We start from the raw sequence: 56478 nt of genomic DNA on the forward strand, positions 1-56478 counted from the left end.
CAACAATCAGGCCGCCATTCAACCCGGTGAGCGTCAGATCCATCCTGGTGATGATCCGCATCTCACGCATGAAGGTCTGCCGCGCCTCTTCGATCGACTCTTTCGCATAGACGCGCTCGTGGTCGTTATGCGGGAAGAGCTTTACCGAATGAATGTTCGTGTACGAATCGACGATCCGCCCCGTCACCGCAGATCGCGCATCCGAGGAAGCCTGGGCCGCCGGCCCGATCCGCTTCAGCGTCCAGCGGACCAGAAGCAGATAAAGAACGAACCAGATCAGCAGTGGGATGGTCAGGCGGATATCAGCTCCCGCAAGCATGATCAGCGAGCCAATCACCGTCACGATGGCGAATGCCGCCATATCGAAGACCTGGAAAACCGCATCGCCCGCGGCTGTGGGGGTCTGCATCACCCGGTTTGCGATACGTCCGGCAAAGTCGCTTTCGAACCAGCCGACAGGCTGGCGCAACAAGTGGGAATGCGCGCGCCAGCGAACCATCGTGGCGAAGTTCGGCAGGATCGTGTTGTGCAGAAGGGCGACGTTGCCGACGACAAGGATAGGGCGAAGGAACAGGATGCCCAGGGCGACAAGCGCCATCTCAAGGCCATGCCGCTGCATGACCTCGACCGGAGCGCCCTGACCTAGATAGTCGACCACGCGCCCGACATACCAGATGAGTGCAACATCAACGGCGGCCGCAGCGACAGAAAAACCGCCCGTGACCAGAAACACCCCCCGGAAGGGGCGCGCGAACTGCATCAGGAACGGCCAGAGCCGCCGGGGCGGCGTGTCGGTCTCCTCATAGGCGAGGTAAGGATCGACGAGGCCCTCGAAAAAGCGAAACACGGGGGAACCTCAGAACTCCATGGCTCTGGATATAGAGCCTCTTCGCGGAAAGGGAAACGGGTCTTGGTTCAGCCCAGAAGATCGGCGCGAGAGAGCCGGAAATCTGATCCGATCCATCGGGCTTCCAATTCCGAAAGCCGCGCACCAAGTGCGGGCCCAGCAAGCTCCGGCATCAGATCGGCGGCCTTGACCGGAAAGCGTGCCGCCGCACCTCGTGCGATCTCGCCCCTCCAGTTTGCGGGCAAGTCCTGGCTAAGGAAGGCGGCATGAAGCAGAACAGCATCAGCACCTTCGGTTGAGCCAAGCCGATAGCCGACCACGGCTGGAACCGCCTCGGCCAAGGCAGCTGCGCGAATCCGACCCAGCCTTTCGGTTTCGGCGCGGCTAAGCCGCAAATGCTCGGACGGATCCTCGCCGCCCAGGCATGCAAGGCGCCGAATCCAGTCCGCTGGCATGTCTCCTTCGAGATGAACCAGTACCGGCAAACTGCGCGGATCGGCACCGGGAAGGATGAGCCCCAGGATGCCTGCCTGCGCCATCGCAGCGACCGAGGGTGAAGGATCAGGTGCAGCGAGGAGGCGGCGCATTTCGTGGCCGATGCGCTCTTTCGAAAGCGCCTCGAGGCCCCCGGCACCTGCTGCACAAGCGGAAAGCCCATCGGCATCCAGCCCGCGCGCGGGATCGCCATACAAGGCATGGAACCGGAAAAAACGCAGGATGCGCAGATAGTCCTCGGCGATCCGCTCTGACGGATCGCCAACGAACCGCACAAGTCTCGCTTCGAGATCGGCAAGGCCGCCCAGGGGGTCGACGACCTTTCCCTCGGGCGTGGCATAGAGCGCGTTCATGGTGAAATCGCGGCGTGCCGCGTCATCCTCGACCGTCTTGGCAAAGGCGACGCGGGCATGACGGCCAAAGGTTTCGACATCATGCCGAAAGGTGGTCACTTCATGCGGGATGCCCCCCGACACAACGGTGATCGTGCCATGGGCGATCCCGGTCGGAACAGGCTTGAGACCGGCCTTTTGCGCAAGCGTAGAGACTGTTTCGGGATGGGCGTCGGTTGAAAGGTCGACATCCGCAACCGGCTGGCCCAACAGGGCATTGCGAACACAACCACCGACGAAGAGCGCCCGGTATCCGGCATCCGTCAACGCCCGGCAAACCGCCTGTGTCTCGGGCCGCTCCAGCCAGTCGCCTGTTATCCTCATGCCGCGAACCTTTCCGCCAGCCCGCGAAGGATGCGTGCCGTCGCGCCCCAGATATAATGGGGGCCCCAGGGGACCGTGTAGTAGCTGCGCCACTCGCCACGCCAGCGGCGCCGCTCGATGCTGAACCGGGTCGGATCGGTCACATGACGCAGCGGGACAGAGAACACTTCCTGCACCTCCCCGGCCTCGGGTTGGGGTATGAACTCGCCCCAGATCAGCCCGACCACCGGCGTGACGACGAAGGAGGTCACCGTTTCATGCGTAGGCAAGGTGCCGATCACCTCGACCCGCGACCGTGGCAGCGCGATTTCTTCCTCGGCCTCGCGCAGGGCGGCGCCAATGGGGCCGTCGTCCCCGGCATCGACCTTGCCACCCGGAAAGGCGATCTGACCGGGATGATGCTTCAACCGCGACGACCGCATGGTGAGGATGACTTCCGCGCCTTCTCCTCTGTCCCAGATCGGCACCAGCACACCAGCCGGTCGCAGGATCCGGCCCGGCGGCAGCACGATTCCCGGATTCAGGTCGAAATCCGAAGACGCGCCAGTTGGCCGGGCCAGAAGCTGCTTAAGGCGCTCAGGATCAATGACGGTCACCCTGAGCCTCCTCGGCCTCGCGGCCGAGCGTCTTGGGGTCGAACTCATAATGCGCACCGCAGAACTGGCAGTCGGCGGTCAGGACCCCTTCTGGCGTCAGCATGTGTCCGATCTCCTTCGCCGAATAGATCGACAGCGACATGCGAACCTTCTCGGCCGAGCAGGAACATCCGAAACGCACTGGCTGGGCGTCGAAGACCCTTGGCCCCTCTTCATGGAACAGCCGGACCAGAAGTTCGGTTGGCTGCACATTGGGGCCGATCAGTTCCAGTTCCTCGACCGTGTCGAGCAGCAGGTTCACTCGTCCCCAGTTCTCACCTTCCTCGCCGTCAAGGATATCGACATGCGACAGCAAACCTCCTTCGCCCGACCCCTGTTCGGCCGCAACCGAAGGCGAAGCCTTCGGCATGTGCTGAATCATCACGCCACCTGCCCGCCAATGCGAAGCCTCGCCGGGCAACTGAGACTGCCCGTAGGTTACGGCAAACCGCGTCGGCAGCTGCTCTGACTGGGCGAAATAAGTCTCTGCACAGGCCGAAAGCGATCCGCCGGTCAACGGTGTGATGCCCTGATAGGGGACCATGCCCTGCCCCTGATCGATCAGGATAACGAAATACCCTTCGCCGATCAGGCTGAACGGGTCCACTCCGGGAACCATCTGATCTTCGTCGAAACTGGCATACGCGCGGATCCGGGCGGTTTCCCCGTTCTCGCTCGGGCCGTAGTAATCGGTCGCGATCAGCTTGACCGCTCCCGTGCCGCGAATTTGCAGCGAAAGCCGCCAGCGGAGCTTGATCGTCTGGCCGATCAGGGCGGTCAGCAGGGCGGCCTCGGCCACCAGTGCCTCGATCTGCGGCGGATAGGCATGTTGCGACAGGACGCGGTCGAGCACCCCGTCCAGCCGCGCCACGCGGCCGCGGATATCCGAACGGTCAAGCTGAAAGGGCAGGACGGTATCGTCCCAGGCGAGTTGAGAACCGAGCATCTTGGGGTTTCCTTGGCAGGCCAGCCTTGGCATACCGCGACTATATAGGCACGACAACCTCAGCACCAAGGGCAGCAGATGATCCGCAGATTTGGAGAGCCGGTGAAGTCAGGGCAGCGCTACCGTCTGCGGCACGGTGTCTATGCCATCCTGATGCAGGGCGACAGCGTCCTGACCACTTTCCAGATGGAGCCGACGCCCGAGTTCCAGCTGCCCGGAGGCGGGATCGACCGGGGCGAACAGCCGGTAGCGGCCCTGCACCGCGAAGTGATCGAGGAAACCGGCTGGAAGATTGAGGTGACCCGCCGGCTGGGCGCGTTCCGGCGGTTCGCCTACATGCCTGAATACGATCTCTGGGCCGAAAAGCTGTGCACCATCTATCTGGCGCAGCCCATCCTGCGCCTCGGGCCGCCGACCGAGCCTGGTCACACGGCTGTCTGGTTGCCTGCGGCCGAAGCGGCGTTGCGTCTGGGCAATGCCGGTGATCGTGCGATGCTCGCGGAATTGCTGGCTGGTCCGCGGTAGTCAAACAGGACACCGGAAACGTCATCGCGGAACTGCGCAACACCAGAGAAGACCTTCAGGTCGTCTATCAGCACGTCCAGCAGCGCTTCACCATGAAGGCCCGCAGATCGGCTAAGGCTGTCTGCCAGACCCGCTTCACCGAACTCCCTGCCCGCAGGATCCACGCATTCGGTCACGCCATCCGAGAAAAGAAGCATTCGGTCGCCGGGCTCAAGATGCGTCTCCACCCGATCAAAGCGGGCATCGGGAATAAGGCCGATCGGCAATCCACCCGACCCCAGGAAATCCACACGCCCGTTCGACCGCAGAATGGCAGGATGCGGATGTCCGGCCTGGACCAGCAGGACCTTACCCGTTTGAAGGTCAACCTCAGCAAGTGCCAGCGTGAAATAGGAATCGACCCTCATGTCGTCGATCATCATGCGGTTCAGCCGGGCAGCAAATACCTCGGGCGGCCAACGGTCACGCTGCCCAGACGTCAGGCCGGCGACCTCGGTCGAGACACCCGCCAGAAACCCGGCCAGCCGAGCCGTCATCATCGCCGAGGTCACGCCGTGCCCGGCCACATCGATCGAATAGAAGGACAGATGCCTTGGCGACGGAGAAAAGCAGCCGACCAGATCACCGCCCACATGGCCCGACTGGCGCATGAGGATGGTCACCCTTCCCTGACCGAAGTCGCGCTGCCGGTCACGAAACAGGGTCTGTTGCAGCTTCCTCGCCTCGATCAGGTCCCGATCAAGGGAATCGTAAACGGCCTGGAGCTTGTCGAGTGTGCTGCCGATCATCCGGTTCTTTTCGACCAGCTGGTCGTGCATCGACAGGATACGCTCGCCTGCGCGCATCCTCGCGCGCAGCTCGGCCGGACTGATAGGCTTCGACAGGAAGTCATCCGCACCGCCGTTCAGTCCGTCCGCGACTTCCGCCTTGTCCGACTTCGAGGTCAGCAGGATGAAGTATCCATAAGCATCCCGCGGCAGCCCGCGCACACGACTGCAAAGCTCGGGTCCGGTCATGCCGGGCATCACCCAGTCGCTGAGGATGATGTCGAAATTGCCGTTCTGACAGAGGTTCCATGCTTCCGCCCCAGAACCGGCCTCGCTGACGGCGTAGCCCGATTGCCGCAGCGCCAGCGTCAACACCCGGCGTTGAGCCGCACTGTCATCTACGACCAGCACGCGCCGCGGCTTTGGCCCGGGCGCCGGATTGTCGAGTTGACCATGGGCTGACACGTCGGAGACCTTCTTGAACCATCTGGCACAGTCGTGACTCGTCCGGGATTAATGCAGGGTGAAGCGTAAAATTCGCGCGAATACGCCCAGACCGCCTTACCAGGCGTTAACCGCACCAGCCCAAGAAAGGCGAGGTGGGAGTGGCTTGTCGGGTTGAAGGAGGTTGCGATGGTGGACTGGGGCCGCGTGGCGTCGCTGCGCATGGAAATTGGCGCTGCGGACTTTTCCGAGGTGCTGGAAATGTTCCTTGCCGAGGCGGATGATGTCATTCGGCGTCTGAGGTCCGGCACGAATGAGGCCTCCTACGAGGCAGAGCTTCATGCCCTAAAGGGTGCGGCGCTCAACCTTGGCCTGTCCGATCTTGCCAACCTCTGCAGCGAGGGCGAACGGGCGGCGCGGTGCGGGGTCGCGGCGGACATATCCGCGATCGTCAGCGGCTACACTGCTTCTCGCGCGGCCTTGCTGGCCGGATTGGCCAGCAAGTTTGCAGCCTGATCCACGGTAGCATCCGGGATCTCAGATCAGGAATTCGGCCAGCGTTTCGTCTTGGGTGATATCTCGATAGGAAAAACCCGCCGCCTCCATCTTTGCAAAGAGTTCAGCAAAGTTCGACGGCTTGCCGGTTTCGATGCCGATCAGGACCGAACCGAAGTTTCGCGCCGACTTCTTGAGGTACTCGAACCGCGCAATGTCGTCTTCGGGGCCCAGCATGGTGAGGAACTCGCGCAGGGCGCCCGGCCGCTGAGGCATCCGCAGGATGAAGTACTTCTTGACGCCTGAGTAGCGCTGCGCCCGCTCCTTGACCTCGGGCAGTCGCTCGAAGTCAAAATTGCCGCCGGACGTGATGCAGACCACCGTCTTGCCCCGGATGCTATCAGCAAGATCGGGCAAGACATCGACCGAGAGAGCGCCGGCTGGCTCCAGAACGATCCCCTCTACGTTGAGGAATTGGAGCATCGTGACACAGATGCGGTCTTCAGGCGCAAGGAGGACCTGTTTTGGCCGTGCCCAGGACAGCGCGGCATAGTTCCGCTCGCCGATTCGCGCCACTGCGGCGCCATCGACAAAGCTGTTCACCCGCGGGAGCGTTGCAGGGCCATGATGCTTCAGCGCGGCCGTCAGACTTGCACCGCCCTGTGGCTCGACAAAGATGAACTCGGTTTGAGGCGCCGCCTCGCGGAGGAAACACGTTACCCCCGAAGCGAGGCCGCCGCCGCCAACCGGAAGGATCACAAGATCAGGTGCGCGGCCCAGTTGATCGAGCAATTCGACCCCGACACTCGCCTGGCCGAGTATCACGTCATCATCATCGAAGGGAGAAAGGAAATGTGCGGCTTTCTCGGCGCAGAAACTCTGCGCCGCGGCGAGAGTCTGGTCGAAGTAGTCTCCTGTCAGCACGATCTCGATCGAGTTGCCGCCAAAGGTCCGTGTCTTGTCGATCTTTTGCTGCGGCGTCGTGACCGGCATGAAGATCGTGCCCTTAACTCCGAAATGACGGCAGGCATAGGCCACGCCTTGGGCATGGTTTCCCGCGCTGGCGCAGACGAAATGGCTTTGGTCCGGCCTTGCGGCCAGCAGGCGGCGCATGGCCGTGAAGGCGCCGCGCAGCTTGTAGCTGCGCACGGGTGTCAGATCCTCACGCTTGAGCCAGATATCGGCATCGTAGCGCTGGCTCAGGTGATCGTTGCGCTGCAGCGGCGTCTCGGGGAACAGATCGCGCAGGGCAAGCGTTGCGTTGCGGGCGGCATCGGCGAATGAGATCATTCCTCCCGTTTATCCCCGCGCCGAGACCCTGACAACGCCCGACCCCGGATGTACTCACCGCTGTCCGAATGCGGTCAGCCAAGGGACCGCCCAGCATGATCTGGTGCCGGAACTCCTGAAACCCCCGGCACAACTCCTGACCGTCTTGGCCGAATATTCGGACCGCCGACGCTCCAGCGTTTCACTGTGCGATGGGTCCCCAGTCCCTGGCGGGCCGCAGTGTCGGAGTAGCATCGGCAAGGATGAGCGTTTCGTGCGACTTTCCCACGGGCAGATAGGTTATGCCGCCGAGGTGCGGGGCTCGAAGATCGCATTCCGACATTTCGAGTTGGGGCAAAGCTTTCGACTCCCCTTTTTCGGCGCCCAAGGAACCGGATTTGCCCCCAGCCAGATGAGGCAATGCGATCGGGTCAGCGCCGGTCTGATCGAATCTTTGCCACAAATCGCCTCATCTGCGCCGCTATTATGGCTTAGTCGGCCAAGGTCAGGAAAGGGAGCTGCCAATCATGTTCAACCGTCTGACCCCGATTTATGCCATGGGAATCCTGGCGATCACTTTCGGAGGCATCGCGCCGGACTCGCCGTTCTCTTTCGCAACCGCTGCACATGCGAAGAACGAGAAGTCTGGTGACCACGGTGGAGGCGGCGGAAACGGCGGTGGAGGCAACCGCGGAGGCAAGGATGGCGGCGGCAAGTCAGAGAAATCCGGCAATGGCACCGGAAAGGCTGGATCGTCTGGCGGTTCGGGCAAATCGTACTCCGCCAACGGAAAGGCGCAGGCAGCCAAGGCCTCGAGCAGCAAGGTGACGAAGGCCAGCGCCCCGGCCAAATCCGCAAAAACTCGGAAGTCCCCCGCGGAGAAAGAGGTCGAAGTCGCCTTCTCGGTCGATGATCCGGGTAAGTTCGCGTCCGAACTCAAGGGGCTCAACGCCTATCATGCCAGCGCCCACGCGTGGGAAAATGCTAGCCCGAACAGCCGTGTAGGCCGAATCTCTGCCTATCGCGATGCCGCTCTGGCGACGACTGAAAGCGGGCGCCTCGCCGAAGAGGCAGCCGCAACCGTCGCCGAGAACAAGGATATTCGCGACGGAATCCAACAGGAGATCGATGATCTCTCAGCCGACTACGCAGCGAAAAACGCTGAGATCGACGAAAAGATCGCAGGACTTGATCCAGACGCTGACGATTACGCCGATCAGGTCGCAGCGCTGGAGGCCGAACGACCCTCGACCGCCGAGTACGAAACACAGAAATCCGAACTCGAAGGCAATCTGGCAGCCGCCGAGGTGAATCTGACCAATAGCGAGGTCGAGCTTGCCGAGGCAGAAGCGGTAAAGGACACCGCCGCCCAGACCGAGGAAGAGGCCCTTATGGCGGCGACCGATGGTCGCGTCCTGTCGGACGAGGCGATTGCCTACTTCCGCGAGAAGATCGGGGTCGACACCCCCTGACCGCTGCCCTTGCTGGGCCAGACAAAACGCAATAGACGCAGGGCCAAAGCGAAGTTCCTTCCGATGAGGCCCTGAATGTCTGCGCCGAAGAAAGTCGTGCTTGCCTATTCCGGCGGGCTGGATACATCGATCATCCTCAAATGGCTCCAGACCGAATATGGCTGCGAGGTTGTTACCTTCACCGCCGATCTCGGTCAGGGGGAGGAGCTTGAACCGGCGCGCGCCAAGGCGGTCATGCTGGGGATCAAGCCCGAGAACATCTTCATCGAGGATGTGCGCGAGGAATTCGTGCGCGACTTCGTCTTCCCGATGTTCCGCGCCAATGCGCTTTATGAGGGCCTGTACCTGCTCGGCACCTCGATCGCCCGGCCGCTGATCGCCAAGGAACTGGTGCGCATCGCGCACGAGACGGGCGCGGATGCTGTGGCGCATGGCGCGACCGGCAAGGGCAACGACCAGGTCCGGTTCGAGCTATCGGTGGCGGCGCTTGACCCGGCCCTGCGGGTGATCGCGCCCTGGCGGCTGTGGGACCTGACCAGCCGGACGAAACTTCTGGAATTCGCCGAGGCTAACCAGATCCCGATCGCCAAGGACAAGCGTGGCGAGGCGCCCTTCAGCGTGGACGCGAACCTTCTGCACACCTCGTCCGAAGGCAAGGTGCTGGAGAACCCGGCCGAGGAAGCGCCCGATTTCGTCTATCAGCGTATCGTCCCGGTCGAGCAGGCCCCCGACAAGGCCGAGTTCATCGAGATCGCCTTCGATAAGGGCGACGCCGTCGCGATCAACGGCGAGCGTCTGTCGCCCGCGACGATCCTGACCCGACTGAACGAGATCGGCGGCAAGCACGGGATCGGCCTTCTCGATCTGGTGGAGAACCGCTTCGTCGGGATGAAGTCGCGCGGCGTCTACGAGACCCCCGGCGGCACGATCCTGCTGGAAGCACATCGCGGGATCGAGCAGATTACGCTCGATTCCGGCGCAGGCCACCTGAAGGACTCGATCATGCCGCGCTATGCCGAGCTGATCTACAACGGTTTCTGGTTCAGCCCCGAACGCGAGATGCTGCAGGCCCTGATCGACAAGAGCCAGGAGCATGTCTCGGGCACGGTGCGCCTCAAACTCTACAAGGGCGTGGCGCGCACCGTGGCGCGGTGGTCGGACCACTCGCTCTACTCCGAAAAGCACGTGACCTTCGAGGAAGATGCAGGCGCCTACGACCAGAAGGACGCCGAGGGGTTCATCCGCCTGAATGCGCTGCGCCTGAAGCTGATCGCCACGCGGAACGCGCGGGTGGCGAAGAAGGGCTAAGCGGAGACAACCCCGTAATGAACGGCCGCAAGCCCAGGTCGCTTGCGGCCTTTTTCTTTGAAGTTCAGACCCTGACCACGAATCCGCGAGAGATGTGGTTGCGCACGAACCAGATCATCGCCACGCCGGGGATCAGCGAGACGACGGTCATCGCCATGACTAGGCCGATATCCGTTTGAAATCCGAAAAGCGCGTTGATCGCCATCGTGATCGGCTTGCCGGCCGTCACGGTCAGGATGCGGGCGATCACCACTTCCACCCAGGAAAAGATGAAGCAGAAGAAGGCGGCGACACCGATGCCCGGCGCGATGGCGGGGATAAGGTGCTTCACGAAAAAGCCGGGCAGGTTGTGACCATCGAGAAAGGCCGTCTCGTCAAACTCACGCGGGATGCCCGAGATGAAGCTTTCGAGGATCCAGATCGTGATCGGGATGTTGAACAGGCAATGCGCAAGCGCGATCCCGACCGGCGAGTTCACCAGACCAACCTTTGCAAAAAGGATGAACACCGGCAGCGACAGAACGACCGGCGGCGTCACCCGAAAGGCAAGCAGCAGGAAGAAGAAGTGCCGGTCCCCCACGAAGCGGTAGCGTGAAAACGCATAGGCAGCGGGCAGACCCACGGCGAGGCAGAGCAGCACGTTCAGAAGCGCGTAGATGATCGAATTCAGGACCGCCTCCCGCAGCGCGGGCATCGCGACGATGTTGCGATAGTTCAGGAGCGTGGCCTGCCCTTCCGGGATGCCCTCGCGCGGGATCGTGGACAGGAAGCTCAAAAACAGGGTCTGTGCCAGCGGCAGAAGGATGAACCCGGCCAGAAGGGCAAAGCCCAGAAACCCCATGATCGAGCGCGCCGTCCTCATTGTCCGGCTCCTTCACGCGCTTGCGTGACAAGCCGGAACACCCAGGCGACCGCCAACACCATCAGGAAGTAGATCACCGATCGCGCCGCGGCGATGCCATAGCTGAAGCCATTGATGTTCTCGCCCAGATCCAGCGCCAGGAACGTGGTGGCTCCGCTTGGACCGCCAGCGTTGATGCGGAAGGCCTCGGTATAGATCATGAAGCTGTCGACAAAGCGCAGGACCAGCGCCATCGACAGGACGCCCGCCAGCCGGGGAAGCTGGACGTGCCGGAACACCTGAAGGCGCGAGGCGCCGTCGATCGCCGCGGCCTGGTAATAGGCGGGCGGGATGCCGGAAAGGCCGGCATAGACAAGGATCACCACGAGTCCGAGCCAATGCCACGTGTCCATGACAATCAGCAGGATCCAGGTATGCAGGGCTGTGAACTTGTAGTCGAACCCGATCCCAAGCGCCTCGAACACGCGGCCGACCAGACCAGTCTCGGGGTTGATGAGGTTCAACCACATGATCGGGATCATGTTCCAGGGAACGACAAGCGGAACGGCCATGAGCATCAGGACCGGGGTCCGGTAGCGAGGCGCGCGGGAGAGCAGCAGCGCAATCCAGATGCCAAGCGAGAACTGGACCGAGATGACCAGCGCCGAAAACGACAGGCTGCGCGCCAGACTTGCCCGGAACCTCTGTGAACCGGCGATTTCCTCATACCACTGCGACCCGATCCAGTAGGCCTGATCGAGGCTGAAAATGTCATGGAAGGAATAGTTGAAGACCGCGACAAGCGGCACGACACCAACGAATGCCAGGATCACGGCCGAGGGGATCAGGAACAGCCAGGCCGCGTTGTTCTGGCGCTTCATGACGTGACTGCTTTCGAAGGATGAACGGAGTGCCGCCGCCGCTCAGGAAGACCGGTCGCCACCAGCAAAGCGGATGGTGGCGTCGACAGCAGCCTGCCAGCGCGCGTATTTTTCGTCGCGCCGCGCGGCACTCAGGCCGGGCGAGAAGCGCCGGTCCAGTGACCATCTTTGCCCGAAGGCCTCGGGGCTGGGGCAAAGGCCGGATTCCAGCCCGGCGAGATAGGCGGCCCCGAGAGCGGTCGTCTCGCGAACAACCGGCCGGTCCACCGGCGCGCCGATGATGTCGGACAGGAACTGCATGGCCCAGTCGCTGGCCGTCATGCCGCCATCCACCCGCAAAATCCCCTCGCTGCGGCTACCCCAGTCAGCTCGCATCGCCTCGAGCAGGTCCCGGGTTTGGTAGCCCACGCTTTCAAGCGCGGCTCTGGCAAACTCGGCGGGGCCCGAATTGCGCGTCAGACCGAACACGGCACCACGGCATTCCGGCTGCCAGTACGGCGCGCCAAGCCCCGTGAAGGCCGGCACAAGGATGACGTCCTGCCCGGGATCAGCTGCATCGGCCAGCGCATGGGTTTCACCTGCTTCGCGGATGATCTTCAGACCGTCCCGCAGCCATTGCACCACCGCACCGGCGATAAAGATCGACCCTTCCAATGCATAGGTGGGCTTGCCGTCCAGCTGATAGGCAATGGTGGTCAACAACCGGTTCTTCGATGCCACCCTGTCCCGGCCAGTATTCAACAGCGCGAAGCATCCCGTGCCATAGGTCGATTTCATCATGCCCGGTGCAAAGCAGGCCTGGCCCACGGTTGCCGCCTGCTGGTCGCCCGCAACGCCCCGGATCGGGATCGGGCGGCCGAACAGGTCGGCGCGGGTCATGCCGAAATCGGCGGCACAGTCGCGCACTTCGGGCAGGACGGCGCGGGGCACGCGGAAGATGGTGCAAAGCTCATCATCCCACGCGCCACGACCGATATCGTACAGAAGGGTCCGAGCGGCATTCGTTGCATCAGTGGCATGGACCTTGCCATCGGTCAGTTTCCAGATGAGCCAGGTATCGACCGTTCCGAACGCAAGCTCGCCACGCTCGGCCCGACCGCGCGCCCCGGGCACCTGGTCAAGGATCCACGCGATCTTCGTCGCCGAAAAGTAGGGGTCCAGCAGCAGGCCCGTCCGCTCGGTCACCTTCGGCTCCAGCCCCTCGGCCTTGAGCCGTGCGCAGGTATCGGCGGTGCGGCGGTCCTGCCAGACAATCGCGCGATGGATCGGGTCGCCGGTCTGGCGGTCCCAGACCAAGGTCGTTTCGCGCTGGTTGGTGATGCCGATTGCGGCGATGTCGGCTCCAGTCAGCCCGGCTTGCTCGATGACACCCCGTGAGACGGCGGCCGTGGTTGACCACAGATCGGCGGGATCATGTTCGACCCAGCCCGACTGCGGGAAGTGCTGTGGAAACTCCAGCTGAGACGTCGCCACAAGCCGCAAGTTTCCGTCGAACAGGATGGCACGCGTCGAGGTGGTGCCCTGATCGATGGCAAGGATGTGGGACATGGCGGCGGCACTCCGGTTCACATGCGGCGGCCCCGGATGCCTCGGGGCGCGCAGAAATCATGCCGCAACCGATCTGCGCGGCAAGGGAAAGCCGGGCGAGGAAAACCCCGCCCGGCCCAGATCCTTAGTTCTGCCAGGACTTGATCAGCTCGTCATAGCCGATCGTTTCGCCCTGCGGCTTCTCGTTCTCGAGCTTCGCGACCGGGGCGCCGGGCGCGTCAAGCCAGACCTGCGGGTCCTGCTCCTCGTTCAGCTTCGGGCCGATATCGCCTTGCACGCCGGACTTCTCGATCCGGGCCAGCACCTTCTCCTGCTCGGCGCAGAGGGCATCCAGCGCTTCCTGCGGGGTCTTGTCCCCCGACATGGCATCGCCGATGTTCTGCCACCAGAGTTGCGCCATCTTCGGATAGTCCGGGATGTTGGTGCCGGTGGGCGACCACGCAACGCGGGCGGGCGAGCGGTAGAACTCGATCAGGCCGCCGAGCTTCGGGGCACGATCGGTGAAGTGCTGGCTGTCGATCGTGCTTTCGCGGATGAAGGTCAGCCCGACGTCGGACTTCTTCAGGTCCACGGTCTTCGAGGTGACGAACTGGGCATAGAGCCAGGCCGCCTGGGCACGATCCACTGGCGTGGACTTCATCAGCGTCCAGGACCCCACGTCCTGGTAACCGATCTTCGTGCCTTCCGACCAGTAGGCACCATGCGGCGAGGGCGCCATCCGCCATTTCGGCGTGCCGTCCTCGTTCATCACGGGCGTTCCCGGAGCGACCGAGGCCGCGGTGAAGGCAGTGTACCAGAACATCTGCTGGGCGATGTTGCCCTGGGCAGGCACCGGCCCGGCTTCGCCGAAGGTCATGCCCTGGGCTTCCGGCGGCGAGTACTTCTGGAGCCACTCGATCGCCTTGGTCACGGCATAGACCGCCGCCGCGTCGTTAGTCGCACCGCCGCGCGCGACGCAGGAGCCGACGGGACGCGAATTCTCGTCCACGCGCACACCCCATTCGTCGACCGGCAGGCCGTTCGGCTCGCCCTTGTCGCCCATGCCGGCCATCGACATCCAGGCGTCGGTGTAGCGCCAGCCAAGCGAGGGGTCCTTCTTGCCGTAGTCCATGTTGCCATAGACACCGGTGGCGGGCCCACCCATGTAGGACATGTCACGCCCGGTGAAGAACTCGGCGATGTCCTCGTAGGCCGACCAGTTCAGCGGAACGCCCAGGTCATAGCCATACTTGGCTTTGAAGTCGTCCTTGGTCTTCTGGTCCGAGAACCAGTCGTAGCGGAACCAGTAAAGGTTCGCGAACTGCTGGTCGGGCAGCTGGTAGAGCTTGCCGTCGGGCGCGGTCGTGAACTTGGTCCCGATGAAGTCCGCCAGGTCGAGCGTGGGCGAGGTCACGTCCTTGCCTTCGCCAGCCATCCAGTCGGTCAGGTTGCGCACCTGCTGGTAGCGCCAGTGCGTGCCGATCAGGTCCGAGTCGTTCACATAGGCGTCGTAGATGTTCTCGCCGGTCTGCATCTGCGTCTGAAGCTTTTCGACGACGTCGCCTTCACCAATCAGGTCATGGGTGATCTTGATGCCGGTGATCGCCTCGAAGGCAGGTGCCAGGACCTTGGATTCGTACTCATGCGTCGTAATCGTCTCGGAGACGACCTTGATTTCCATGCCGGCATAGGGCTTGGCAGCATCGATGAACCACTGCATTTCCTTTTCCTGATCGGCGCGCGACAGCACCGACAGGTCACCAATCTCGGTGTCCAGGAATTTCTTTGCTGCATCCATGTCGGCCCAGGCGGGCGCGCCATAGGCGAGCAGCGCAAGCGCCATCGCTGTTGACGTGTGACGTAACTTCATCAGTCTGTCTCCTCCCGTGAGTACAGTCATTGGCCGGGCCTCCCCCCGGCTGGGCAGTCTGACCCGTCTAGACCCACCGGAATACGGCTGCGGCGTAGACGAGGCACAGGATCAGCGCCCCCCAGAGGGGTGCGCCAAAGACGGCGAGCCAGCCAAGACAAATGAAGGCTGACCCCAGAAGCGAAATGAACAAGCGGTCGCCACGCGTCGTCTCGATGCGCAGCACGCCGATGCGCGGCGTTTCCGGGAAGCGGATTGCCAGGATGGTGAATATCACCAGAAGGCAGCCGATCACATAGAAGAAAAGCGCGATCGGCAGGGTCCAGGCCATCCAGCCGCCCGGGATCATCGGATCGAACCAAGCAATTGCGCCCTCCTCGCTCCGCGGCGCCACCGCGAAGAGAAGCGCCAGGATCGCGAGCAGCACGGCGCCCGTGACGCCGTAGACCATCGGCCAGCGACGAGACACCATTACACCCTCCCCAGGGCAAAGCCCTTGGCGATGTAGTTGCGAACGAACCAGATCACGATGGCCCCCGGGACGATGGTCAGCACCCCCGCCGCCGCAAGAACGCCCCAGTCCATGCCGCTGGCCGAAACCGTCCGCGTCATCGTCGCGGCGATCGGCTTGGCATTGACCGAGGTAAGCGTGCGGCTGAGCAGGAGCTCGACCCAGCTGAACATGAAGCAGAAGAAGGCCGCGACCCCGATGCCGCTGGCGATCAGCGGCATGAAGATACGGATGAAGAACCGCCCGAAGGAATAGCCGTCGATATAGGCGGTCTCGTCGATTTCTTTCGGAACGCCGCGCATGAACCCTTCCAGGATCCAGACCGCCAGAGGCACGTTGAACAGGCAGTGCGCAAGAGCCACCGCAATATGCGTGTCGAACAGCCCGACCGACGAATAGAGCTGGAAGAACGGCAAGGCGAACACCGCTGCGGGCGCCATACGGTTGGTCAGCAACCAGAAGAACAGGTGCTTGTCGCCCATAAAGGTATAGCGACTGAATGCATAGGCCGCCGGCAAAGCCACGGTGATCGAGATAACCGTGTTCATCACCACGTAGATGATCGAGTTGACATAACCCATGTACCAGGCCGGATCGGTCAGAATCGTGTGGTAGTTGGCGAAGGTCAGATTCCGTGGCCAGAGCGTGAAGGTCGAGAGAATCTCGGTGTTGGTCTTCAGGCTCATATTCAGGAGCCAGTAGATCGGCAGCAGAAGGAACACGATGTAGAGAAACATCACCACGGCAGATGCCCGGACACGCGGCATGGCACGGTCTTGGCGGGCGGTGGCGGAAACGGCGGCGGTGGTCATTTCTGAGCATCCTCCCGATCGAAGCTGGTCATGACGGTGTAGAAGACCCAGGAGATCAGCATGATCACGAGGAAGTACATGATCGAGAAGGCCGCGGCGGGGCCGAGGTCGAACTGCCCCACGGCCATCTTCACAAGGTCGATCGATAGGAACGTGGTCGAGTTGCCGGGACCTCCGCCGGTCACGACGAAGGGTTCGGTATAGATCATGAAGCTGTCCATGAACCGCAGCAGCACCGCGATCAGCAGCACGCCCTTCATCTTGGGCAGCTCAATGTAGCGGAACACCTTCCACCGGCTCGCCTGGTCGATCTTCGCGGCCTGGTAATAAGCCTGCGGGATCGACTGCAGCCCGGCATAGCACAGAAGCGCCACAAGGCTTGTCCAGTGCCAGACATCCATGATGATGATCGTCGCCCAGGCGTCGATCGGGTCGTTCACATAGTTGTAGTCAATCCCAAGCGCTTGCAGCGTATGTCCGAGCAGGCCGATGTCGACCCGTCCGAAGATCTGCCAGATCGTTCCGACGACGTTGAACGGGATCAGCAGCGGCAGTGCCATCAGCACAAGGCAGACCGAGGCCCAGATCCCCTTCTTCGGCATGTTCAACGCGATGAAGATGCCAAGCGGAACTTCGATCACCAGGATGATCGCCGAGAACATCACCTGCCGCCAGAACGCGGCCCAGAGCCGGTCCGAGTGGATCATTTCGTCGAACCAGTCGAGCCCGTTCCAGAAGAATTCGTTGTTCCCGAAGGTATCGTTGACCGAGTAGTTCACCACGGTCATCAGCGGGATCACGGCCGAAAAGGCGACCAGAACGAGAACGGGCAGCACAAGGAACCATGCCTTGTGGTTGACGGTCTTTTCCATCAGGCTGCCCTCCCCTCGGTGCCGGGATGCGGCTGGACCCGCCAGTCGTTTGCATAGACCAGCGTGTGATTGGGATCGAAGGCCAGACGCGACGCATCTGCGGGTACATGGGCGTCTTCCGCCAGGATCGCGTTGATCTCACGGCCAAAGAACTCCGCCCTCGCAATGCGGTGCCGGCCTACATCCTCGATCCGGGTGATGCGCACCGGCAGTCCCTCGTCACGTGTCAGGCGCACGAATTCCGGCCGCACACCGATCTGCACGCGACCTTCTGGACGGCCGTACTGGGCACCGAGCTGGACCGGTACACCCTCGACCACAGCCTGCGAACCTTCGACCTTCGCGTCGAGCAGGTTCATGCCCGGTGAGCCGATGAAATAACCCACGAAGGTATGGCTCGGACGCTCGAACAGTTCCTCGGGCGTCCCGGTCTGGACGACGCGGCCCTCGTGCATCACCACGACCTTGTCGGCGAATGTCAGCGCTTCGGTCTGGTCGTGGGTGACATAGATCATCGTATGCCCAAACTGCCGGTGCAGAGCCTTGAGCTGCGTCCTCAGCTCCCACTTCATGTGAGGGTCGATCACGGTCAGCGGCTCATCGAAAAGGATGGCGTTGACATCCTCGCGTACCATGCCGCGCCCAAGGCTGATCTTCTGCTTGGCATCGGCGGTCAAACCGCGGGCCTTGCGGCCAAGCTCGGCCTCCATCCCGATCATGCGGGCTATGGTTTGGACCCGCTGTGCGACATATGCGGCGCCCAGCCCGCGGTTGCGCAATGGGAAGGCGAGGTTATCGCGCACAGTCATAGTGTCGTAGACGACCGGGAACTGGAACACCTGGGCGATGTTGCGTTCCGCAGTCGCGGCGTCGGTGACATCTCGCTCGCCGAACAGGACCCTGCCCTGACTCGGCCTGAGCAGACCAGAAATGATGTTCAGGAGCGTGGTCTTGCCACAGCCGGAGGCCCCAAGCAGCGCATAGGCGCCACCGTCATCCCAAACGTGGTCCATCTCCTTCAGGGCAAAGTCCTGTTCCCCGCGGGGATTCGCCATGTAGCTATGTGCCAGGTGCGACAGTGTAATTCGTGCCATGTGTCCCTCCCCTCAGGCTGCGGCCGCATAGGCCGCCGAGGCGACAAGGGCGCCATCTTCGGCAAAGACATAGACATGCTGCGGTTCCAGCCAGACCTGCAGCTTGCTGCCCGGGTCGCGGTCATGAACCCCCTGGACCAGTCCTACCCAGCGATCCGGTCCGTGGGTCAGGTGAAGGAAGGATTCCGATCCGGTGATCTCGACCACCGAGACAGTCGCAAGGAATTCCAGAGCCGGTCCCGACGGACGGCTGATTTCGAGATGGTTGGCGCGGAAGCCGGCAACGTAGCGGCCATCACGCAGCGAGGCAAAGGCGCCGGTCGCCTCGACGGACTGACCATCGCCGAACATCACTCGGTTGCCGGTTCGCGAGACCTGCACGAAGTTCATCGGCGGATCGCTGAACACGCGCGCGGTCGTCGCGTCCTGCGGTTCGCGATAGACCTGCGGCGTCGGGCCGAATTGCGTCACTCGGCCCTCCCAGAGCGTCGCCGTGTTGCCGCCCAAGAGCAGGGCCTCTTCGGGCTCGGTCGTTGCATAGACAAAAATCGACCCTGACTCGGCGAAAATCCGGGGAATCTCTGCGCGCAATTCTTCCCGCAGCTTGTAGTCGAGGTTCGCTAGCGGTTCGTCCAGCAGGACAAGACCTGCTTCCTTTACCAGCGCCCGCGCCAGCGCACAGCGCTGCTGCTGGCCGCCCGACAGCTCCAATGGCTTGCGTTGCAGAAGCGGCGTTAGCTTCAGCATATCCGCTGTCTTCTTGACGGCTCGATCAATGTCAGCAGCCGATTTCCCCATCAGCCGCAGCGGCGAAGCGATGTTGTCGTAGACCGACATGGATGGGTAGTTGATGAACTGCTGGTAGACCATTGCCACCTTGCGGTCCTGCACCCGCAATCCAGTCACATCCTGCCCGTTCCAGCGGATACGTCCGGATGTGGGCACATCAAGTCCTGCCATCAGCCGCATCAGTGATGTCTTGCCGGACAGCGTCGGACCAAGCAGCACGTTCATCGTGCCGCGCTCCAGCGTAAGATGCGTGGGGTGGATATGGGTGCGGCCGCCAACGACCTTTGCCACCCCGTCCAGTTCCAGCGCCATGTCTTTCCTCCCTCGGACCGCCCTACTCGGCGGCCACGGCCTTTCGTTCTGCTGCCATGAAGTCGTCGATGGCTGCGATCTCGTCTTTCGACAGGCGCAGCCCCAGCTTCGACCGCCGCCAGACAACGTCTTCGGCGGAAACGGCATATTCTCGTGTGATGAGCCAGCGCAGCTCGGCCTCGGTCAGCGTCGCTCCGAAGCTGCGACCCAGGTCGGCGACCGTCCGGGCATCCCCCAGGATTGCACGCGTTTCGGTGCCGTAGGCACGGACAAGCCGCTCGGCCCAGAGCGTATCAAGAAACGGGTAGTCGCGTTTCAGCCCTTCGATCAGGTCTGCGACGCCATCCACCGGAAAATCGCCCCCCGGCAAGGGAACGCGGGCGGTCCAGCCTTTTGCAGTCACACCCAGAACCGGGGCCAGCTTGTCCAGCGCATGTTCTGCAAGCCGGCGGTAGGTGGTGATCTTGCCGCCGAAAACGTTCAGCATCGGCGCCCCGGCGGTATCCAGGCTCAGCACATAGTCGCGTGTCGCAGCCGTGGCCGATTTCGCCCCGTCGTTATAAAGCGGTCGCACACCCGAATAGGTCCAGACCACATCGGCTGGCGTAACCGGCTTTGCGAAATACTGGCTGGCAAAGGCGCAAAGATAGTCCCGCTCTTCGTCCGTGCACTGCGCTTCCGAAGGAGATCCCCGATGATCCTTGTCGGTCGTGCCGATCAGGGTGAAATCCTGTTCGTAGGGAATGGCAAAAATGATCCGGCCGTCGCTGCCCTGGAAGAAATAGCAGCGGTCATGGTCGAACAGGCGGCGCGTGACGATATGGCTGCCTCGCACCAGGCGCACACCCTCGCTGGAATTGATGCGGGCTACGTTGCGGATCACATCCTCGACCCAGGGACCGCCGGCGTTGATCAGTGCACGGGCGTAGTGCGTGCTGCGACCCGACGCGCCTTCAGTCTCGACCCGCCAGAGATTGCCTTCGCGCTGTGCCGAGACCACACGGGTCCGCGTCTGGATGCGTGCACCGCGGGCTTGCGCATCCCGCGCATTGAGCACCACCAGTCGGGCATCCTGGACCCAGCAGTCGGAGTATTCATAGGCCTTTGCAAAGCCGGCCTTCAGCGGTCGACCAACCGGATCCTTGGCCAGATCGATCGCCCGCGTGGGCGGCAGGATCTTGCGACCGCCGAGGTGGTCATACAGGAAGAGCCCCAACCGGATAAGCCAGGCTGGCCGCCGCCCCTTCATCCAGGGCATGACCGTGCCAAGCAGCCGTGACGTCGGCGTATCCGAGTCAAAGCGCATGTCTTGATGCAATGGCAGCACGAAGCGCATCGGCCAGGAGATGTGCGGCATCGCGACAAGTAGAGTCTCGCGCTCTTCCAGCGCCTCCCGGACCAGCCGGAACTCGAAATACTCAAGATAGCGCAGCCCGCCATGGAACAGCTTGGTCGAAGCGGATGAGGTACCCTGAGCCAGATCGGCCTGCTCGGCCAAGATCACCGACAAGCCGCGGCCGACGGCGTCGCGGGCAATGCCGCAGCCGTTGATGCCGCCACCTATGATGAAAAGATCCGCCTCGCCCACGCGCCGGTCCGCCCCGTTTCCTCTTCCCGCGACAGATGTCTCGCAGATAGGGAAACGAAGCAACAGGAATTTTCGTTTGCGCGCGATTTTCCTTAAAACGAACATTCTGCGGTGCAGAACGCAGATATTGCGGTGCAGCTAGGAATTCCGTGCGCGAATATGATCGAAACGTGGACAGAGTTCGGACCACATGCCAATAACAAGGTGATAGGCGCTGATTGCCATTCGCATGTGGCGCAAATTCGCGCGTCCCTGAGCGGCAAACGCATAATAAGGAACGACTCGTGGCCCTGAGCTTTCGCCAGTCCGAGATCCTTGACCTCGCGCGTGTCGAGGGGCGCGTTGTCGTCGAGGATCTCGCGCGGCGCTTTGACGTTACGCTTCAGACCATACGGCGCGACCTGACCGAACTGTCTGATGCAGGCCTTCTAGACCGCGTGCATGGCGGAGCGATTCTGCGCACCGGGGTTTCGAACATCGGCTACGAGGAACGACGCCGCACGAACGAGGCGGGCAAGATGGCACTGGCGCGTGCCTGTGCCGCGGCGATCCCGCACAACTCGTCCCTTATCCTGAACCTTGGCACCACGACGGAAGCAGTTGCGCGCGAACTCATGTCGCACCGCAACATCACCGTCATCACCAACAACATGAATGTGGCGAACACGCTGGTTGCCAACCCCTCGTGCGAGGTGATCGTGGCCGGCGGCGCCCTGCGCCGCAGCGATGGTGGTCTTGTCGGCGAGTTGACCACGCAGTTTTTCGAGCAGTTCAAGGTCGACTATGCGGTGATCGGTGTTTCGGCCATCGATCCTGACGGCGACTTGCTCGACTTCGACCTGGCCGAAGTGCGCGTGTCGAAAGCGATCCTGCGGCAGGCGCGGCGGCGCTTTCTTGTCGCCGACTACACCAAATTCTCGCGAACCGCTCCCGTGCGGCTTGCCTCGCTTGCCGAGTTGGACGCGTTCTTCACCGACCGGCCTCTGGCGGGCGACTTGCTGGCGCGTTGCGCGGAATGGGGCACCAATGTGCTTCTTCCGCCCGACACCTGACCCCGAAAGGCCTGATGCCAGAGGACAGCAACCGGAGAAGACCTCCGGTCAAAGGGCATGGGCCCTGAGCCGCGCGTAATGTGGCAGGGCAAGGTCGACCAGCCTTGCATAGGTCATCGGCAGTTCGGGCAGCGGACCTTCGGCGCTTTCGAACCCGGTCGAGCGGTGGACGGCATTGTACCAATGCGGCGCCCAGGCGCCGTCATAGGGCTTCGGGCCAGCCGGCCAGTGCAGCATCTTCTCGGTGAAGGGAATGCCAAGTGCGCTGCAAAGACTTTCCAGCATCACCTGCGGGTTATCGCGGATGTCAGCGCTGTCGATCACAACGGGCGCGCGGCCCAGCCATGCAGCGACCTGATCGAAAAGTTCGGCCTGCTGGACAAAACCCAGATCGGCAAGCGTCGGCTCTTCGCGCTTCTGCTGATAGCTGGCGACAACGCGGGCCGGGTGGCGGATCAGAAAGACGTTCGCCACCGATCTCATCCAGCCCCGGTCGAAGTCTGGGATCATATGGTGGGTCATGTGTTTCTGATAAAACAGGCTCTGCCCTTGCGGATTTGGCCCCGCGCAGGCGGCGCCAACCCGAGCCGGATCCAGCTCTCCGGCAGCGATTACTTCGGTGCCCATCGGATGCGTCAGGCCGGTTGCCCTTAGATAGGCAGCGTAGAAGGGCTCGTCCCAAACGGCGCAATCGCCCCTGGCAGCGAAGGAATACATCATCGCGGTCGAAAGGTTCCGTGGCCCGGACCACATGGCGATCTTCATCAAATTCTCCGCGTCTGGATTCCGTCAGGAAAGCAACTGGCAACCGTACAGCCGTCAGGCGCCGACGAGTTGCTTGTAAAGTCCACGCAGCCGCTCGGTCATCGGGCCCATCTGCCCGGTTCCGATCACTCGGCCATCGATCATCCCGACCGGGGTCTGCGCACCGAAGGTACCGGTCAGGAAGGCCTCGTCGGCCGAGTAGGTATCAACCAGCGAGAAGTTCCGCTCGTAGGCCGGGATGCCGTTAGCGCGGCAGAGCGCGATCACTTTGCCGCGGGTTATGCCGTTCATGCAGTAGTCGCCTGTCGAGGTCCAAACCTCGCCCTTGCGGACGATGAAGAAGTTGCAGGCGTTGGTGGTGTTCACGAAGCCATGCACGTCGAGCATCAGGGCTTCGTCCGCGCCAGCCTTCTCGGCGGCGATGCAGGCCAAGATACAGTTGAGCTTGGAATGGCTGTTCAGCTTGGGGTCCTGCGTCATCGGCAGGCCGCGCATATGTGGAACGGTCGCGAGCCGGATCGGGCGCGGCAGTTTCGGGCGAGAATGCTCCATGATGATCGCGATCGTCGGCCCTCTCTGGCTGAGCTTCGGGTGCTGAAACGGTCGTGTCTTGACTCCACGCGTCACCATCAGACGGGCATGGGCATCGGTATTCATGCCATTGGCCTTTTGCGTATCGAGAAGGGCCTTTGCGACGCCGGCCCGGTCCATCCCGATGTCGAGATCGATGGCCTTCGCGGCCTCGAACAGCCGGTCGAGATGCTCGTCGAGAAAGGCCCATGTGCCGTTGTAGAGACGAATTCCTTCCCAGACCCCATCACCCAACATGAAGCCCGCATCGTAGACGCTGACCAAGGCTTCGGCCTTTGGAACGATCCGGCCGTTCACATAGATCAGGATCGCCTCGTTGCGGGCATCCTCCTCGGCCTGATGAGTGCTGACGTGTTCCGTGGTCATGACGCCTCCTCGCGTGGTGAAGCGAGGCTAGAACGCTGGCGCGACAAGGTGAAGGGGCTACGCCACCCTCTGCAAGTCCTGTCAGCGCATGGCGTCAAGCAGGATCGTGGGGAGAGGAGACCTTCCCCTTCGCCTTTTCTTCGGCGAAGGATGACCAGATCGCAACGAACAGCGCGGCGATCATGGGGCCTATGACAAAGCCGTTCGGACCGATCAGCGCGATTCCCCCAACCGTCGTGACCAGCACGACGAAGTCGGGAAGCCGTAGGTCACGGCCCACAAGCGCCGGGCGCAAAAGGTTGTCGACAAGACTGATAACCAGAGCCCCGAAGACGAGCAGGGTCACCCCTTTTGCGGTCTGGCCGGCAATAAGCAGGTAGATCGCGAAGGGAACCCAGACAAGCGCCGCGCCAACCACCGGCAACAGGGCCAGAAGGCTCATCAGGGCCGCCCAGAGCAATGCAGCCTGAATCCCGAGAAGCCAGAAGATCACTCCGCCAAGCGCCCCCTGCAGTATCGCGATGATCACGTTGCCCTTGATGGTTGCCCTGACCGCCGAGGCAAGCTTGGCAAGAACCTTGTCCGTATGCCCCTGACTAAGGGGGCTTGCGCGGCGGAAGGTGGTGATCAGCGCCGGTCCATCGCGAAACAGGAAGAACAGCGTGTAAAGCATGATGCCGAGACTGATCGCGAGCTGGACCGTGCTTTGCCCGAGCCTGACGGCAAGATCGGCTGCCGACTGTGCCACCTGACCAATGAAGTCGGTGATCAACGTGTGAAATTCGTCAGGGCCAGTCAGCCCCACCCAGGCAAAGAGCCGGATCACAAAGTCTGGTAGATGAGTCCAGAGGTTCCGAATGGTCGAGGCGATGTCGATCTCGATCACGCCGGCGCGTGAATAGAGCCTTTGGCTTTCCTCGATCATCGAGTCCAGAACGATCGCACCGGGAACGATGACGATCACGACACAGGCCAGGAGGGACATTGCAGCCGCGAGGTTGCGGCGTTGCCCGGTTCGTCTGAGCAGCGAAAGATAAAGCGGTCGAAAAAGGATTGCGAGGATCAGCGCCCAGAGGATCGCACCGTAGAAGGGCAGCAGAATCCAGACAAGCGCCCCAGAGACAAGGGCCAGGGCAATGAAGAAGCAGCTCGTTTCGACTGTTGTCCGATTCATGGGCCCGCCGCCGCCTGGCACCGAGGTTTCTGGGTGCCTGCCGAGCGCACTATCCGCCCAGTTGGTGCCGCATTCAATCCGCAGTCGTCGTTGGCAGGGCGAGCCTGACTTCCGCATCAACGCGGGATCCGATGGCGGGAGGCCACCGCTGTAACGCAGCCTTGACTTGAAACGACCTGCATGACGACCAGAACGAAGAAGCGGGAGGTACATCATGCGGATATCGATGGGATTGGGCCTGCTTGGCCTGCTGGCCTCTGCGCCTGCGCTTGCGGAAACCCGAACGGCGGTCGTGGCCGGCGGATGCTTCTGGTGTGTGGAGGCGGATTTCGAATCCGTTCCGGGTGTGCGCGAGGTGATCTCGGGTTATACCGGCGGCACGCTACCGGAACCAACCTACGAGGATGTCAGTGCCGGCGGGACAGGTCATTACGAGGCGGTTCAGATCGTCTACGACAGCGATCGCATCTCGTATGCCGAGCTGATGCAGCTTTTCTTCCGCTCGATCGACCCTACCGATGCCGATGGGCAGTTCTGCGACCGGGGCGACAGCTATCGCACGGCGATCTTCGTCGCGACACCGGAGGAACGCGCCACGGCAGAAGCGGCAAAGCGCGAGGCGCAGGCCGAACTGGGGCAGAAGGTCGTCACGCCGATCCGGAAGGCTTCAACCTTCTGGCCGGCGGAAGACTACCATCAGGACTACTACAAGGGGCGAAACATCATCCTGACTCGGGCCGGACCGAAGCGGTAGGCAAGCGCGTACAAGTTCTATCGCTCTGCCTGTGGCAGAGACGCCAGAGTGCAGGCCCTTTGGGGGACCGACGCCGCATTCGTCAAATGATGCGCCCTATCAGGGATGGTCGGACAGGAAGGCATCCACTTCCGCCTGCGCGGGCATAGCCTGCGCCGCACCGGCCCGCGTAACCTGAATCGCGGCAGCCGCCGCGGCGCGACGCATCGCCGTGGGCCGATCCAGCCCGAGGTCCAGCGCGGCGGCGAGGGTTCCGATGAAGCAGTCGCCCGCACCGGTCGTATCAACCGGCGTCACCTTGAAGGCAGGCATGAACAGCGGATCGGACCCGGGCACATGCCATTCCGCGCCTTTCGAACCGAGCGTGACGATCATTTCTCGGTCCGGCAATTCACCGAAGGCTGTGCGAAGCTCGGCGGCCTCCCCGGCGTTCATCACCAGCAGCGAGACATGCGGCAGGATCGCCCGCACCGCCTCGACCTGGAACGGGGCGGCAGAGTAGATCACGCGCAGGTCGCGACTGCGCGCAAAGCGCGCGGCCTCGACCTGAGCTGTCGTTTCGTTCTGAAGCAGCAGCGTGTCGCCGGCTTGCGCCGTCTGCAACGCGGCGGCGACGTTCGCGGCATCTGCGGTGTGGTTTGCGCCAGCAAAGGTGACGATCACGTTCTCGGCGGCAGGATCAACATAGATAATCGCGTGGCCCGAAGCGACATCGGCGATGCGCACATGGGTAACATCGACCCCGTAGTCGGACAGAAGATCGCGCGCCCAGCGCCCCTCGGGCCCGACGGCTCCGACATGGCGGGTAGGCGCGCCGGCACGGGCGGAGGCGACCGACTGGTTGCCACCCTTGCCGCCAAGCCCGCTTGAATAGTCCAAGGCACCCAGCGTTTCGCCGGGGGCAGGCAGGCGCGGCACTTGATAGACATGGTCGATGTTGATCGACCCCAGATTCCACACCGCCATCGCGTTTGCCTCCCTAGCTTCCCGTGTCCGGGATTTACCCGGCCTGCCGCTCTGGGGCAAAGCCTGAATTGCCGCTTTCAGCCGCCCGAAGGGTTCGCTAGGGTCGGCCCCGGTCACGAGAAAGCCCGGGGGAAGATCGGTGAGCGACGACGGCGTCACGCCGATGATGGCGCAGTATCTGGAGATCAAGGCGCAGAACCCGGGCGCGCTCTTGTTCTACCGGATGGGCGACTTCTACGAGATGTTCTTTGACGATGCCGTCGCGGCCAGCGAGGCGCTCGACATCGCCCTGACCAAGCGCGGTAAGCATCTGGGCGAAGATATCGCCATGTGCGGTGTGCCCGTCCATTCGGCAGAAGGCTACCTGCTGACGCTGATCCGCAAGGGCTTTCGCGTTGCGATTGCCGAACAGCTGGAAGATCCGGCCGAGGCGAAGAAGCGAGGCTACAAAGCGGTCGTGAAGCGCGACGTCGTCCGGCTGGTCACCCCGGGAACGCTCACCGAGGACAGCCTGCTTGAGGCGCGGCGGCACAACTTCCTTGCGGCTTTCTGCGAGGTCAGGGACGAGTCGGCGCTGGCCTGGGTCGATATATCGACAGGCGAGTTGCGCGTGATGCCCTGCCCAGCCGTGCGACTGGCGCCGGAACTGGCACGTCTTGCGCCGCGGGAGGTGCTTGTCAGCGAAGCACGGGAACAAGACTGGAGCAGCCTGATCGCCGAGGCCGGCGCCGCGCTGACCGTGAGGCCGCGGGCGGGGTTCGACAGCACCGCGGCCGAGCGGCGGCTCTGTGCGCTCTATGGCGTCGGGACGCTCGACGCCTTCGGGCGGTTCGACAGGGCGGAATTGGCCGCGCTTGGGGCAATCGTCGACTATCTGGACCTGACACAGCGCGGCAGACTGCCGCTGCTGCGCCCGCCGGTGCGAGAACTGGCCAGTGGGGCGATGCAGCTTGACGCAGCGACCCGCCGAAACCTCGAGATCACCTCGGCGCTGTCCGGGGGCCGGGAGGGATCGCTTCTGGCCGCCATTGACCGGACAGTGACGGCCGCGGGTGCCCGACTGCTGGAGCGGCGGCTTTCGAGCCCTTCCTGCGAGCTCGACGTGATCCACTCCAGGCTCGAATCGGTGCGGTTTCTGCTCGAGCAGGACCGTTTGCGCGCCGATCTGCGTGAGGCGCTGCGGCGCGTACCAGACATCGACCGTGCCCTGTCCCGGCTGGCGTTGGATCGCGGTGGCCCTCGGGATCTGGCGGCCATCCGCGCAGGCTTCGAGAGGGCGGACGAGATCGCGCAGTTGCTCGTCGAGGCCCCGCCCCTGTTGGCCGGAGCCGCGCGCGACCTTGTTGGTCACGAAGCCGTTGTCGGCCTCCTCGAAGCAGCGCTGGTCGCCGAACCGCCCCTTCTGGCGCGGGATGGCGGCTTTATCGCCTCCGGCTATGACAGCGAACTGGACGAGACACGGAAGCTGCGCGACGAAGGGCGCGGCGTGATCGCGGGGATGCAGGCAGAGTACGCCACGCTCGCGGGAGTGCCGAGCCTGAAGATCAGGCACAACAACGTGCTGGGCTATTTCATAGAGACAACGGATACCCATGCGGCCCGGATGCTTTCGCCACCATTGTCGGAGCGTTTCATCCATCGGCAGACGACGGCCAACCAGGTTCGCTTTACCACGGTCGAGCTTTCCGAGCTTGAAACAAGGATCCTGAATGCCGGGAACCACGCACTGGAGATCGAAAAACGTCTCTATGAAAGCCTGAAAGGCGCTGTCCTGGAAACCTCAGTCGCAGTTTTCGCGGCGGCTCGTGCCTTGGCCGAGATCGATCTTGCCGCAGCCTTCGCGGATCTCGCCGCAGCAGAGGATTGGGCAGAGCCGCATGTCGACGAGAGCCGGGCCTTCATCGTCGAGGCGGGCCGGCATCCGGTGGTGGAGCGGGCGCTCAGGCGGCAGGGCGGCGCAAGCTTTGTCGCCAATGACTGCGCCCTGACCGATGGCGGCGTTCCGGCCATCTGGCTTCTGACCGGGCCAAACATGGCAGGCAAATCGACTTTCCTGCGCCAGAACGCCCTGATTGCGCTGCTGGCTCAGGCAGGAAGTTTCGTTCCAGCGCGCGCGGCCCGAATAGGCCTGGTCAGCCAGCTTTTCAGCCGGGTCGGCGCCGCAGACGATCTGGCGCGCGGGCGATCGACCTTCATGGTCGAGATGGTCGAGACGGCCGCCATCCTGAATCAGGCAGACGATCGGTCGCTTGTCATCCTGGACGAGATCGGTCGCGGCACGGCGACCTACGATGGCCTTTCGATCGCCTGGGCAACACTGGAACACCTGCAGGGGGTCAACAATTGCCGGGCCCTGTTTGCCACGCACTACCACGAGATGACGGCGCTGGCCGGGAAGCTTGAGGGGGTCGAGAACGCAACAGTTACCGTGAAAGAGTGGGAAGGTGACGTCATCTTCCTTCACGAGGTGAAGAAGGGGGCGGCAGATCGCAGCTACGGCGTTCAGGTGGCGCGGCTGGCGGGCCTGCCGGCCAGCGTGGTAGAGCGGGCCAGAGTGGTGCTTGAAGCGCTCGAGTCGGGCGAGCGACAGGGTGGTGCCCGGCCGCAGGCGCTGATCGACGATCTACCCCTGTTCCGGGTCGCGCCTCAGACACCAGTCGCTCCCGCGAGACACGCCGCCTCGTCAGAGGTGGAGGCGCGGCTTCGGGCGCTGCATCCAGACGAAATGACCCCTATGGATGCGCTTCGTACGGTCTATGACTTGAAGGCTCTGCTGCGAGAGTGATCGGGCGAAATCGCAGGGCGGTCGGGCGTCCGCCACGCTTTCCAACACGTCTCCGCCCAAAGGCGGAGACGTGTTGCGTTGAAAGGCTCTGTTGGGGTCGCCAGGGCGTCAGGACGCAGGCATCGACGAAACGCCGACCTGTGCCGGGCGCAGCAGGCGATCGTGGAGCAGAAAGCCCTCTGTCATCACCTGGATGATCTGGCCGGCCCTTGTCCCCGGAACGGGGGCTTCGAACATGGCCTGATGCAATTGGGGGTCGAACTGATCGCCATTGGCGGGCGATATCGGGGTGATACCATGCTTCTGCATGACATTGGTCAGTTCGCGAAGCGTCAGTTCGACTCCCTCGATGAGGGCGGAGGCTTGGGCCCGATGGTCCTCGGTTGCGGCATCGAGTGCCCGCCGAAGGTTGTCATAGACAGGCAGAAGGTCGCGCGCGAGACGTGACGCCCCATACTGTTCGGCTTCGCGCCGATCACGCTCGCCGCGTTTTCGAGAGTTTTCGGCATCGGCAAGGGCGCGCATGAAGCGGTCCCTGAATTCGTCTCGCTCGGCAATCGCCTTTTCCAGTTCAGACTCGATACCAGCCGCAGCGGTATCGATGCCCTCATCAACAAGGTCTTCCGCCAGAGCCTGTTCGGCGGCTGCTTTCTGTTCAGTCATCGTCCTTCATCCTTCAACCCCGGTCGGAAACGAGCTTTCCCACCAGTTGCGCCGTGTAATCGACGATCGGAACGATCCGCCCATAATTAAGCCGGGTCGGCCCGATCACACCGACGGCACCCACGATCTTACGGTCAGCGTTCATATAGGGAGAGACGACCAGACTGGAACCCGAAAGTGAGAAAAGCTTGTTCTCCGAGCCGATAAAAATGCGCACACCCTCGCCCTCTTCTGCAAGTTCGAGGAACTCGGCAATGTCGCGCTTGCGTTCCAGGTCGTCGAAGAGGCTGCGAATGCGATCCACGTCTGCTTCGGCCCCGGGGGTGCCCAGCAGATTCGAACTGCCCCGAACGATCAACCGCTCGTGCCGGTCTCCGCTGTTTTCCCACATGGCGAGGCCGCTTTGGACCAGTTGCTGCGCAAGCGCGTCAATCTCTTGCCGGCGGCGTTCGATTTCCTGGCCGACAGAGTCGCGGATATCGGCAAAGGTCCTGCCACCCGCCAGCGCGTTAAGGAAGTTGGCGGCCTCGCGCATGGATGAGGGCGTATGGCCGGGAGGCGGCGCAAAGACGCGGTTCTCGACAGTTCCATCCGCAAAGACCAGAACGACGAGAGCGCGATCCGGAGCCAGACTCACGAATTCGATATGGCGGATCGGCGCCTCGCGCTTCGGGGCAAGGACGAGGCTTGCCCCACGCGTGATGCCGGAAAGGGCGGCCCCGACCCGATCGAGGATCGACGCGACATCCGTACTGTTGCTGCCAAGCGATGAGTCGATGCGCTCGCGGTCTTCCGGTGCCACCTCTCCGACCTCGAGCAGCCCGTCAACGAACATCCTCAATCCAAGCTGGGTCGGCACCCGGCCCGCCGAGACATGCGGACTATCGAGAAGGCCGAGGAATTCGAGATCCTGCATCACGTTGCGGATCGTTGCCGCGCTGACTTTCTCGTTCATGATGCGGGTCAGGGTTCGCGACCCGACCGGATCGCCGGATGCAAGATAGCCTTCGACCACGCGCCGAAAAACTTCGCGCGAGCGATCGCTCATTTCGGCAAGGATGCGAGGACTGTCGTTCATCACATTAATCTGGCCATTCGCAGTGAAGTTAGAAAGAGGCAATGTATGGCGTCAATCGGGGTTGCATCGCCGTGGGTGGCGCGGATATTGGCCCCGTCATTTCACAAGGATCCCATCATGCGGCCCTCTGGCAGAAAGCTGAACGAACTTCGCCCGGTGTCGATCGAAACCGGCGTTGTGAAGCACGCGGAAGGCAGTTGCCTTATCAAGGTTGGCGATACCCACGTTCTGTGCACGGCTTCGCTTGAAGAGAAGGCTCCCCCATTCCTGAAAAATACCGGTCTGGGCTGGGTAACCGCAGAATACGGGATGCTGCCGCGCGCGACCAACACGCGCAACCGGCGCGAGGCCGCAGCGGGCAAACAATCGGGCCGTACACAGGAGATCCAGCGGTTGATTGGCCGGTCGCTGCGCGCGGGCATTGACCGTGTCGCCCTTGGTGAACGGCAAATCGTCGTCGACTGCGACGTCATTCAGGCGGATGGCGGGACGCGCTGTGCCTCGATCACGGGCGGATGGGTCGCGCTACGACTTGCGATCAATCGCATGCTTGCGAGCGGCATGCTGACTTCCGATCCGATCATGGACCACGTCGTTGCCCTGTCGTGCGGCATCTATGCCGGTCAGGCCGTGGCCGATCTGGACTATGCCGAGGACAGCACCGCCGGGACCGACGGCAATTTTGTGGTCACCGGTCGGGGCCGGCTGATCGAGGTACAGATGTCGGCGGAGGGGGCAACCTTCTCGCGCGACGAGATGATGCAGCTTCTGGATCTGGCCGAAACAGGAGCGGCATCCCTCGTTGCGGCCCAAAAGGCGGCGCTGGCATGACATCGTCGGTGGTGAGGCGGTTTTCCTGCGATAGGCTGGTGATCGCGACTCACAACAAGGGGAAGCTGGAAGAGATCGCCAAGCTTCTGGAGCCATTCTCGGTCAGCGTCAGCTCCGCCGGCGAACTGGGCTTGCCAGAGCCTGCCGAGACCGAAACGACATTTGTCGGCAACGCCCGGATCAAGGCCCATGCAGCAGCGCGGGCCACTGGCCTCCCCGCGCTGGCCGACGACAGTGGTCTGGAGGTCGACGCCCTAGGGCGCGCACCTGGTGTATGGACAGCAGATTGGGCGGAGGCACCAAGCGGGCGTGACTTCGTCATGGCCATGAATCGTGTGCACGAAGAACTTCTTTCACGAGAGGCGCCTAAACCTTGGACTGCAAGGTTTCTATGCACTCTGGTTCTTGCCTGGCCAGATGGCTATGATGTTGTTTTTGAAGGAAAAATAGAAGGTCAGATTGTTTGGCCCATGCGCGGGGATCAGGGCCATGGATTTGATCCGGTCTTTCGCCCGAACGGATTTGACCAAACCTTCGGGGAAATGGATCGCTGGGAGAAGAACCGCATCAGCCACCGGGCCGCAGCGTTTCGCGCACTTATCGACGGCTGTTTCACGTGAAACGTCGTGCCCGACTTGCGAAGACATGTACCGACGCCAAGGTTGATCTGGGCGAGGTTGAGGACTGGCAGGTTGGCGGCTTTGCGATCTATGTCCATTGGCCTTTCTGCCTTTCGAAATGTCCTTACTGCGACTTCAACAGCCATGTCTCCAGCCAGATAGATCAGAAAGAGTGGTTGGACGCCTATCGGCTGGAAATCGACAACCTTGCGGCGGAGACACCAAGCAGATCAGTTCAGTCGGTCTATTTCGGTGGCGGGACGCCTTCACTTATGTTGCCCGAGACAGTGGAGGGAGTTCTGGATGGAATCCGTCGGGCCTGGCCTGCAGCAAATGATATCGAGATCACACTCGAGGCCAATCCAACTTCGGTCGAAGCGGGTCGGTTGCAGGGGTATCGCGATGCCGGCGTCAACCGAGTTTCAATGGGCATTCAGGCCCTAAACGATCAGGATCTCCGCAAGCTAGGCCGGATGCACACTGCGAAAGAAGCTCTGGCGGCCTATGAAACCGCGCGCTCCATTTTTGACCGGGTAAGTTTTGACTTGATCTATGCACGGCAGGGCCAGTCTCTAGCCGATTGGCGTGGTGAATTATCGCAGGCGCTGGACCTTTCTCCAGACCACCTGTCGCTTTATCAGCTTACGATTGAGGAAGGGACCGTCTTCGCAGAGCGGTACCACAAAGGGCAGCTTCGCGGATTGCCCGATGAGGATCTGGCAGTGGACCTGTTTTCTGCTACCCAAGATCTTTGTGAGGCGGCCGGACTTCCCGCATACGAGCTTTCGAACCACGCGAGGCCCGGCCAGGAGTCGCGGCACAATCTGGTCTATTGGCAGGGTGGAGACTATGGCGGCGTCGGGCCCGGCGCACATGGCCGACTCACACTCGACGGCACAAGATACGCGACCGCTCAATGGAGCAATCCTGCTGCCTGGCTCCAGGCCGTAAGGGCAGCGGGAACCGGCCAGCGAACGCGAGAGCCGCTTTCGGCCGAGGACCGCTTTGCAGAGTTGATGATGATGGGGCTACGACTGCGGGGCGGGATCGACCTTGACCGTGCGGCCAGACTTCGCGGAGAAGACCTGCCTCAACGCCAGATCCACGATTTGATCGAGATGGGCAAGCTCCAGATCTCGGATGGCAGGCTGGCCGCGACAGAAGAAGGCAGGCTCGTCTTGAACGCCGTTCTGCGCGAACTTCTGGTCTGACGTCAGACAGAACCATCCCGCGGCAATTGCGAAAGCGCCCGGCAAAGCAGATCGAGATCGTCTAGGTTGTTGTAAACGACGATCAACCTGCCCCGACCAGTGCCGGCCTCATGCTCGATGCGGACCGCCATCTTCAAGTTGGCCGACAGATCCCCCTCAAGCGCTAGGGTGTCAGCATCCTTGGCCTGCGGACTGTCTTTTCGCTGGCGCTTCACCCCTGCCTTTTGCTGTGCGGCTTGTGCCAGTTCCTCGGCCTGACGAACAGACAGGCCGCGAGAGATGATCGTTCGCGCAAGCTCAGCGGGATTCGGGGTCGCGACGAGCGCCCGCGCATGGCCTGCCGAGAGCTTTCCGTCCTTGACGAGGGCCTGCACCTCCTCAGGAAGATTCAGTAGCCTCAGCAAATTGGCGATATGGCTTCGGCTCTTGGCCAGCGCTTCGGCGAGCTTCTCCTGGGTGTGACCGAAGCGATCCATCAACTGTCGATAAGCCATGGCCTCTTCGATCGCATTCAGATCCGCACGCTGAATGTTCTCGATGATCGCGACTTCCAGAACTTCGGAATCGCTGAGGTCACGCACAAGAACGGGAAGCTCGTGCAACTGGGCCATCTGAGCGGCCCGCCACCTTCTTTCTCCTGCGACAATTTCGTAGGTGCCATTGCCGGCCGGCCGAACAATCAATGGCTGGATCACACCCTTTGACCGTATCGATGCGGCCAGGTCTTCGAGCGCCTCAGGGCCAAATGTTCGCCGTGGCTGATCCGGATTTGGAATAAGCAGTTCTATGGGCACAAACTGTTCGGGCCGTTGGGCCCGGGCCTCCGTGGCATTCGACTGCGCATAAAGATTCACATCTGCCATCAGCGCCGAAAGGCCGCGGCCCAGCCCTCGCCGTTCCGTCCGCTTGTCGTTCATCTCGCCACCTCTTCACCCTTCGCCTGCAGTCCGTGCCGCGTAGCCAGGATCCGGGCAAGCGCGCGATAGGCTTCTGCACCCTTCGATCCAGGATCGTATTCCAAAACCGACTGGGCGAAAGAGGGGGCCTCGCTCAGCCGAACGTTTCGAGGGATGACAATTGGAAAAACCAAGTCGCCAAGCGTCTCTCTCGCGTCCTGCTCGACCTGCAGCGACAAGTTGTTGCGCGTGTCATACATGGTCAGGAGAACGCCCTCGATGCGCAATTCCGGGTTCGCCGATTGACGAACCTCGCGCAGGGTCAGCATGAGCTGAGACAGCCCTTCCAGCGCAAAGAACTCTGCCTGCAGAGGAACAAGGACAGCATCAGCAGCGACCATGGCATTGATCGTCAAGAGATTCAGCGACGGAGGGCAGTCGATGAGAACGAAGTCGAACCCAAACGGCGCCATTGCGGGCTGCCGCAGAGCGTCCCGCAGAAGAAAGCTCCGACGCTCGTTTGAAACAAGCTCCATGTCTGTTGAAGAGAGATCAGATGTTGCCGGGCAGATCCACAGCCGGTTGGCCTTCGTCTCTTGAAACACCTGTTGCGGCGACGCGTCCTCCAGCAGCAGGTCGTAGCTCGTGAATTTTCGGCAATCCGGATCGATGCCAAGGCCTGTTGAAGCATTTCCTTGCGGGTCGAGATCAACGATTGCGACACGAGCTCCAAGCTCGGCAAGCGCAGCAGCCAGGTTGATTGCCGAAGTCGTCTTGCCTACCCCGCCCTTCTGGTTGGCAACGGCAAGGATGCGTGATTGTCGTAGGCTTGGTCTATCAGGCACGTCGCAGACCCCTCAACACCAGAAGTTTCGCGTTTGGATCAGTTCGGCTTGGCTCAATGGTAAGATCGAACTGCCAGACATTTCGGGCCTCTGCAACTTCCCGCTCCGCGTTCTGGCCTTTCGGAAAGATAGCGACGCCATCGTCCGACAGGTGCCGGTTTGCATAGCCACATAGAACGGTCAGTGGGGCAAGAGCCCGCGCCGATACCACATCCGCGTCTTGCGGGGCCAAGTCCTCGATCCTACTGGCCAAAACTTCAAACCCGGCGCCTGTTTCACGTGAAACAGTTCGCAGGAAAGCCGCCTTCCGCTGATCCGACTCCGCGAGCACGAAACTTGTCTTCAATCCGCGCGTACGCGCGGCGATCGCAACGACGGCTCCGGGAAAACCGCCACCACTCCCCATATCCAACCAAAGCCGAGGCTCACAGGCAAGTACATCCAGAAGCTGCAGGCTATCCTCGATGTGCCTCGACCAGATGAGCGGAAGGCTGTCTCGAGAAACAAGGTTGATGGAAGGGTTCCACTTTTCGACCAGCCCCACGAACGTGCCAAGGCGATGCTGCAAGTCGGGATCGTGTCCGAGACCAACCGGCGCGGGACCGGCCTCAGGATGCACGGCGCTGTCCTGCTTGCCGAAGCCTGGCCAATATCAACGTCAACGCCGAGGGCGTCATCCCGTCAATACGAGCGGCCTGCGCCAAACTTGCAGGCCGGACCCGAACCAGCTTTGCCTTCAGCTCGTTGGAGAGACCCGACATGGCCGAGTAATCGAAGTCTTCCGGAATCGGAACGGCTTCATCCCGCCGTAGCGCGGCGACATCCGCCTCTTGCCGGTCAGCGTACTGAGCGTAAAGAGCTTCGATCTGGACCTGTTCCTTGATGTCATCAGGCAAGGCGTCCATTCGCGCGGAGAGTCCCGCAAAGCGCGCCAAATCGCTTTCGGGAAACGCCAATAGCGAGAATGCAGAGCGTCTCGCCCCATCCCTGCTTACCTTGACACCAATCTGCTCTGCCTCGCCGGGGGTCAGCCTGATTGCCGAGAGTTCTTCGATCGCCCCGTTCAAGCGAACCATCTTCGCCTCAAATTCGGAAGCGCGATCCTGATTTACCAAACCCAGTTCAATTCCGAGGGGGGTCAATCTTTGGTCGGCATTATCCGCACGAAGCGTCAGCCGATACTCTGCCCTTGACGTGAACATACGATAGGGCTCGCTGACGCCACGCGTCACCAGATCGTCGATCAGAACGCCAATATAGCTTTGGCTGCGACTGAACACGACGGTTGCTTTCTCGGCGATCAGCCTTGCCGCATTGAGGCCGGCCACCAGACCCTGAGCTGCAGCCTCTTCATATCCCGTTGTGCCGTTAATCTGCCCCGCAAAGAAAAGGCCGGCGATTTCCCCATGCTCCAGGGTCGGCTTGAGTGCCCGAGGGTCGAAGTAATCGTACTCGATCGCATAGCCTGGTTGCAGGATCCTGGCGTCCTCCAAGCCCTTGATCGTATGCACATAATCTTCCTGCACGTCGGCAGGAAGCGAGGTTGAAATCCCGTTCGGGTAAATCGTATCGTCGGCCAGACCCTCAGGCTCGAGGTAGATCTGATGCGACGTCTTGTCGGCAAACCGGACAACCTTATCCTCGAGTGAGGGGCAATATCGCGGACCGATACCTTCGATATGCCCTCCATACATTGCCGAGCGAGAAAGATTGCTCCGCACTACGTCGTGTGTCGTTTCATTCGTCGCGGTCACGCCACACCAGACCTGCCTGGCAAACGGCTTACGATTCAGAAATGAAAACATGACCGGCTCATCATCGCCGTACTGACGCTCAAGAATATCCCAGCGGATCGTCTTGCCATCCAATCGCGGCGGAGTCCCGGTCTTCAGCCGGCCGCGCCCAAAGGCTATCTCGTCCAGGCGCTCCGCCAAGCGGATCGACGGCTTGTCGCCCATCCGACCGCCGGCGTGGCTTCTATCGCCTATATGAATGACGCCCCGCAAGAATGTTCCCGTCGTAAGTACTACCGCCCGGCATGAGATGGCTTCGCCGCTTGCCAAGACAACGCCCGTGGTCCTCTCGCCGGTCATGGCGATGTCGACAACCTCACCCTCAACAATTGTCAGGCGCTCTTGTCTATGTGTCGCCTCGAGCATTCGTTCGCGATAGATGCGTCGGTCTGCCTGGGCGCGCGGTCCGCGAACCGCCGGCCCCTTGCGACGGTTAAGCATCCTGAACTGTATTCCGGCCTGGTCCGCGACCCGACCCATCACACCATCCAACGCATCGATTTCGCGAACAAGGTGCCCCTTGCCCAACCCACCAATCGCGGGGTTGCAGGACATCACCCCGATGCCTCCACGCGATAGCGTAATCAGCGCGGTCGCCGCACCCGCCCGGGCCGCCGCATGCGCCGCTTCAGCACCGGCGTGCCCACCACCGATGACAACGACATCGAAATGCTTCACGTGAAACACTCCCTCACTTCCCGATGCAGAACCGGGCAAAGATCTCTCCCAGGAGATCCTCGACATCCACCCGCCCAACGACGGAATCCAAGGCCCGGGCCGCCAGCCGGAGCTCCTCGGCCGCCAACTCCAGACGACCGAACCCATTCCTTATCTCATCCAGCGCCGATTCCGCAAAGCCGATCGCACGCAACACCGCCATGCGTTGACGCTCACGGATAAGAATCCCGCCGGAGGGGACCTTCTTCAAGAGTCGGGCGTGAATCTCATCGATCAGATCTGTCACACCGGCACCCGTCTCGCCCGAGACGCGAAGGCCAGGGCCAGGGCCAGGGTGTTGATCCGCCTTTCCAATCACGATCAGGTCATCCGGCCCAAGCTCGATTGATGGAAGATCCGCCCCTTCATCCAGCAGAAGCACGCGAAGATCCGCCGCCGCCGCCCTGCGCCGCGCTCGGTCGATTCCTGCCGTTTCAATCGGATCCTGCGTTTCCCGCAGTCCGGCCGTGTCAAGAAACGTCACCGGCAGACCCTTCACGTCCATCCGAACTTCGAGCACATCGCGCGTCGTTCCAGCAACATGAGACGTGATCGCAACATCCCGACGAGCTAACATATTGAGAAGGGTAGATTTTCCAGCGTTTGGTGCACCAAGTATCGCCACCTCGAACCCCTCGCGAACCCTCTCTCTTGCGACGGACACGGAAGCCTCATCACGAAGCTCCATCAGCAATCGAACAAGCAGATCTGTGACTTCCGGCGTCACGTCGACAGGAACATCCTCATCCGCAAAGTCGATCGTCGCTTCAAGCAGAGCCGCGGCACGAACGATCATCTCGCGCCAGGCCCCCACCCGGGTGCCGACAGCGCCCGAAAAGACCTCCAGGGCCTGCTTTCTTTGCGCCTCGGTTTCCGCCTCGATCAGATCGGACAAGCCTTCGACCTGCGCAAGGTCAAGCCGACCATTCTCCAGCGCGCGTCGCGTGAATTCCCCCGGTTCGGCTATGCGCAACCCGGGCTGTTCCGAAAGCGCCGAAAGAACAGCCGAGACAGTAGCAAGGCTTCCATGAAGGTGAAGTTCGGCAACACGCTCGCCCGTGAAGCTGGCGCGCTCATCGAAGACAAGGACCAGTGCATCGTCAAGGATGTCGCCGTTCCATCCCAGTTGCCGGAGGCTGGCCCGACGAACTGCAGGCACGCTGCCTGTCAGCCGACGCACGACCTCATGCGACTGCGGCCCGGAGATCCGGACAACGGAAAGCCCGGCTTTTCCCCGAGCCGAGGCCAAGGCATAGATCGTGTCCATAAAGGCGAAATCCGAACAGGAAATACCGCGTCAGGTATTCATCGACTCGAAGAATTCGGCGTTGCTCTTCGTCTGCTTCAGCTTCGAAATCAGGAACTCGATGGCATCGGTCGTTCCCATCGGGTTCAGGATGCGCCGCAGTACATAGGTCTTCTGCAGATCGCCCTTGTCGACCAGAAGATCCTCTTTCCGCGTTCCGGATTTCAGGATGTCCATGGCCGGGAAAACGCGTTTGTCCGCAACCTTGCGGTCCAGCACGATCTCCGAGTTGCCGGTGCCCTTGAATTCTTCGAAGATCACCTCGTCCATACGGCTGCCCGTATCGATCAGGGCTGTCGCGATGATCGTCAGCGAACCCCCTTCCTCGATGTTGCGGGCCGCACCGAAGAACCGCTTGGGCCGTTGAAGCGCATTCGCATCGACACCACCGGTCAGCACCTTGCCGGAAGATGGAACGACAGTATTGAACGCACGACCAAGGCGCGTGATCGAATCGAGCAGGATCACCACATCACGTTTATGCTCGACCAGTCGCTTGGCCTTCTCGATCACCATCTCGGCCACGGCGACGTGACGCGTTGCCGGTTCGTCAAAGGTTGAGGAGACCACCTCGCCCTTCACGCTCCGCTGCATGTCCGTAACTTCCTCGGGCCGCTCGTCGATCAACAGAACGATCAGATAGCATTCCGGATGATTGGTCGCGATCGAATGCGCGATATTCTGCAAAAGCACGGTCTTGCCCGTCCGCGGCGGAGCCACGATCAGCGCTCGCTGCCCCTTCCCGATCGGCGCGACAAGATCGATGATCCGGGCCGAACGATCCTTGATCGTCGGATCGTCGATTTCCATCTTCAACCGCTCGTCGGGATAAAGCGGCGTCAGGTTATCGAAATGGACCTTGTGCCGCGCCTTTTCCGGATCGTCAAAATTGATCCGAGTCACTTTGGTCAGCGAAAAGTAGCGCTCCGCGTCCCGTGGCGCCTGGATCACGCCTTCGATCGTGTCCCCGGTGCGCAGCGAGAACTGCCGAAGGATCTCGGGCGAAACATAGATGTCATCAGGGCCCGGCAGATAGTTTGCCTCTGGCGAGCGGAGAAAGCCGAAACCATCCTGCAGCACCTCAAGAACGCCATCGCCGCCGATCTCGAACCCTTCTTCGGCATGCTCCTTCAGGATCGAGAACATCATCTCGCCCTTGCGCATCGAAGGAGCGTTCTCGATCTCCCACTCTTCTGCCATCGCCAGAAGATCGGCCGGGGTCTTGGCCTTCAGGTCGGACAGGTTCAGACGTTCTCTGGTCATGGGAGGCGGCTCGCGAAGCAATGACAGCTGTCCCGTATACGGGAGCGGTCAGGAATATGGCACGGGAAAGATCTGGGCCGGACGGCTCAGCAAGCGGTTGAATACGTCCGCCGCCGGCACAAGTCAACCGCTCAGAACTTCACAACCACGGAGAGCACGACCACAAGCATCAGAATCGTCGGCAGTTCATTCATCATCCGGTATTGCCTACCGGTCCGGAGGTTCTGACCCGCAGCGAAATCCTTGCGTCGAAGGCCGAGCCAATGATGGAACCATGTCATGGCCAAAACAGCTGCAGCCTTTGTCCAGGGCCAGACCATGCTCCAGTCCACGATCCCGGGGGTGAAGACAAGCGCCAGACCGAATATCCATGTCGCGATCATGGACGGGTTCATGATCAGCCTCAGAAGCTTCCGTTCCATTGTCTGGAACAGTTGGTCGGTTTCGCTTCCCGCTTCGACAGCCTCGGCGTGATAGACGAAAAGCCGAGGCAAATAGAAAAGGCCCGCCATCCAGGCGATCACCGACATGATGTGAAAAGCCTTGGTCCAGGAATAGTACTCGGCCAGAAAGTCGCTCATGGTTCCCTCTTCCTTGCCCTCTCTTCTAATCAGATAAGAGTCTTTAAAGGAATGATGCTGTTGGTCCTCTGGACAACGGGATTTCTCTTCTTTTCCCGGTAGACATCCACAAGGCAAAGCCTGTGGGAAACTTGCGCAGAACTTCGCGAGACAGAGCCAATGACCAATAAAATAATTCTATTTCAATGAGATATATAGGCCAGAACCCTAGAGCGCCTGTGGATCGAAACCCTCTTCTGTCCGCTGATATCTTTGCCCACAAGATCAGACAGAACTTCTCCCATCGTGGACAACTCCGAGGCAGACTTGACAAGGCGTGGGGGTCGACCAAGCTTTGCCGGAACAGGCGCGATCGTTCCCGGAATGGGCCGCAGGAACATATCAGGATTATCCACAGCCCTATGCCCTCGACGAACAAAGAGATCATCCTGGCATCGCAATCCGAAGTGCGGAAAAGGCTGCTTGACGCCGCAGGGGTAAGAGCCATCTGCGTAGCGGCGAGGGTTGATGAACGGTCGATCACTCAGGCGCTTATCGCCGAAGAGGCCAAACCCCGCGACATCGCGGATACGCTGGCTGAATTGAAGGCTCGAAAGATTTCCGACCGCTACCCGCAGGCTCTGGTCATCGGATGCGACCAGACGCTCGATTTTCAGGGAGAGGTCTGGGGCAAGCCAGAGGACCCTGACGTGGCACGCGACCAACTCGTGCGGCTCAGGGGCCAGACCCACAGGCTCCATTCAGCCGTCGTTCTCTATGATGCAGGTGAACCCATCTGGCGGCACGTTGCGACGGTGCGGCTGAAGATGCGGGATTTCTCCGACACTTTCCTTGACGACTATCTCGCGCGGAACTGGGAAACAGCCCGGCACAGCGTCGGCTGCTACATGCTGGAGGCAGAAGGGATCCGACTCTTCGAGACGGTCGAAGGCGACTATTTCTCGGTTCTCGGGCTTCCGTTGATGCCGTTGCTCGGTTATCTCGGGAAGAGAGGTTTCATCCCCGCATGACGGAACTGCCGCGTATCCCCCTTGCCGGCGTGATCGGCTCCCCAATTGCCCACAGCCGCTCGCCGGCGTTGCATGGCTATTGGCTGAAGCGCTACGGGATCAAGGGCCACTACATCCCCATGGATATCGGCCAGGCCGATCTGAAGGAAGCCTTGCAGTTCCTGCCACGGGTCGGCTTCGTCGGGCTGAACGTGACGATCCCGCACAAGGAAACCGTGCTCGCGCTTGCCGATATCGTCACCGATCGGGCAGCTCTGATCGGTGCAGCCAATACACTGATCTTCCGCAAGGACGGAAAGGTCTTCGCCGACAACACCGACGGATCGGGCTTCATCGCAAACCTCCGGCAGGAAGCCCCGCATTGGGCCCCTTCGGCAGGCCCCGCGGTTGTACTCGGGGCCGGTGGTGCGGCGCGTGCAGTCGTGGCGGCGCTGATCGAGGTTGGTGTCCCTGAAATCCGCATCGCAAACCGCACGCGCGCCCGGGCCGAGGCGCTCCGCTCCGACTTCGGTGCCAAGCTCGTGGTCGAGGAATGGGTTCAGGTCGGCAATATCCTGGATGATGCCGCGACCGTGGTGAATACGACGGCGCTCGGCATGACGGGCAAACCCGATCTCGTGGTCCCACTTGACAGACTTCCGTCGTCGGCTTTGGTCACCGATCTGGTCTATACCCCTCTGCAGACGACGTTTCTTCAACAGGCGGCAATGCAGGGCTGTACCACTGTCGATGGCCTTGGGATGCTGCTCCATCAGGCCGCCCCCGGCTTCGAGCGCTGGTTCGGCGTCCGGCCCGAGGTGGATGCCGAGACCCGCGCCGCGGTGCTGGCCGCATGACCGCCTACCGGTTGGGCCTGACCGGGTCGATCGGCATGGGCAAATCCACCACGGCAGCGATGTTCGCGGAGCTCGGGCTTCCCGTCTGGGATGCCGATGCAGCGGTTCATCGGCTTTATGCCTCCGGTGGTGCAGCCGTTAAGCCGCTGTCTCAGCTCCACCCGCCGGCGCTGATTGACGGCGGCATAGACCGTGCGGCGCTCAAGGTATGGATCGCCGCCGATCCCACTGCCCTTCGGCAGCTCGAAACCACCGTTCACCCGCTTGTCGCCGCCGACCGGGCAGAGTTCATCAAGGGCACACCTGGCGACATCGTGGTTCTCGACATCCCGCTTCTCTTCGAAACCGGCGCCGAAACGACGCTCGATGCAACCCTGCTTGTCACCGCACCACCCGAACTGCAGCGGGCCCGGGTTCTCGCTCGCCCCGGGATGACACAACAGCAGTTCGATCTGATCCTGTCGCGCCAGATGCCTGACCCTGAGAAGCGCCGCCGCGCCACCCATATCATCGAGACTCTGTCCATATCTTCGGTCCGCGCGGGGGTCGAAGCATTGGTCGACTACATCAGGAGCAGGCGCGATGCGTGAGATCGTACTCGACACCGAGACCACGGGCTTCGAACCCTCGGAAGGGCATCGCATCGTCGAAATCGGTGCGGTCGAGCTATTCAACCACCTGCCCACCGGTCGGACCTACCACCAGTACATCAACCCGCAGCGGATGATGCCGAAAGAGGCGTTCGAGGTTCACGGGTTGGGCGACGACTTCCTGCGCGACAAGCCCGTCTTCAGGTCGATTGCCCAGGACTTTCTGGATTTCGTCGGCGACGCGCGCCTTGTCATCCACAACGCCGCCTTCGATATCCGGTTCCTGAATGCGGAACTCGAATGGGTTGGGCTGCCGCAGATTTCATTCGACCGCGCAATCGACACGCTTCTGATGGCACGGCAGCGCTTTCCGGGTGCCCCCGCCTCGCTCGACGCGCTTTGCCGTCGCTTCGGCGTCGACAACTCGGCAAGGGAAAAGCACGGGGCGCTGCTCGACAGCGAGATTCTGGCTGAAGTCTATCTGGAACTGATTGGCGGTCGTCAGCCCGATCTGGTTCTTGCGCCGGAGTCTAGCCAAGGCAGCCTTTCGCCATCGACACCCGTCTGGCGACCGCGGCCGCGACCGCAGCCGCTTGCGCAGCGTCTCACCGAAGCCGAGGAGAAGGCCCACTCAGCCTTTGTCGCCGCGCTTGGAGACGCGGCGATCTGGAAGAAACGGGCTGGTGCAGGGTCTTAGGAAAGCGGCTGACCGGCGGCCTTCTGGCTTTCCGCGCGGCGGGCGAGTTCCTGCCGGTACAGCGCAAGATAGTCCACGGTGTCGATATTGAGCGCCGGAAAGCCGCCGTCGCGGGTCACATCCGAAATGATGCGGCGAACGAAGGGGAACAGCAGGCGCGGGCATTCGATCAGCAGGAACGGGTGCAACTGATCTTCCGGAACGCCCTCGACATGGAAGATCCCGCCATATTCGAGCTCCAGAAGGAACAGCGACTCACCGTTCGCCTTGTTTTTCGACGTGACGCGGAACTTGTTGATGACCTCGTACTGATGGTCGACCGGGCGCTTCCGCGCGTCGAGGCTGACCTGAACGGTCACATCCGGGTTGATCTCAGTACCTTGCAGCCCCTTCTGTGCGACGGCGTTCTCGAAGGACATGTCGCGAATGAACTGAGCCAGGACCTGCATCCGGATTTGCGGCGCTTCGCCCGTGGCGTTTCCGTTGGCTTCCGCCATCTCAATCTCCCAATCTTGTCAGGCCAAAATGGCCGTTGGGGGCATTCTCTAGCAGGTCGCCCGCGCGGTCTCAATGCCGCGTCCAGCCAGAAGGCGGGCGCGTTTCATCATCGGGAAGCTCTTCCCAGGTGCCATCGATCACATCGCCACGACGGCCCGCGCCGCGCGGCGTCCCACCATATGTGACGATGAAGGCGCCGTCTTCCGAAATCTGCGCCATTTTCCGGGATGCGCCGCGCGACAGGCGGTCAAGGACCAGTTGCCGCACCGGCGGCAAAAGCAATAGTAGGCCAAGGGCATCTGCAAGAAAGCCGGGCAGGACAAGCAGGATGCCCGAAACGACCGCAAAGGCGCCATTGGCAAGAACCGGCGACGGATCGTCGCGGGACATCATGGCAAGGCGCAACTGATCGCGCGCCCGCGTTCCCTGCGCGCGGATCAGCAGAATGCCGGCCAGTGCGGTTCCAAGGATAATCGCCATGGTCCACCACAGGCCAATCCAGCCACCCACGGTGACAAAGAGCGCTATTTCCACAAGCGACAAGACGACGATCAGCGCCAAAAACGACATAGTTTCCCTCTCGATCGGGCCGGGCGGTGGACTTGGGCCCACCCCTCACTTACATAAGGCGCAACAGGACGGCTAAACAACTCCGGGCTGTCCAATTCGAGGTATCCATGAGTTCGCCGCTGATCCAGCTTCTCGTTCTCGCCGCAGTCGCGGTGTTCCTGATCCTTAAGCTGCGCAGCGTCCTTGGGACGCGCGAAGGGTTCGAGAAGCCGCCCCTGCCACTTGAGGACAGTGTCCCCGTTCGTCCGACGCCGCGGAATTTCGAGGTGATCGAAGGCGGGGCGGATCGTGACATCATCGACAATGTCCCCGACGGCAGCCCTGCCGCCAAGGCACTTGCGGCAATGAAATCCATCGAGCCAGGTTTTTCGGTGGTGGATTTTCTGTCGGGGGCGCGCGGAGCCTACGAGATGATCCTCATGGCGTTCGAGAAAGGCGATCTCGCTTCAATCAAGCCATTCCTGTCTGACGACGTTAACGCCTCGTTCGCCGAGGTTGTCGAGGCGCGGGAGCGCGAGGGACTGACAATCGAAAGCCATTTCGTCGGTCTGCGTGAACTTGCACTTCAGAATGCCACGTTCGATCCCGTCACGCGTGAGGCTGAAGTCACCGTCCGCTTCGTGGGCGAGTTGACTTCGGTTGTTCGCAACCGCGCCGGCGAGGTTGTCGAGGGAAGCCCGACTGCAGCAAAGCGTCAGCGCGATATATGGACTTTTGCCCGCAAGATGGGTGCCGACGATCCGAACTGGCAACTGGTCGCAACCGGAGAATGATGGCAGGGCGATGCGGGTTCTGTTGTACGCCATCGCCCTTTCGGTCCTGGCGATGACCAGCGGACCACTGCAGGCCCAGGTTCTTTCGTTCGACCAGCTCGACGGCTGGGAAAGCGACGATCACGCCCAGGCCCTGAAGGTTTTTGTCCAGACCTGCGACCAGCTCGACGATCCGGTCTGGCGGCCTATCTGCGGCTTGGCTCGAGACACGCGGCCCGACGCAGCCAAAGCGTTCTTCGAGCTTTTCTTCCGCCCGACGTTCACGGGTTCGCCCCCGGCCCTGTTCACGGGCTATTTCGAGCCGGAGCTTGACGGTTCCCCGGTCAGGACGCCGCGTTTCGCCTATCCGATCTATCGTCGCCCGCCCGACCTGGTCGATGGCGCGCCGTGGTATTCGCGCGCCGACATCGATGGCGCCGGAGTGTTGCGCGGACGCGGGCTCGAGATCGCGTGGCTCGAGGATCCGGTCGATGTCTATTTCTTGCAGGTGCAGGGATCGGGCCGGATTCGGATGCCCGATGGCCACGTCATCCGCGTTGGTTATGCCGGCAAGAACAACCAGCCTTATCGGTCGATCGGACAGGAACTCGTCCGGCGCGGGATCTTCGATGCAAGCGAAGTTTCGGCAGATGTGATCCAGAACTGGGTGCGGCAAAATCCGGGCGCGGGTCAGTCGTTGATGAACACGAACCCCTCATTCGTCTTCTTCCGCAAGATCGCCGATCTGGCTCCGAACGAGGGGCCGATTGGCGCCATGGGCCGCCCGATCATGGCGGGGCGCAGTGTAGCGATCGACCCCGCACATGTTCCGCTGGGAGCGCCGGTCTGGATCGAAAAGGATGGTACCGAACCAATGCGGCGGCTGATGATCGCGCAGGATACCGGCGGCGCCATAAAGGGAGCTCAACGCGCGGACATCTTCTTTGGCACTGGTCGCAAGGCCGGGCTGGATGCCGGACGCATCAAGGATCCTGGCCGGCTGATCGTGCTGATGCCGATCGACCTTGCCTTTGCGATGGCCTCAAACGGCTGATCATGGCGCGGCGTCGGACCCTTCGACCGGAGGAAGAAGACCTCTGGCAGAGCGTCGCGCGAACGGCGCAACCGCTTCATCCACAGAAATCTCCGTCTCTGGACCAGCTGCGCTCACCTCTGCCGACCGAGTCCTCACAAAAGGCAGAGCAACCAGAACCGATCCGGACCTTCCGGGTTGGGGAGCGGGCGCAGACGGTTCTCGGGCATGACCTGAGCCCGTCGATTTCAGACAGCATGACGCGGGCGCCCCTTAGGATGGATGCGAAGGCTTTTGCCCAGATGTCGCGCGGCAAGCTCTCGCCTGAGGCGCGCATCGACCTTCACGGCATGACGTTGGCCGAAGCGCATCCTGAACTCATCCGGTTTGTGCTGAATGCCCAGTCGCAGGGTCTTCGGCTGGTTCTTGTCATTACTGGCAAAGGCAAGCGGATGGAGGACAGCGGGCCCATTCCGCAGCGGGTCGGGGTCCTGAAGCACAGCGTGCCTCAATGGCTGCGCTTGCCCCCTTTGGCACCGGCGATCCTGCAGGTCGCGGAGGCGCATCTGAAACACGGGGGCAGCGGCGCCTACTACGTCTACCTGCGGCGGTCGCGGTGAAGCCGCGACCTACTGCTGAAGCGCGTCGTTCAGTCCTTCAACCGGCTTCAGTACGATGTTCGTCGCCCCCCGCGCCGTCAGCACCAGTCCGGTAAGAATGCCGGGCCGGCCGGCCTGGTCCTGGTTGAAGGCCGCCTGGACGGCGTCCATCTTGCCGAGAAGCGCGATCAGCTCGGGCGAGGTTGCAACGTTGAAGTGCCCTGAGCCGGTCGAGAATGCAGTCGTATCAATGACCTGGATATCCAGACCGGCAAGCTGGCTGCCATCGGGCATGTTGCCAAGCCGGTTCGGCTCCATCGTGATGAAGGATGACAACCGCAGCGCCTTGTCCTTGTTCGATGTGAAGATAAAGAACGGCTCCGGAAGGTTGGTGAAGGTCGCAGCCTGCGAACGGAAAAGCTCGACATCGATATCCGGCGAAAGCAGCACAACTCCCCCAAGGTGCCGCTTCAGTTGGGCGGGATTGCGGATGTCCATCTGGCGCAGCGATTCGACAAGGAGCTGCGACCCCATGGAGTGCCCGACGACAATGACCTTGTCCGCACCTGCCGCGATGACATCATTGAAGAGTTTCTCGAACCCATCACGTGCATAAAGGGCAGAGTCCCTGTCATGGACGTAACCGAGGGGCTTCGCCGTCGATGGCCACGAATAGTGAACCGCAACACCCGGCATCTCCAGATCGTGGACCAACTGGGCCATCCGGTAGAGCCCTTCCGCGAACGTATTGTTGAAGCCGTGAACGAAGATCACCACGGTTCGTTCAGAGGCTGGCTTCGTTAGGATCGCGCGGTGCAAGTCGCGCTCGAAGGTCTTGGCATCTGGATAGATAACGGCGCCGGTTGTCACGAACTCGGTTTGCGGATCAGGAGCCCGGCCGCGCTTGGGCCAGCGAATCTCGCCGGGGGTACGATCGGGCGGGACCGAGATATCGTACTTGGCCAGCGACACTTTGGACGACCGGCCAGTACCGAACTCTCCGATGGCTGGATCATACTCGCGGGTCGTGCCGACAAAAACGGTCTCGATCTTTCCGACGCCCCGAGCCGCAGGGTCAATGGTTATCGCGCCACGGGAGCCACAGGCGGCAAGGACGACCAGAAGGGCAACGACTAGAACTTGCGAACGCATCATTGCCTCAGATCTCCACGGCGACCTATCGGATGTCTCGGCGAGAGAATGCGCAGCAGGTCAATTTGGCGTCAAGCCAAGGCCCGGCCCCTCAGAGCACATACCTGCTCAGATCGGCAGATCTCGACAGGGCGCCCAGATTCGCTTCGACGAATTCTGCATCGACGGCGATCGCCTCACCGCTGCGGTCGGGGGCGGAGAAGGACAGTTCTTCGAACACCCGCTCCATCACCGTGTAGAGGCGCCGCGCCCCGATATTCTCGACGCTGGCATTTACCTCGGCCGCGATCCGCGCCAGCGCGGCGATCCCATCATCGGTGAAGGTAACGCCGACTTCCTCGGTCGCCATCAGTGCCGAATACTGCCGGGTCAGGGCGTTGTCGGTCTCGGTCAGGATCCGCACGAAGTCGCCCTCGGTCAGAGCGCGCAACTCGACCCGGATTGGAAGACGCCCCTGCAGCTCGGGCAGCAGATCCGATGGCTTGGCGATGTGAAAGGCACCCGAGGCGATGAACAGGATATGGTCGGTCTTGACCGGACCGTACTTGGTCGAAACGGTCGTGCCCTCTATCAGCGGCAGCAAGTCGCGCTGCACACCTTCCCGGCTGACATCAGCCCCGCGCGTTTCAGCACGGGCCGCAACCTTGTCGATTTCGTCGATGAACACGATTCCGTCCTGCTGGACGGCTTCCAGCGCGGCCTTCTGGACGGCCTCGTCATCCAGCAGCTTGTCGGCCTCTTCCCCGATGAGAATGTCGTAGCTCTGGGCGACTGTCATCTTCTTGCGGTTTCGCCGCTGGCCGAATGCCTTGAACAGATCCTGCAACCCATTCATCTGCGCTTCCATGCCCGGCATGGCCATCCCCGGGAACGCCGGGGCTGCATCAGTCACTTCGATCTCGATGACGGTATTGTCGAGCTCGCCGCGTTTCAGCTTCTGGCGGAACATATCGCGGGTCTGATCGCGGGCATCCTTGCCGGCAAGTGCCTCGATCACCCGGTCTTCGGCGGCGCGATGGGCCTTGGCGCGCACATCCTCGCGCATCCGCGCCCGTGTCTCGACGATGGCGGCATCGACCAGATCGCGGATGATGCTGTCCACGTCGCGTCCGACATAGCCGACCTCGGTGAATTTTGTCGCCTCCACCTTAAGAAAGGGCGCCTTAGCCAGCTTGGCAAGACGGCGGCTGATCTCTGTCTTGCCGACGCCGGTCGGCCCGATCATCAGGATGTTCTTGGGGTAAACCTCGTCCCGCAGATCGTCGCCCAGCTGCTTGCGACGCCACCGATTGCGCATTGCGACGGCAACGGCGCGTTTGGCTTCGGTCTGGCCGATGATGAAACGGTCGAGCTCCGAGACGATCTCGCGCGGGGTAAGGTTGGTCATCGCTCTCTCCTCGGAGTTTGCGTTGTCATATATGCAGGACCGTCGCGCGGGCAATGCAGTCTGGCGGCTGGTCAGCCGTTATCCGCATAGGGCGGAAGGCGATCCTTTCCGGGGAAATCGGGAAGCGCCCTCATCAAGCCAGCGCGGATCTGCGTCCAGTAGGTGCCGATAGCGGTCAGGAAGGCGCCAAGGATCAGAAGCAGCAGCGCCAGCGAAAGATTGCTGTCTCCGTACCGCAGAACCCAGGCGATAAGCAGGCCCAGATAGCCGATGCCAGCGGTCAGGAAGCTGCGGCGGTCGATGACAAGCGCCAGAAGGCCGATCGCCACCAATGCCAGAGCCAGCAGCAGGTTTCCTGCCGTGTCACCCTGGCTATAGGCGGTCAGCGCCACAGTGTTGACCAGCGCCGGCGCGGCGAGGATATGGCACCAGAAGCCGGTCGCGGACCATCGGCCAAGCCGGTACGGGTCCTTCATGTCGCACCATAGGCCCGCGACCAGCATCACAAGCCCAAAGATCAGCGTCGCAACGGGCAAACCGCTTCCCGCAGCCAGATCAAATAGCGCCGTCCAGTCGAAGGCCATGTCGCCGAAGGGGAAGATAAGGTCGACTGCGATAAAGACCGGCAGACTCGCGGCCAGGCCCATGGGCAGCGCCGTGAAAGGCACCTTGAACACGCGGAAATGCAGGGCAAGCGCCGCAAGGCAGATCAGGGAATAGATGAGCGCCACCAGTCGCGGATGCGACTCGGGCCCGAAGACGGCGGAAAGGATGAGTGCCGCTCCGATGGCGATCCCTAATGCAAAGCCGACCACCAGAACTATGCTGGGCAGCGCCATGCGGCGCTTAAGGGTGAAATAGCGGGCAAAAACCCAGCACAGGCCGGCGGCCAAGAAGGGCAGGATCGCGCCCCCAAAGATCTGCCCGACTGCAAGGATACCCGATATCAACAATACCAGACCGACCGACACAAAGATCTCGGCAAACCCACGAAACAGCTCGAACGGCTCGTCTTCGGGGCCGAGCGTCTTGCGATAGCCCAGACGCTCCTCGCTGATTGTCAGCAGGCGCGCCGCCTGTGCCTCGGTCAGCACGCCCGAAGCCACGGCCGCCCGAAGGTCGTCGCGGGTCAGGCTGTCCTGCGCCATCTCAGGCTCGGATCCGTTCAACGGTGAGATTGCCGTTGGTATAGACGCAAATCTCGGCAGCGATTGCCATGGCCCGCCGCGCGATATCTTCCGCCTGGAGATCGGTCGACATCAGGCCCCGCGCCGCGGCCAGAGCGAAGTTGCCGCCAGATCCGATCGCCGCCACGTCATTCTCGGGTTCCAGCACGTCGCCCGCCCCGGTGATGACGAACAGATCGCGTCCGTCGGTAACGATCAGCATCGCCTCGAGATTGCGCAAGTACTTGTCCATGCGCCAGTCCTTCGCAAGCTCAACGCAGGCTCGTGCCAGTTGGCCCGGCAGCGCTTCGAGCTTCTTCTCCAGCCGCTCCAGCAGTGTGAAGGCATCGGCGGTGGATCCGGCGAACCCCGCTACAATGTCGCGTCCGCCCGGCGACAGGCGGCGAACCTTGCGGGCCGTGCCCTTGATGACTGTTTGCCCAAGGCTGACCTGGCCGTCGCCCGCGACGACAACCTCGCCGCCCCGCCGCACAGCAAGGATGGTCGTGCCATGCCATCCGGGAAACTTGTCTTCGGCCATAACCGCCTCCTTTGACTTCGGCGGAATATGGCTGCGGCACCAAGGCAGCACAACCCGCCAAGCAAAAGGGCGCCCGAAGGCGCCCCTCAAAAGCTTTATTGAACGGCGGATCAGATCGCCGAATTGATCCAGTTGGCCAACGCAGCCTTGGGCGCTGCGCCGATCTTGTTCGAGACGACCTCGCCGTTCTTGAACAGGAACAGCGCGGGGATGCCACGAACGCCAAGAACCGCCGGGCTGTCGGGGTTTTCGTCCACGTTGACTTTGACGATCTTCACCTTGCCGGCATATTCAGCGGCCAGTTCTTCCAGGGCCGGGCCGATCTGGCGGCAGGGGCCGCACCATTCGGCCCAGAAATCGACGACGACCGGAACGTCCGACTTGCGGACTTCGGCGTCGAAGGTAGCATCGGTGACGGCGACGGTATTGGTGGCCATGATGGGGTCTCCCAGGCACAAGCTGATGGGGAATAGGTCGGACCTGAACCTATGGACAGGGGTCGGGGCCGTCAAGGGACGGTGATCCTTTGCAAGGCCGCCATGACCAGATCGCGGGGCAGCGGCATCAGGCTCGGCCCCTCGGTCCACAAGATTGCCAGGTCGACTTGCTTGTTTGGATGGAGCTGTTCCAGAAGGGCGCCGTAGGCGGCCATCTGGCGCAGGATGCCTTCCGGCACGTCCTCAGCCCGGTCGGGCACAACGCGATTCGACTTGAAGTCGATCGCCGTCACCCGGTCGGGCGCAATGATCAGCCGGTCGATCGATCCAGCCATCATCTGACCGCCGACCCGGCCGGCCACCTCCACCTCGGCCAGTGATCCGCTGCCAAACAATGCCCCGAAGGCCGGATGGGTCAGCACGCTTGTGGCACGGTCGAGCTCCAGAGCGCGATCCTGCGGATCGATGTCGGCCAGCAATCGATCCGCTGCGGACGGCCAAGCGGCAGGCGGCAGACCGGGCAGCAGTTCCAGCAGAAGGTGCAGGGAGGTTCCCCGGCGCTTGGCAAGCTCTTGCAAGGATGGGTCCGAGTCACCGGCAAGCGCCTTGGCTCCGCCAAGGTCCGACGGCGACAGGATTGCAGGCGGGCGAACCCCTTCAGGCGCAGGACGACGCGCCCAGTCTGGCAGCGCAGGCTCGACCCCCGCCGCCTCTTCTGCACCAGGGCTCGGCAGGGGCCAATTGCCGCAGGCCAGTCGGAGCATTCCGTCGGAAAGCGGCTCTGCACCGGCGGAAATCATGCCCTGCGCAACGATCTGATACCAGCAGTCGGGATTTTCCACTGACCCCGCCGCCGCGACGATCAGCCAGCATTGAGCGCGGGTCATCGCGACATAGAGAAGCCGCAGACTTTCTTGGGCCGCTGCAGCCTGTCTTTGGGACTGCGCTGCCGCCAGCGGCGGAGGGCTGTCCTCTGCCCGCATTCGCCATGCCGCGCCACCTTGAGCAATCGGGACAATGTCATCCCCGGACGGGGCTCTGCGGTCCTGCGTCTCTGGCAGGATGACCACCGGCGCTTCCAGCCCCTTGGCGCCATGGACCGTCATCACCCGGATGCGGCCACCAGCGCTTTCCATCTGGCGCTTCACCTCGATCTCTTCGGTAGTCAGCCAGCCCAGAAATCCGGTCAGGCTTGGCACCTCGCTGCGCTCATAGGCAAGTGCCTGAGTCAGCAACTCGTCAATTCCGTCCTCGGCCTCTTCGCCCAATCGGGCGATCAGACGCCGCCGCCCGTCATGCCGGGTCAGGGCCCGTTCGATCAGGTCATAGGGCCTCAGGAAGTCGGACTGATCGCGCAAGTCGCGCAGGACGGCGACGGTTTCGGCGCGTCGATCCGCCGCGCCGCGCAGCGCCTCCCACAAACCGCCCTTTCGACCCTGTGCCAGCGAAAACAGGTCCTGCTCGGACCAGCCGAACAGAGGTGAACGCAGCACTGCGGCCAGTGACAGCTCGTCATCATCGGTTGCCAGGAATGACAGAAGCGCCGTCAGGTCGCGCACGGCGATCTCGCCCCCAAGCTTTAGCCGGTCGGCCCCCGCGATGGGCAGCCCCGCCGCCTTGCAGGCCCGGATGATCTCTCCGAAAAGTCCGGATCGCCGCTGAACCAGGATCAGCACATCCCCCGCCGTCATCGGCCGGCACCGCCCGTTCGACAGAGGTATTTGCACACCGTCTGCCAGCCAACCGGTAATCTGGTCGGCAATCCGTCTGGCCAGGCGAGCGTTGTGGTGCTCATCGGTGACCAGATCGACCGGGTCGAACCAATCGCCAGGTTCCGGGTCCTCGACCTTGGCGATCGCGGGCCACAGATCGACGCGGCCCGGCAAGTCTTCATGGAAGGCTATATGGCGAACCTCGGTCCCAAGCGCACGCCCTGTCTCTGGGTCGAAGGTTCGGTCGACCAGATCGAGGATCGCGCGGGACGAGCGGAACGAATGGTCCAGCGTCAAGTCGGCAAGCCGCATGTCGACCTGCGCCAGCCGCGCCCGGAATTCGGCCTTCATCCGGTCGAAGGCCTGGAGATCGGCGCCCTGGAACGAATAGATCGACTGCTTCTTGTCGCCCACCACGAAGATCGTGCGCTCGACATCCCGGGCGCCCCGGCCCGTGGTGAATTCCTGAGCCAGAAGCTCGATCACCCGCCATTGCTCCGGGCTGGTGTCCTGCGCCTCGTCGACAAGAATATGGTCGATGCCGCCGTCAAGCCTGAACAGAACCCATTGCGCAACCGACGGATCGGTCAGCAACTGGCGGGCTTTGGCGATGAGGTCGTCGAAGTCGAGCTTGCCGCCGGCGGCCTTCCGCGCCGCATATTCCGGAAGGAAGGCGTCCGCAAGGCGATGAAGTGCAAGCGTCCGCTCGGCCGCACGCAAGGCGATGCGGTCCGCCCGTGCCGCCTCGACCCGCAACATCAGCGCCTCAAGCGGCGCCAAAAGCGGCCCAAGCGCAGCGCGGGTCGCCTTGGTCGGGAACGAGCCGATCTTGGCCGAGTAGGGCTGCTGTGCCGAGGCTCCTGTCAGGAAGACATCCTCGAGTATCTCCAGATCCGGCTCGGCAAAGGAGAAGGCAGAGAGCCGCGCCGCCGCCTTGCTGTCATTCGTGCCGCCGCCAGCCAGGATATCCACCACCTTTGGCAGCCAGGCCTCCTCACCGCCAAGAAGCACTGACGCGAGAACGGTCTCTAACTTGGCGTCTTCGGGCAGGCCAAACTGCCGAAGGGCCGCCGCCCGGTCGAAACAACCGGGGAAATGCGACCGGTTTCGCGCGACGTTTTCGGCAAGGTCATCCAGGCTGTCGCCGGTGAAATGGCGAGCGATGGCGGCCACGGCTTCAGGGGCCAACGACTCGGCCATCTCCTCGACGATCTCATTGCGGATAAGCCTTGCGGCGCGATCGTCGAGTTCGACGAACTGTGGGGAGACGCCTGCCTCAAGGGGAAACCTGCGCAGAAGCGAGGCGCAGAAGGAGTGGATCGTCTGGATGCGCAACCCGCCAGGTGTTTCGATCGCGCGGGCAAACAGCCGCCTGGCGCTCGCCAGCACGCCTTCGTCTGCCGGTCCTTCGGCACCGAGTCCGGCCAGCGAGGCGCGCAAGGCGTCCGCGTCCTGCATCGCCCATTCGCCAAGGCGACGGAACAGACGGTTCTGCATCTCGGAAGCCGCCGCCTTCGTGTAGGTGAGGCAGAGGATACGCTGGGGCTCAACCCCGTTCAGCAGAAGCCGTGCCACCCTGTCGGTCAGGACGCGGGTCTTGCCAGACCCGGCATTGGCCGAAAGCCAGGTTGACGTGCCCGGATCGGCCGCCTCGACCTGCCTGATGCTGGCCAAGTCGCGCGTCATTCGGCGCTCTCCGCGGTCAGGGTAAAGGCTGAAGGAGGGTCGGACATGTCCCACTCACCGAACCGCGCCAAATGGTCATAGTCGCCCGCTTGCCTTTCGCCGAACATCGCGCGACGCGAGGCATAGCCCTGATCCTGGCGGCCATACTGGCGGATCAGGGCCAAAAGCTCGTTCCAGACCCTGTCCAGCAGATCGGCAGCAATCTCGGTTGACTCGATCTTGGCCCCGGCCCCAAGGCCGACATAGGTCACTCGTGCCACCTGCCTTGGTCCAAGCGCCGCGAACCCGCCCCGCTCGGCCATCGCCGCCTCGAGCAGCAACTGTTTGTCGAATTTTTCTTGCTGCTTCTTCGTGGGTGGAGCGCCCGTCTTGTAGTCGAGAATATGCAGCAGTCCGTCCGGTTGTTCATCGATCCGATCGGGCCGGGCGGTCAGCGTGAAATCAAGGTCCGGCAGCCGGATCGCCCCGCGCTCTTCCAGGATAAGGGGCGTGCCTTCGGCTGCCCTTTCACGGGCGACAAAGGCGGGGGCGACACGCTC

Annotated in this window: 54 protein-coding genes and 1 pseudogene (2 of these 55 cut by a window edge); 17 read left to right on the forward strand and 38 right to left on the reverse strand. The window is 62.2% G+C overall.

Annotation, left to right across the window (positions count from 1 at the left end; genetic code table 11):
- From L0V05_RS05005 to hslO, 4 genes are all read right to left on the reverse strand, one after another.
- A protein-coding gene (locus L0V05_RS05005) for an ABC transporter ATP-binding protein (RefSeq protein WP_234868984.1) crosses the window boundary here: on the reverse strand, positions 1–847 show its 5' portion. The gene continues 998 nt to the left of window position 1, outside the view; only the first 847 of its 1845 coding nucleotides appear in the window; its start codon is at positions 845–847; its stop codon lies off the left edge, out of view.
- Between the two features lie 68 nt (positions 848–915).
- Positions 916–2058 (reverse strand): CCA tRNA nucleotidyltransferase, encoded by a 1143-nt coding sequence (locus L0V05_RS05010; protein WP_234868985.1) that lies wholly within the window; start codon positions 2056–2058, stop codon positions 916–918.
- The gene (locus tag L0V05_RS05015) at positions 2055–2645 is read right to left on the reverse strand and encodes a CoA pyrophosphatase (RefSeq protein ID WP_234869202.1); all 591 of its coding nucleotides are present in this window, start codon (positions 2643–2645) and stop codon (positions 2055–2057) included. Before L0V05_RS05015 ends, L0V05_RS05010 begins: the two co-directional genes overlap by 4 nt.
- A complete protein-coding gene (hslO, locus tag L0V05_RS05020; RefSeq protein ID WP_234868986.1) occupies positions 2641–3639 on the reverse strand; it encodes an Hsp33 family molecular chaperone HslO in 999 nt (332 codons plus the stop codon). The genes L0V05_RS05015 and hslO overlap by 5 nt, the downstream gene beginning before the upstream one ends.
- Before the next feature lie 78 nt (positions 3640–3717).
- Here hslO and L0V05_RS05025 point away from each other — a divergent pair, with 78 nt between their 5' ends.
- A complete protein-coding gene (locus L0V05_RS05025; RefSeq protein ID WP_234868987.1) occupies positions 3718–4164 on the forward strand; it encodes an NUDIX hydrolase in 447 nt (148 codons plus the stop codon).
- Here the strand turns inward: L0V05_RS05025 and L0V05_RS05030 are convergent.
- Positions 4065–5342 carry a PP2C family protein-serine/threonine phosphatase gene (locus L0V05_RS05030; RefSeq protein ID WP_234868988.1) on the reverse strand — a complete coding sequence of 426 codons (1278 nt, stop codon included), beginning with the start codon at positions 5340–5342 and terminating at the stop codon, positions 4065–4067. The genes L0V05_RS05025 and L0V05_RS05030 overlap by 100 nt on opposite strands.
- A gap of 222 nt (positions 5343–5564) precedes the next feature.
- Here L0V05_RS05030 and L0V05_RS05035 point away from each other — a divergent pair, with 222 nt between their 5' ends.
- The gene (locus L0V05_RS05035) at positions 5565–5891 is read left to right on the forward strand and encodes an Hpt domain-containing protein (RefSeq protein WP_234868989.1); all 327 of its coding nucleotides are present in this window, start codon (positions 5565–5567) and stop codon (positions 5889–5891) included.
- Between the two features lie 21 nt (positions 5892–5912).
- On the opposite strand, the gene ilvA is transcribed toward L0V05_RS05035, so the two are convergent.
- Positions 5913–7160 carry a threonine ammonia-lyase IlvA gene (gene ilvA / locus L0V05_RS05040; RefSeq protein WP_234868990.1) on the reverse strand — a complete coding sequence of 416 codons (1248 nt, stop codon included), beginning with the start codon at positions 7158–7160 and terminating at the stop codon, positions 5913–5915.
- A gap of 506 nt (positions 7161–7666) precedes the next feature.
- Here ilvA and L0V05_RS05045 point away from each other — a divergent pair.
- Together L0V05_RS05045 and L0V05_RS05050 are read left to right on the forward strand one after the other, a co-directional pair.
- Positions 7667–8611: a hypothetical protein gene (locus L0V05_RS05045; protein ID WP_234868991.1), complete on the forward strand. Its 945-nt coding sequence runs from the start codon at positions 7667–7669 to the stop codon at positions 8609–8611.
- A gap of 75 nt (positions 8612–8686) precedes the next feature.
- The gene (locus L0V05_RS05050; protein WP_234868992.1) at positions 8687–9919 is read left to right on the forward strand and encodes an argininosuccinate synthase; all 1233 of its coding nucleotides are present in this window, start codon (positions 8687–8689) and stop codon (positions 9917–9919) included.
- Positions 9920–9983: 64 nt separating this feature from the next.
- Here L0V05_RS05050 and L0V05_RS05055 read toward each other — a convergent pair whose 3' ends face one another.
- The 10 genes from L0V05_RS05055 to glpD form a co-directional block, all read right to left on the reverse strand.
- Complete coding sequence (locus tag L0V05_RS05055) at positions 9984–10781, reverse strand: carbohydrate ABC transporter permease (protein ID WP_234868993.1); 798 nt, start codon at positions 10779–10781, stop codon at positions 9984–9986.
- Positions 10778–11641 carry a carbohydrate ABC transporter permease gene (locus L0V05_RS05060; RefSeq protein WP_234868994.1) on the reverse strand — a complete coding sequence of 288 codons (864 nt, stop codon included), beginning with the start codon at positions 11639–11641 and terminating at the stop codon, positions 10778–10780. The genes L0V05_RS05055 and L0V05_RS05060 overlap by 4 nt, the downstream gene beginning before the upstream one ends.
- Positions 11642–11683: 42 nt before the next feature.
- Positions 11684–13189 (reverse strand): glycerol kinase GlpK, encoded by a 1506-nt coding sequence (gene glpK / locus L0V05_RS05065; protein ID WP_234868995.1) that lies wholly within the window; start codon positions 13187–13189, stop codon positions 11684–11686.
- Between the two features lie 124 nt (positions 13190–13313).
- A complete protein-coding gene (locus L0V05_RS05070; RefSeq protein ID WP_234868996.1) occupies positions 13314–15038 on the reverse strand; it encodes an ABC transporter substrate-binding protein in 1725 nt (574 codons plus the stop codon).
- A 67-nt stretch (positions 15039–15105) separates the two neighbouring features.
- Positions 15106–15510, reverse strand: a complete 405-nt coding sequence (locus tag L0V05_RS05075; RefSeq protein ID WP_234868997.1) for a DUF2160 domain-containing protein — start codon at positions 15508–15510, stop codon at positions 15106–15108.
- Positions 15510–16361: a carbohydrate ABC transporter permease gene (locus tag L0V05_RS05080; RefSeq protein ID WP_234868998.1), complete on the reverse strand. Its 852-nt coding sequence runs from the start codon at positions 16359–16361 to the stop codon at positions 15510–15512. Before L0V05_RS05080 ends, L0V05_RS05075 begins: the two co-directional genes overlap by 1 nt.
- Positions 16358–17233, reverse strand: a complete 876-nt coding sequence (locus tag L0V05_RS05085) for a carbohydrate ABC transporter permease (RefSeq protein ID WP_234868999.1) — start codon at positions 17231–17233, stop codon at positions 16358–16360. The genes L0V05_RS05080 and L0V05_RS05085 overlap by 4 nt, the downstream gene beginning before the upstream one ends.
- Entirely contained in the window at positions 17233–18327 is a 1095-nt protein-coding gene (locus L0V05_RS05090) for an ABC transporter ATP-binding protein (protein WP_234869000.1), read from the reverse strand. Before L0V05_RS05090 ends, L0V05_RS05085 begins: the two co-directional genes overlap by 1 nt.
- Before the next feature lie 12 nt (positions 18328–18339).
- Complete coding sequence (locus tag L0V05_RS05095; RefSeq protein WP_234869001.1) at positions 18340–19428, reverse strand: ABC transporter ATP-binding protein; 1089 nt, start codon at positions 19426–19428, stop codon at positions 18340–18342.
- A 22-nt stretch (positions 19429–19450) separates the two neighbouring features.
- Positions 19451–21016 carry a glycerol-3-phosphate dehydrogenase gene (glpD, locus tag L0V05_RS05100; RefSeq protein WP_234869002.1) on the reverse strand — a complete coding sequence of 522 codons (1566 nt, stop codon included), beginning with the start codon at positions 21014–21016 and terminating at the stop codon, positions 19451–19453.
- A gap of 284 nt (positions 21017–21300) precedes the next feature.
- Between glpD and L0V05_RS05105 the strand changes: the two genes are divergently transcribed.
- Entirely contained in the window at positions 21301–22068 is a 768-nt protein-coding gene (locus L0V05_RS05105) for a DeoR/GlpR family DNA-binding transcription regulator (RefSeq protein ID WP_234869003.1), read from the forward strand.
- A 48-nt stretch (positions 22069–22116) separates the two neighbouring features.
- Here L0V05_RS05105 and L0V05_RS05110 read toward each other — a convergent pair whose 3' ends face one another.
- From L0V05_RS05110 to L0V05_RS05120, 3 genes are all read right to left on the reverse strand, one after another.
- Entirely contained in the window at positions 22117–22833 is a 717-nt protein-coding gene (locus L0V05_RS05110; RefSeq protein WP_234869004.1) for a sulfotransferase-like domain-containing protein, read from the reverse strand.
- Between the two features lie 54 nt (positions 22834–22887).
- On the reverse strand, positions 22888–23790 hold the full coding sequence (locus L0V05_RS05115; protein ID WP_234869005.1) for a D-amino acid aminotransferase: 903 nt from the start codon (positions 23788–23790) through the stop codon (positions 22888–22890).
- A gap of 94 nt (positions 23791–23884) precedes the next feature.
- A complete protein-coding gene (locus L0V05_RS05120; protein ID WP_234869006.1) occupies positions 23885–24964 on the reverse strand; it encodes an AI-2E family transporter in 1080 nt (359 codons plus the stop codon).
- A gap of 226 nt (positions 24965–25190) precedes the next feature.
- Between L0V05_RS05120 and msrA the strand changes: the two are divergent.
- Positions 25191–25808, forward strand: a pseudogene (gene msrA / locus L0V05_RS05125) (peptide-methionine (S)-S-oxide reductase MsrA).
- Between the two features lie 9 nt (positions 25809–25817).
- Here msrA and L0V05_RS05130 read toward each other — a convergent pair.
- Entirely contained in the window at positions 25818–26684 is an 867-nt protein-coding gene (locus L0V05_RS05130) for a ribokinase (RefSeq protein WP_234869007.1), read from the reverse strand.
- A 163-nt stretch (positions 26685–26847) separates the two neighbouring features.
- On the opposite strand from L0V05_RS05130, the gene mutS reads away from it, so the two are divergent.
- Positions 26848–29469 (forward strand): DNA mismatch repair protein MutS, encoded by a 2622-nt coding sequence (gene mutS / locus L0V05_RS05135; RefSeq protein ID WP_234869203.1) that lies wholly within the window; start codon positions 26848–26850, stop codon positions 29467–29469.
- A gap of 108 nt (positions 29470–29577) precedes the next feature.
- On the opposite strand, the gene L0V05_RS05140 is transcribed toward mutS, so the two are convergent.
- Positions 29578–30132: a nucleotide exchange factor GrpE gene (locus L0V05_RS05140; protein ID WP_234869008.1), complete on the reverse strand. Its 555-nt coding sequence runs from the start codon at positions 30130–30132 to the stop codon at positions 29578–29580.
- A gap of 13 nt (positions 30133–30145) precedes the next feature.
- Entirely contained in the window at positions 30146–31210 is a 1065-nt protein-coding gene (gene hrcA, locus L0V05_RS05145; protein ID WP_234869009.1) for a heat-inducible transcriptional repressor HrcA, read from the reverse strand.
- A 117-nt stretch (positions 31211–31327) separates the two neighbouring features.
- Between hrcA and rph the strand changes: the two genes are divergently transcribed.
- Genes rph through hemW form a run of 3 tightly spaced genes read left to right on the forward strand, consistent with a single transcriptional unit; the run spans position 31328 to position 33872 of the window.
- Entirely contained in the window at positions 31328–32041 is a 714-nt protein-coding gene (gene rph / locus L0V05_RS05150; protein WP_234869010.1) for a ribonuclease PH, read from the forward strand.
- A complete protein-coding gene (gene rdgB, locus L0V05_RS05155; protein WP_234869011.1) occupies positions 32038–32661 on the forward strand; it encodes an RdgB/HAM1 family non-canonical purine NTP pyrophosphatase in 624 nt (207 codons plus the stop codon). The genes rph and rdgB overlap by 4 nt, the downstream gene beginning before the upstream one ends.
- A complete protein-coding gene (gene hemW / locus L0V05_RS05160) occupies positions 32658–33872 on the forward strand; it encodes a radical SAM family heme chaperone HemW (protein ID WP_234869012.1) in 1215 nt (404 codons plus the stop codon). The genes rdgB and hemW overlap by 4 nt, the downstream gene beginning before the upstream one ends.
- Positions 33873–33874: 2 nt before the next feature.
- On the opposite strand, the gene L0V05_RS05165 is transcribed toward hemW, so the two are convergent.
- From L0V05_RS05165 to hemJ, 7 genes are all read right to left on the reverse strand, one after another.
- The gene (locus L0V05_RS05165; RefSeq protein ID WP_234869013.1) at positions 33875–34789 is read right to left on the reverse strand and encodes a ParB/RepB/Spo0J family partition protein; all 915 of its coding nucleotides are present in this window, start codon (positions 34787–34789) and stop codon (positions 33875–33877) included.
- Entirely contained in the window at positions 34786–35613 is an 828-nt protein-coding gene (locus tag L0V05_RS05170) for a ParA family protein (RefSeq protein ID WP_234869014.1), read from the reverse strand. The genes L0V05_RS05165 and L0V05_RS05170 overlap by 4 nt, the downstream gene beginning before the upstream one ends.
- Positions 35606–36232 carry a 16S rRNA (guanine(527)-N(7))-methyltransferase RsmG gene (gene rsmG / locus L0V05_RS05175; RefSeq protein WP_234869015.1) on the reverse strand — a complete coding sequence of 209 codons (627 nt, stop codon included), beginning with the start codon at positions 36230–36232 and terminating at the stop codon, positions 35606–35608. The genes L0V05_RS05170 and rsmG overlap by 8 nt, the downstream gene beginning before the upstream one ends.
- A complete protein-coding gene (gene mnmG / locus L0V05_RS05180; RefSeq protein ID WP_255683613.1) occupies positions 36222–38150 on the reverse strand; it encodes a tRNA uridine-5-carboxymethylaminomethyl(34) synthesis enzyme MnmG in 1929 nt (642 codons plus the stop codon). Before mnmG ends, rsmG begins: the two co-directional genes overlap by 11 nt.
- Positions 38098–39390, reverse strand: a complete 1293-nt coding sequence (gene mnmE, locus L0V05_RS05185; RefSeq protein ID WP_234869017.1) for a tRNA uridine-5-carboxymethylaminomethyl(34) synthesis GTPase MnmE — start codon at positions 39388–39390, stop codon at positions 38098–38100. The genes mnmG and mnmE overlap by 53 nt, the downstream gene beginning before the upstream one ends.
- A gap of 30 nt (positions 39391–39420) precedes the next feature.
- On the reverse strand, positions 39421–40692 hold the full coding sequence (gene rho, locus L0V05_RS05190) for a transcription termination factor Rho (RefSeq protein ID WP_234869018.1): 1272 nt from the start codon (positions 40690–40692) through the stop codon (positions 39421–39423).
- 131 nt (positions 40693–40823) lie between these two features.
- On the reverse strand, positions 40824–41273 hold the full coding sequence (gene hemJ / locus L0V05_RS05195; RefSeq protein WP_234869019.1) for a protoporphyrinogen oxidase HemJ: 450 nt from the start codon (positions 41271–41273) through the stop codon (positions 40824–40826).
- A 401-nt stretch (positions 41274–41674) separates the two neighbouring features.
- On the opposite strand from hemJ, the gene L0V05_RS05200 reads away from it, so the two are divergent.
- Genes L0V05_RS05200 through dnaQ form a run of 4 tightly spaced genes read left to right on the forward strand, consistent with a single transcriptional unit; the run spans position 41675 to position 44406 of the window.
- The gene (locus L0V05_RS05200; protein WP_234869020.1) at positions 41675–42283 is read left to right on the forward strand and encodes a Maf family protein; all 609 of its coding nucleotides are present in this window, start codon (positions 41675–41677) and stop codon (positions 42281–42283) included.
- The gene (locus L0V05_RS05205) at positions 42280–43119 is read left to right on the forward strand and encodes a shikimate dehydrogenase (RefSeq protein WP_234869021.1); all 840 of its coding nucleotides are present in this window, start codon (positions 42280–42282) and stop codon (positions 43117–43119) included. The genes L0V05_RS05200 and L0V05_RS05205 overlap by 4 nt, the downstream gene beginning before the upstream one ends.
- Positions 43116–43709, forward strand: a complete 594-nt coding sequence (coaE, locus tag L0V05_RS05210) for a dephospho-CoA kinase (protein ID WP_234869022.1) — start codon at positions 43116–43118, stop codon at positions 43707–43709. Before L0V05_RS05205 ends, coaE begins: the two co-directional genes overlap by 4 nt.
- The gene (dnaQ, locus tag L0V05_RS05215) at positions 43702–44406 is read left to right on the forward strand and encodes a DNA polymerase III subunit epsilon (protein WP_234869023.1); all 705 of its coding nucleotides are present in this window, start codon (positions 43702–43704) and stop codon (positions 44404–44406) included. Before coaE ends, dnaQ begins: the two co-directional genes overlap by 8 nt.
- Here the strand turns inward: dnaQ and secB are convergent.
- Positions 44403–44903, reverse strand: a complete 501-nt coding sequence (gene secB, locus L0V05_RS05220) for a protein-export chaperone SecB (protein ID WP_234869024.1) — start codon at positions 44901–44903, stop codon at positions 44403–44405. The genes dnaQ and secB overlap by 4 nt on opposite strands.
- A gap of 70 nt (positions 44904–44973) precedes the next feature.
- Positions 44974–45474, reverse strand: coding sequence for an FxsA family protein (locus tag L0V05_RS05225; RefSeq protein WP_234869025.1), 501 nt, complete (start codon positions 45472–45474; stop codon positions 44974–44976).
- 107 nt (positions 45475–45581) lie between these two features.
- Here L0V05_RS05225 and L0V05_RS05230 point away from each other — a divergent pair, with 107 nt between their 5' ends.
- The 3 genes from L0V05_RS05230 to L0V05_RS05240 are packed head-to-tail and all read left to right on the forward strand — an operon-like array spanning position 45582 to position 47879.
- Entirely contained in the window at positions 45582–46247 is a 666-nt protein-coding gene (locus L0V05_RS05230; RefSeq protein WP_234869026.1) for a Tim44/TimA family putative adaptor protein, read from the forward strand.
- A 10-nt stretch (positions 46248–46257) separates the two neighbouring features.
- Positions 46258–47280 carry a murein transglycosylase A gene (gene mltA, locus L0V05_RS05235; RefSeq protein ID WP_234869027.1) on the forward strand — a complete coding sequence of 341 codons (1023 nt, stop codon included), beginning with the start codon at positions 46258–46260 and terminating at the stop codon, positions 47278–47280.
- A 2-nt stretch (positions 47281–47282) separates the two neighbouring features.
- On the forward strand, positions 47283–47879 hold the full coding sequence (locus L0V05_RS05240) for a Smr/MutS family protein (protein WP_234869028.1): 597 nt from the start codon (positions 47283–47285) through the stop codon (positions 47877–47879).
- Between the two features lie 9 nt (positions 47880–47888).
- Here L0V05_RS05240 and L0V05_RS05245 read toward each other — a convergent pair whose 3' ends face one another.
- The 7 genes from L0V05_RS05245 to addB form a co-directional block, all read right to left on the reverse strand.
- Positions 47889–49010, reverse strand: a complete 1122-nt coding sequence (locus tag L0V05_RS05245; protein ID WP_234869029.1) for an alpha/beta hydrolase — start codon at positions 49008–49010, stop codon at positions 47889–47891.
- Between the two features lie 91 nt (positions 49011–49101).
- On the reverse strand, positions 49102–50397 hold the full coding sequence (gene hslU / locus L0V05_RS05250) for an ATP-dependent protease ATPase subunit HslU (RefSeq protein ID WP_234869030.1): 1296 nt from the start codon (positions 50395–50397) through the stop codon (positions 49102–49104).
- 71 nt (positions 50398–50468) lie between these two features.
- Positions 50469–51545: a hypothetical protein gene (locus L0V05_RS05255; RefSeq protein WP_234869031.1), complete on the reverse strand. Its 1077-nt coding sequence runs from the start codon at positions 51543–51545 to the stop codon at positions 50469–50471.
- A gap of 1 nt (position 51546) precedes the next feature.
- Complete coding sequence (gene hslV / locus L0V05_RS05260) at positions 51547–52104, reverse strand: ATP-dependent protease subunit HslV (protein WP_234869032.1); 558 nt, start codon at positions 52102–52104, stop codon at positions 51547–51549.
- Between the two features lie 110 nt (positions 52105–52214).
- Complete coding sequence (gene trxA / locus L0V05_RS05265) at positions 52215–52541, reverse strand: thioredoxin (RefSeq protein WP_234869033.1); 327 nt, start codon at positions 52539–52541, stop codon at positions 52215–52217.
- Between the two features lie 71 nt (positions 52542–52612).
- Positions 52613–55939, reverse strand: a complete 3327-nt coding sequence (addA, locus tag L0V05_RS05270; RefSeq protein WP_234869034.1) for a double-strand break repair helicase AddA — start codon at positions 55937–55939, stop codon at positions 52613–52615.
- A protein-coding gene (addB, locus tag L0V05_RS05275) for a double-strand break repair protein AddB (protein ID WP_234869035.1) crosses the window boundary here: on the reverse strand, positions 55936–56478 show its final stretch. Its footprint extends 2397 nt past the window's final position; the window shows 543 of its 2940 coding nt (coding positions 2398–2940); its start codon lies off the right edge, out of view; its stop codon occupies positions 55936–55938. Before addB ends, addA begins: the two co-directional genes overlap by 4 nt.

Source organism: Alitabrizicola rongguiensis, from assembly GCF_021491355.1.
Taxonomy (GTDB): Bacteria; Pseudomonadota; Alphaproteobacteria; order Rhodobacterales; family Rhodobacteraceae; genus Aliitabrizicola; species Aliitabrizicola rongguiensis.

Coding starts and splice junctions, on each gene's coding strand:
- L0V05_RS05010 (WP_234868985.1), bottom strand. CDS start 2,058: ATGAGGATAACAGGCGACTGGCTGGAGCGGCCCGAGACACAGGCGGTT.
- hslO (WP_234868986.1), bottom strand. CDS start 3,639: ATGCTCGGTTCTCAACTCGCCTGGGACGATACCGTCCTGCCCTTTCAG.
- L0V05_RS05025 (WP_234868987.1), top strand. CDS start 3,718: ATGATCCGCAGATTTGGAGAGCCGGTGAAGTCAGGGCAGCGCTACCGT.
- L0V05_RS05035 (WP_234868989.1), top strand. CDS start 5,565: ATGGTGGACTGGGGCCGCGTGGCGTCGCTGCGCATGGAAATTGGCGCT.
- ilvA (WP_234868990.1), bottom strand. CDS start 7,160: ATGATCTCATTCGCCGATGCCGCCCGCAACGCAACGCTTGCCCTGCGC.
- L0V05_RS05045 (WP_234868991.1), top strand. CDS start 7,667: ATGTTCAACCGTCTGACCCCGATTTATGCCATGGGAATCCTGGCGATC.
- L0V05_RS05050 (WP_234868992.1), top strand. CDS start 8,687: ATGTCTGCGCCGAAGAAAGTCGTGCTTGCCTATTCCGGCGGGCTGGAT.
- L0V05_RS05055 (WP_234868993.1), bottom strand. CDS start 10,781: ATGAGGACGGCGCGCTCGATCATGGGGTTTCTGGGCTTTGCCCTTCTG.
- L0V05_RS05060 (WP_234868994.1), bottom strand. CDS start 11,641: ATGAAGCGCCAGAACAACGCGGCCTGGCTGTTCCTGATCCCCTCGGCC.
- glpK (WP_234868995.1), bottom strand. CDS start 13,189: ATGTCCCACATCCTTGCCATCGATCAGGGCACCACCTCGACGCGTGCC.
- L0V05_RS05070 (WP_234868996.1), bottom strand. CDS start 15,038: ATGAAGTTACGTCACACGTCAACAGCGATGGCGCTTGCGCTGCTCGCC.
- L0V05_RS05075 (WP_234868997.1), bottom strand. CDS start 15,510: ATGGTGTCTCGTCGCTGGCCGATGGTCTACGGCGTCACGGGCGCCGTG.
- L0V05_RS05080 (WP_234868998.1), bottom strand. CDS start 16,361: ATGACCACCGCCGCCGTTTCCGCCACCGCCCGCCAAGACCGTGCCATG.
- L0V05_RS05085 (WP_234868999.1), bottom strand. CDS start 17,233: ATGGAAAAGACCGTCAACCACAAGGCATGGTTCCTTGTGCTGCCCGTT.
- L0V05_RS05090 (WP_234869000.1), bottom strand. CDS start 18,327: ATGGCACGAATTACACTGTCGCACCTGGCACATAGCTACATGGCGAAT.
- L0V05_RS05095 (WP_234869001.1), bottom strand. CDS start 19,428: ATGGCGCTGGAACTGGACGGGGTGGCAAAGGTCGTTGGCGGCCGCACC.
- L0V05_RS05110 (WP_234869004.1), bottom strand. CDS start 22,833: ATGAAGATCGCCATGTGGTCCGGGCCACGGAACCTTTCGACCGCGATG.
- L0V05_RS05115 (WP_234869005.1), bottom strand. CDS start 23,790: ATGACCACGGAACACGTCAGCACTCATCAGGCCGAGGAGGATGCCCGC.
- L0V05_RS05120 (WP_234869006.1), bottom strand. CDS start 24,964: ATGAATCGGACAACAGTCGAAACGAGCTGCTTCTTCATTGCCCTGGCC.
- L0V05_RS05130 (WP_234869007.1), bottom strand. CDS start 26,684: ATGGCGGTGTGGAATCTGGGGTCGATCAACATCGACCATGTCTATCAA.
- mutS (WP_234869203.1), top strand. CDS start 26,848: ATGATGGCGCAGTATCTGGAGATCAAGGCGCAGAACCCGGGCGCGCTC.
- L0V05_RS05140 (WP_234869008.1), bottom strand. CDS start 30,132: ATGACTGAACAGAAAGCAGCCGCCGAACAGGCTCTGGCGGAAGACCTT.
- hrcA (WP_234869009.1), bottom strand. CDS start 31,210: ATGAACGACAGTCCTCGCATCCTTGCCGAAATGAGCGATCGCTCGCGC.
- rph (WP_234869010.1), top strand. CDS start 31,328: ATGCGGCCCTCTGGCAGAAAGCTGAACGAACTTCGCCCGGTGTCGATC.
- rdgB (WP_234869011.1), top strand. CDS start 32,038: ATGACATCGTCGGTGGTGAGGCGGTTTTCCTGCGATAGGCTGGTGATC.
- L0V05_RS05165 (WP_234869013.1), bottom strand. CDS start 34,789: ATGAACGACAAGCGGACGGAACGGCGAGGGCTGGGCCGCGGCCTTTCG.
- mnmG (WP_255683613.1), bottom strand. CDS start 38,150: ATGTCGAGGATCTCCTGGGAGAGATCTTTGCCCGGTTCTGCATCGGGA.
- mnmE (WP_234869017.1), bottom strand. CDS start 39,390: ATGGACACGATCTATGCCTTGGCCTCGGCTCGGGGAAAAGCCGGGCTT.
- rho (WP_234869018.1), bottom strand. CDS start 40,692: ATGACCAGAGAACGTCTGAACCTGTCCGACCTGAAGGCCAAGACCCCG.
- hemJ (WP_234869019.1), bottom strand. CDS start 41,273: ATGAGCGACTTTCTGGCCGAGTACTATTCCTGGACCAAGGCTTTTCAC.
- L0V05_RS05200 (WP_234869020.1), top strand. CDS start 41,675: ATGCCCTCGACGAACAAAGAGATCATCCTGGCATCGCAATCCGAAGTG.
- L0V05_RS05205 (WP_234869021.1), top strand. CDS start 42,280: ATGACGGAACTGCCGCGTATCCCCCTTGCCGGCGTGATCGGCTCCCCA.
- coaE (WP_234869022.1), top strand. CDS start 43,116: ATGACCGCCTACCGGTTGGGCCTGACCGGGTCGATCGGCATGGGCAAA.
- dnaQ (WP_234869023.1), top strand. CDS start 43,702: ATGCGTGAGATCGTACTCGACACCGAGACCACGGGCTTCGAACCCTCG.
- secB (WP_234869024.1), bottom strand. CDS start 44,903: ATGGCGGAAGCCAACGGAAACGCCACGGGCGAAGCGCCGCAAATCCGG.
- L0V05_RS05225 (WP_234869025.1), bottom strand. CDS start 45,474: ATGTCGTTTTTGGCGCTGATCGTCGTCTTGTCGCTTGTGGAAATAGCG.
- L0V05_RS05230 (WP_234869026.1), top strand. CDS start 45,582: ATGAGTTCGCCGCTGATCCAGCTTCTCGTTCTCGCCGCAGTCGCGGTG.
- mltA (WP_234869027.1), top strand. CDS start 46,258: ATGCGGGTTCTGTTGTACGCCATCGCCCTTTCGGTCCTGGCGATGACC.
- L0V05_RS05240 (WP_234869028.1), top strand. CDS start 47,283: ATGGCGCGGCGTCGGACCCTTCGACCGGAGGAAGAAGACCTCTGGCAG.
- L0V05_RS05245 (WP_234869029.1), bottom strand. CDS start 49,010: ATGCGTTCGCAAGTTCTAGTCGTTGCCCTTCTGGTCGTCCTTGCCGCC.
- hslU (WP_234869030.1), bottom strand. CDS start 50,397: ATGACCAACCTTACCCCGCGCGAGATCGTCTCGGAGCTCGACCGTTTC.
- L0V05_RS05255 (WP_234869031.1), bottom strand. CDS start 51,545: ATGGCGCAGGACAGCCTGACCCGCGACGACCTTCGGGCGGCCGTGGCT.
- hslV (WP_234869032.1), bottom strand. CDS start 52,104: ATGGCCGAAGACAAGTTTCCCGGATGGCATGGCACGACCATCCTTGCT.
- trxA (WP_234869033.1), bottom strand. CDS start 52,541: ATGGCCACCAATACCGTCGCCGTCACCGATGCTACCTTCGACGCCGAA.
- addA (WP_234869034.1), bottom strand. CDS start 55,939: ATGACGCGCGACTTGGCCAGCATCAGGCAGGTCGAGGCGGCCGATCCG.